Below are 54,884 nucleotides of genomic sequence, written 5' to 3'. Positions count from 1 at the left end.
CCCGCGATTTCAATGGAAATCGGACCTTCGATTTCCATTGAAATCGCGCAACACCGGAGTCGGCCCCGCGGCGGTGCCGGTTGCGAGGTGGGCCAAGGCGGCTGCGCCGCTTGCGGCAGCCCCGGACCGTGGGATTTCCAGCGTCGCGGCTGCGGATCGGCCAGGATGAAAAAGGCTCAATGGAAATCGCATGCCCCGCCACGTCGGGGCACCTCGGGCGCGGTGCGGTCGGCGATCGCTGGTGTTCCGGGTTTTCGAGTTGACGAGAGGATCGCGCAGGTGGCCGAGAAGGTGTTGCTCGGGATCGACATCGGCACGGCGAGTTCCAAGGGGGTGCTGGTCAGCACCGACGGGCGGATAATCGCCCGCGCCAGCCGGCCGCACGAGACCTCCCACCCGCATCCGGGCTGGGTGGAGCACGACGCGGAATCGGTGTGGTGGGCGGACTTCCTGGAACTGGCCCGGGAGTTGGTGCGCGCCGCTGAGGGCCGGGAGATCGCCGGGCTCGGCGTCAGCGGCATTGGCCCCGTGCTGCTGCCTGCCGACGGCGACGGCAAACCCCTGCGGCCGGCCATCCTCTACGGCGTGGACACCCGCGCGACCGAGGAGATCGCGGAGCTCACCGAGGAGTTCGGGGCAGACGAGATCCTGCGCCGGGGCGGCTCGGCGCTGTCCAGCCAGGCCGTCGGGCCGAAGATCCGCTGGCTGGCCAAGCATGAGCCGGAGCGCTACCAGCGCACCGAGATGCTGCTGATGTGCAGCTCCTATCTGGTGCACCGGCTGACCGGCCGGTACGTGCTCGACCACCACTCGGCCAGCCAGTGCGATCCGCTCTACGACCTGCAGGCCCGCGACTGGTCGGCGGACTGGGCGCAGCGGGTCGCGCCGGGGCTGCCGCTGCCGGAGCTGGCGTGGCCGACCGAGGTCGTCGGGCGGGTCACCGCGCAGGCGGCGGCCGAAACCGGGCTGCCGGAAGGTCTTCCCGTCACCGCGGGCACCGTGGACGCGTGGGCCGAGGCCACCAGCGTCGGCGTGCGGGAGCCGGGCGACGTGATGTTGATGTACGGCACCACGATGTTCTTCGTCCAGGTGCTGACGGACGTGCAACCGCACCCGGCGCTCTGGGGCACCTGCGGGGCGTTCCCGGACACGTACACGCTGGCCGCCGGGATGGCGACGTCGGGCGCGGTCACCCAGTGGTTGCGCGGCCTCGTCGACGGCGATTTCGCCCAGCTCGTCGAGAAGGCGAGCAAGGTGCCGGCGGGCAGCCGCGGGTTGCTGCTGCTGCCGTACTTCGCGGGCGAGCGGACGCCGATCTTCGACCCGGACGCGCGCGGCGTCCTCGCCGGGCTCACCACCAGCCACGGCCGGGCCGAGCTGTACCGGGCCGCGCTGGAGGGCATCGGTTTCGGGGTCCGCCACAACCTCGCGGCGATGGGCGAGGCGGGCGGCACGGCCCGGCGGCTGGTCGCCGTCGGCGGCGGCACCCAGGGTGGGCTGTGGACCCAGATCGTTTCCGACATCACCGGTCAGGAGCAGCAGATCCCGGCCGAGACGGTCGGTGCGGCGTACGGCAACGCGCTGCTCGCGGGCCTCGGCACCGGCGCGGCCGTTGCCCCGGAGGCCTGGAACCCGGTGACGCGGACCGTCCGGCCGAACCCCGAGCACACGGAGCGCTACAACGGTTTCTTCCGGCACTACCGGGACCTCTACGACTCCACGGTGCGGATCGCGCACTTCTTGGCAGGCGAGCAGCGCGCTGCGGACGAGCGTGACTGATTACTGAATGCAGTGTCACTGATCTTGTTAAGCTAAGACATTCGGGTGAACCGTAATGAGATCGGGGAGGCACGGGGCCGATGGCTGTGACGCTGCGTGTCTTAGCGGCCTGCCTCGCCCTGGCGGCGGTGGTCGCGACCGGGTGCTCGCGCGAATCGGATGCCGACGAAGCACGACCGGCGGATGTCGCCACCCGCGATCTCGGCGCCGCCAGCGTGCAGCGCGACCTAATCTACGCGGAGCACGGTACCGGCGCGCTGAAGCTCGACCTGTACCTCCCCGAGCAGCGCGAGACGCGGACCCCGCTGATCGTGTACGTGCACGGCGGCGGCTGGAACGCGGGGGTCCGCACGCTGAACGCCGACTCCGGCTCGCCGGAGTCGTTGACCGCCCAGCGCCTCTTAGAACGCGGCTATGCAGTGGCCACAGTGGACTACCGGCTGACCGGGGTGGCGCAGTACCCGGCGCAGGTGGTCGACGTCGCCGACGCCGTGCGCTGGCTGCAGCAGCACGCCGGGCAGTGGCATTTGGACGCCGACCGGATCGGGCTGTGGGGCGCCTCGGCGGGCGGTCACCTGGTGTCGCAGCTGGGCGCGCTGGCCGGGGATCCGGAGAAGCCGGGCGGCGGGCTGACCGGGATCCGGGCCGTGGTGGATTGGTTCGGACCGGTCGACATGAGCGCCGAGGCGCAGCTGGCGCACCCGAAGATGCAGGAGTACGCGAGCAAGGTCGTGCGGCAACTGCTCGGGTGCATGCCGGTGGAGTGCCCGGGGAAGGCCGACTCGGCGAGTCCGATCAAGAACATCTCCGGGGACGAGCCGCCGTTCCTCATCCAGCAGGGCACGGCGGACTCGCTGGTCCCGATCGACCAGAGCCTCGACCTGGCCCGGGACCTGCGCAGGCTGGGGGTGTCGGCGGAACTGCACCCCTACGAGGGCCTGGACCACGGCTTCGGCAAGGGCCCGCACAACACCCTGATAGTCGACACCGTCGCGGCTTTCGTCGAAACCCACGTCTGAACCACGAGCGGCGGTCCGTCACGCCCCGTTGGGCGTGTGTTCGGGGACTCCGTTGACCAGGCCATCTTCGTCGTGTCGGATGGTGCCGACGTCGCCCGAGCCCGCGGCCTCGGCCAGCGGCTGCACCGTGCTCCGGAAGGACTCCAGCGCGTCGAGTTCGCGGCGGCGGGCCGAGACGAAGCGCTGCAGGTGCGTGCTGGAGAGGTTCACCGCTTCCACCGCGTTGGACGCGGCGCGCTGGGAGCGGACCGCATGGGAGCGCACCTGCTCGATGTCCTCGGCGATCGTGCGTTCCGTCGCGGCGAACATCGACGCCGACGCCAGAACGGCGAATCCTGTTGGTCCGCAGAGGAAAACCCGCTTGCCGAGCAGCCAGGTGAGCAGCTGCGGGTCGGTGTCCAGGGCGGCGACCACGGCGGCGTCGGACGGCACGAACATGATCGAGCCGTAGATCGCGTCGGCCCACTTCTGGTAGCCCTTGCCCGCGAGCTCGGTGGCGCGGGAGCGGATGTTGCGGACGTGCACCCGCAGCGCGTCGGTGCGTTCCTCCGGGTCGTCGGTCTCCATCGCCTCGGCCCACACGGCCAGGCTCGCCTTCGCGTCCACCGGGACCTGCCGCCCGCCGCCGACGGCCAGCACCATGTCCGGGCGCGCGGAGCCACCGCCAGCGAGGTCGGTCTGCAGCGTGAAGTGGATGCCTTCGCGCAGCCCCAGCGAGCGCGCGGTCTCCACGAGAACCTGCTCGCCGAGCTCGCCGCGACCGGTGATGGAGGCGAACGCAACTTCGTAGCGCCGCAGAGCCGCCTGCTGCTCAGCGGTACGGGAGCGTTCGGTCTCGACCATGCGCAGCGCTTCGTCGGTGCGACGTGCGCTGTCCGCGTACAGCCGCCAGATCAGCATCAGCGCAGCCGCGAACAGCAGAATCAGCACGACGACGATGGTGATCAGGACGCCGGTACCCAACACGAGCTCCGTCCGGTAGTGGCCGTGGCAGCTCAAATGATGGCCGACGCACCCGACAACATCACGCACAGCCACGCCGCAAACGCGGCGCCGGATGCCGGATCCGTCCGATCCACCAGGTTGGACCGCGATTTCCATTGCGGTTTTCATCGTGTTTGTGCTGGTAGTGGGGGTGGCGGCGCCGAGGCCGTGGTCGCGGAGTTTGGTGGTGGGTGCGTTGCGGCGGGCGGTTTGGTGATTCCCGATGCCCTGCCGGGGTGGCCGCGGAGATCCACAGCAGGTTGCCCTGGCGTCGGTCAAGGCCAACAACAGCAGGCCGTGTCGTTTGCTCCCCAGCCCGCCGGGGCATTCTCGTTGCGATCACCCGCTTGTGATCATCGTCATACCCTTCTCCGCGATTCCGGCCACTGCCAGCTGATCAAGAAAGATGATCAGGGCCCTGACCAGCCCGCCCACGCCACGCCACCCGCGTCTACACCCCCTGACCAGTCAAGATCAGGATGAAAACCCTCATTCAAATTGGACATTCGATTTAATGGCAATTGCGGCTAGTTTGGGTGTTTCTGCTCGTCAGGGGGTTTGGGTGCGTTGGATTGTTGCGGCAGTCCAACGCGGTCGCGGGCGACGACCTGCGGAAACGGGCTCCTGTGGCGACACGCCGAAGCGGTCCGCGATGTCCGGTGGGGGCGTCGATAGCTTTGGGCCCATGCGAATGCTGCACACCTCCGACTGGCACGTGGGGCGGACGTTCCACGGCCGGGACCTGCTCGGAGATCAGGAAGCGGTCCTGGGTGGGCTGGCCGACCTGGTCGTCGAGGAGCACGTCGACGTCGTGGTGATCGCCGGCGATCTCTACGACCGCGCGGTGCCCTCGGGCGAGGCGGTGCAGACCTGCGTGCGGGTGCTCGGCCGGATCCGCGAGGCGGGCGCCCAGCTGGTGGTTACCTCGGGCAACCACGATTCCGCTGCCCGCGTCGGTGCTTTCGCCGAATTCGCCGCGGCCGGCGGACTGCACCTGCGCACCCAGATCGCGCGGCTGCACGAGCCGGTGGTGATCGACGACCGGCACGGCCCGGTCGCCTTCTACGGCATCCCGTACCTCGAACCGGACCCGGCTCGGCACGTCCTGCAGGCCAGCGCCGACGTGCCCGGGGCCAGCGCCGAGATCGAATCGCGCGGCCACACGGCGGTGCTCACCGAGGCGATGAACCGCGTGCGCGCCGAACTGGCCGAACGTCCACGAGGGACTCGTTCGGTGGTGCTGGCGCACGCCTTCGTCACCGGAGGCGACAGCAGCGATTCGGAGCGGACCATCGCGGTCGGCGGCGTCGAGCAGGTGCCGGGCTCGGTGTTCGACGGCGTCGACTACGTCGCGTTGGGCCACCTGCATGGCCCGCAGCGACTTGCCGAGCACCTGCGCTATTCCGGCAGCCCGTTGGCTTACTCGTTCTCCGAAGCGGTGCACCGCAAGTCGGTGTGGCTGGTCGAACTGGACGCCGACGGCCTGGCCGGTGTCGAACGGCGCGAGCTGCCGGTGCCCCGGCGGCTGGCGACGGTCCAGGGGCTGCTGGACGACCTGCTCAACGAGCCGGAGCACACCGAGCTGGAGGAGTGCTACGTCTCGGCAACCCTCACCGACGAGGTGCGCCCGCTGGAGGCGATGCGGCGGCTGCAACAGCGCTTCCCGCACGCGGTGCACCTGGAGTGGAAGCCCGCGACCGGTCGCGCGACGGCGCCGCTGCGCTACGCCGAGATCGTGCGCGGCCGCGACGATCACGACCTGGCCGCCCGGTTCGTCGCCGACTGCCGGGGCGCGGAACCCAACGAATCCGAACGCGCGCTGCTCGACGAGGCGCTGCGCGCCGTAGCCGCGGCGGAGGGCGCGAAATGAGGCTGCACAGCCTGGAAGTCACCGCGTTCGGTCCGTACCGCGACCACCAGCGGGTGGACTTCGACCGGCTCGGCGCCGACGGCCTCTTCCTGCTGCACGGCGACACAGGCGCGGGCAAGACAACACTGCTGGACGCGGTCGCCTTCGCCCTCTACGGCACGGTCCCCGGCGCTCGCGGCGAGGTCAAGCGGCTGCGCTGCGACACGGCCGAGCCCGACACCGTCACCAAGGTCGTGCTGGAGCTGACGGTGCAGGGGCAGCGGCTCCGGTTGGAGCGCAGCCCCGATTACCAGCGGCCGAAGAAGCGCGGCGACGGCTACACCACGCAGCAGGCGAAGGCCTCGCTGACCTGGGTCGATGGCGCGCCCACCGAGCAGCCGCCGGAAGGCCTGACGCGCATCGACGAGGTCGGCCGCACGGTGCAACGCCTGCTGGGCATGACCGTCGACCAGTTCTTCCAGGTCGTGATGCTGCCGCAGGGCGAGTTCGCCAAATTCCTGCGTTCGGACACCGCGGAACGCGAGAAGCTACTGGAGAAGCTGTTCGGCACCCAGCGGTTCGGCGAGGTCGAGCGCTGGTTCGTCGACCGCCGTCGCGAGCGCGGCCGGGACGTCGAGGAGCAGACCCTGCAGGTCCGCGAGCTGCTCGCGCGCGTTTCGCAGGTCGCGGGCACCGAGCCGGAAGCCGGCGCGGACGAGCGGAACTGGTTAGAGGACGTCGAAAAGCGGTCCGTCCGCGAGATGGAGGACGCGCAGGCCGAGCACTCCCGCCTGCGGCGCGAGCGGGAGGCCGCCGAGACGAAGCTGACCGGGCGCCGTGACCTGGCCCAGAAGGTCCGCCGCGTCCGGCAGGCCAACGCGACCCTCGCCGAGATCGGCGAACAGCAGGACCAGCACGACACCTGGCGGGCGGAAAGGGAAGCCGCGCAACGCGCGGTTCCGGTGCTCGCTGCCAGCAGCGCCGCATTGCGGGCGGAGCAAGAACGCGACAAAGCACGAGCCGAGGTCGTCGCCGCAGCAGCTGCCTGCGAGTTGGACACCGAGACGCCGCTGACCGAACTTCGTTCGCTCGCAGGTGCCAAGCGGGAAGAAGCAGGCGGCCTCGCGCGCCTGATTCCCGAGGCTCAGCAACAGGAAACCGACCGGAAGAAGCTGACGTCGCTCGCCGAGCGGATTTCCGCGGACGAGGGCCTGGAAGCGGAGCTCGTCGGGCAACAGGCCACGTTGCCCGACCGCATCGGCACCGCGCGGCAGCAGGTCGACGAGTCGAAACACGCTGAGCTGCGGTTGGAAACCGTGCAAGCACGCGGCACCGAGGTGGCGGCGCTGCTGCGGACCGCACGGGAACTCCCCGATGCCCAGAAGGAACTCGCGGCGGCGACAGCCCGAGCACAACAGGCGATCGATGCCCACCAGCAAGCCCGCGACCTGCTGCAAGACCTCCGCGCCCGCAGGCTCGCCGGGATGGCAGCGGAACTCGCGGCCCGGCTCTCGCCCGGCCAGCCGTGCCCGGTCTGTGGCTCGGCGGAACACCCCGAGCCCGGCAAACCGATCGACGACCCGGTGCGCGCCGAGGACGAGGACAGCGCCCAAACCGCCGAGCAGCGCGCGGCAACCCGTCGCGAAAAGGCCGCCGCGGACGCGCAACGAGCCCAGCAGCACGTCGAGAACCTGGCGGAACGACTGGGCGAACACACCGAGGCAGACCTCGCCGCCGAGCTCGCCGAACTCAAGGCCGAACGCGACGCGCTTCAGAACACCGCAGCACAGCTGCCGCAACGCACCAAACAGCTCGCCGAACTCGAAGAATCCACCGACCGCCTAGGCGAGCAGGTGTCCGAGGTTCGCACCCGAATCGCGGCGACCCGCAGCGAACACGCCACCATCGTGACCACAGTGGACGAACGCGAGGCGCGGCTCCGCGACGGACGGGCCGAGTTCCCGAGCATCGCCGATCGCCGGAAGCACCTGCTCGACACCGCAGCTCGCCTCGAACAACTCGCCGCCGCCCGGACAACCCGGGACGACGCCGAAAAGCGCCTCGCCGAACACGAAACCGCCCTGTCCGAAGCCGCCACCACGGCAGGCTTCGACGACGTGGCCGCGTCGCTCGCCGCCAAGCGAAGCGAGGAACGGCTCACGCAGCTCACCGAGGCGCTCGCCGAGGTCGAAGAACGCGCCGCAGGCGCGCGCGCAGCGCTGGCCAGCGCGGAGCTGTTCGGCGTGGACGCCGACGCAGAGGTCGGCCTCGAAGAGGCCACCGAGGCGGCAGTCGTCGCGCGCGAAGCGGCGGAGCGCACAGCTGCGCTGGCGCATCGCGCCGAGCAGCGGCAGCGCGACATCGCGCAGCTCGCGGAGCGGCTGCGCGCAGCGTGGGCGGAGCTCGGGCCGGCGTTGGCGGAGCACGCCGAACTGGAGGCGTTGGCGGACGTCGTCAACGGGCGCGGGCAGAACGCGCGGAAGATGTCGTTGCGCGCGTACGTGCTGGCTGCTCGGTTGGAGGAGGTCGCGATCGCGGCAACTCGGCGGCTGCAGCGGATGAGCGGCGGGCGGTACTCGTTCGTGCATTCCGACGCGGCCGGGGCGCGGGGCACGCGCGGTGGCCTCGGGTTGGACGTGCTCGACGACTACTCCGGCAAGCTTCGCCCCGCCAAGACGCTCTCCGGCGGCGAGTCGTTCCTCGCTTCGCTTTCGCTGGCTCTCGGACTGGCCGATGTCGTGGCCGCCGAGACCGGCGGCGCGCTGCTGGACACGCTGTTCATCGACGAGGGCTTCGGAACGCTCGACGCCGACACCCTCGACCTCGTGATGGACACCCTCGACGACCTGCGCGCGGGCGGCCGGGTCGTCGGCCTCGTCTCCCACGTGGAGGAGATGCGCCAACGGATCTCGGTCCGCCTCCGCGTCCGCAAGTCCCGCGACGGTTCCACCCTCGAAATCCGAACCTGACGATCCACAGTGGATGTTCGCGCCCGTGGATCGCTTCAGCGCGTCACATGGAGATCGTTGTGACGGGGAGGATCACGAAGCGAGCTGCAGTCGCGGCGTGCCGCTGACGGCTGCTTCCCACAGCAGCACCCCGGCGTAGGAGCGCCACGGGCTCCAGCGCCGCGCGTGCGCCTGGATCTTGGCCGGGTCTTCGGACAGCCCGAGCATCCCGGCGCCGCGCCGCAACGCGAGATCACCGGTCAGCAGCACGTCCGGCGCACCCAGCACCCGCATGGCGACGTAACTCGACGTCCACGGGCCGATGCCGCTGATGCTCTCCAGGTCCTGCCGCAGTTCGGTTTCGTCCCTCCCGGTGTGCAGCGCCAGGCGTCCACCGGCAACGGCTTCTGCAACCGCGCGCACGGTTTCCACCCGCCGACGCGGCCCCGGCAGGGCCTCCTGCGCTCGCTCCGCAAGGGGAAGAGCGTGGTCACCGCAGCGTCTGGGTGGGCCAGCGGGTCGCCCAGCGCGGTAACGAGCCGTTCGGTCGTCTTGCGGGCTGCGGCCACCGAGATCTGCTGGCCTATCACGGCGCGGATCAGGATCTCCGCGCCATCGACGCTGCCGGGCACCCGCACCCCGGGCGTTTGCGCGACCGCCGACCGCAGCGCCGGGTCAGCGCCGAGCGCCTCGCTGATCGCGACCGGATCGGCATCGAGGTCGAGCAGGCGGCGCAGCCGCGACACCGCGCTACCGAGATCCCGCAGGTCGGTGAGCCGCAGCGTGCAGGCAACGTACTTCTCGTGCGGGCGGAGCGTGGCGATCCCGGTGCCGTACGGCAGGCGAAGGGCGCGCGTGTAGTGGTCAGATCCGGCGTCTTCGAGCCCGGCCAGCGCCCGCTCGCCGAGGAACCGCAGTACACAGGCCACATCGCAGGGAGTCCGGAACGGCAGGCGGAGCTGGACGGCCCCGGCGCTGCCGCCGGGAACCTTGGCGCTGCGCTGCGCGCGGCTGCGGATCGCCGTCGGGGTCACCCCGAAGACCTCGCGCAGCGTCTCGTTGAACTGGCGCAGGCTGGAGAACCCGGCCGCGAACGCGACGTCGCCGAACGGGATCGCGGTCGTTTCGATAAGGATCCGTGCCGAGTGCGCCCGGTGCGCCCGCGCCAGCGCGAGCGGCCCGGCACCGAGTTCGGCGGTGAGCACCCTGGTCAGGTGGCGTTCCGAATAGCCGAGCTGGTCGGCCAGCCCACGCACCCCGCAGCGGTCCACGACCCCGTCGGCGATCAGCCGCATGGCGCGACCGGCGAGATCGGCGCGCAGGTCCCACTCCGGCGATCCCGGCACGGCGTCCGGCAGGCACCGGCGGCACGCGCGGAACCCGGCGGCCTGCGCCGCGGCGGCGGTCGGGAAGAAGAGGCTGTTGTTCGGTTTGGGCGTGCGCGCCGGGCACGACGGGCGGCAGTAGATGCCAGTGGTGCGCACGGCGTGGATGAAGCATCCGTCGAAACGCGCGTCGCGCGAGGCGACCGCCCGGAGCGCTTCCTCGGTTCCCACCAACATGCCTTCGATGGTGCCAGCGCCCGGAGGCACCTACTAGCGGGAATCGGACACGCTGATGAAGCCCGATTCGTAGGGCGAACACGACGGCCTGCGAGCGGTCCCTGGCGGTGCCTGGCGGTGCCTGGTGGTCCCTGGCCTGGAGCTTGGCCAGCACGTTGCCGACGTGGGTCTTGACGGTCTGCACGCCGATGAACAGCGCAGCGGCGATCTCGCTGTTGGACATCCCGCGCGCCACCAGGCAGAGGACGCCGGCTTCCCGCTCGGTGAGTTCGACCTGCGGTCGGCTGGCGCGGTGCGGCGCGGCCAACCGGCGGATCGCGACCGGGAACAGCAGCGATTCGCCACGCGCCGCGATTCGGATGGCCTGGGCGAGTTCCTCCGGCCGCAGGAAGCCGGTGACTCCGGCGCGCAGCGCGCCGTAGACGTGGTCGTCGTGTTCGACGGTGGTGATCACGACGATGCGCGGCGGCTCGGGCACCGAGTCCAGGATCGCGGAGGTGGCCTGGATGCCGTCCACGCCGGGCATCCGGACGTCCATCAGCACGACGTCCGGCCGCAGCCGCGCACCAGGGGGACGACCTCGGCGCCGTCGGGGCCTCCCCGACGACGGTCATGTCGGGTTCGGTATCGCTGAGGGTCCGCAGCCCGGAACGGATCAACGCCTCGTCGTCGACGACCAGCACGCTCGTGGATTCGCTGACCCCACCGAGCCTATTGCGCCCACGCTCGACGAGGCGCGAGAGTCGACGTTTTCGCTGCTCGGTAACCATGAGTGCGTTGCGGTGCTGATCGCAGGCACTCTGCTTGGTGGTTCCGGTGGCTGCCCCAGCGCCGAGCGGTGTGGTTCTGCCTCGCCAAGTGGTGTGAAGCGAACGGCCTGTTCACCACCGTAGGCGGCCCGAAGGGTCCGTTCGCTTCATTCACCTGACGTAGGCCCGGGGTTGCTGGTGTGAAGCGAACGGCCTGTTCGCCTCGATAGGTGGCGCGAACGGTCCGTTCGCTTCAACCAGCACTGCCCAAAACAGCTCTATAGCCCGAGCCGACGCCGAGTCCAGGGGATTGGTCATGTCCAGGTCCAACGCGCGCGGGCTGATGGTGATCCGCACCCGCGACCGCCACCCGGCCCGCGTGGCGCAGGGCGTTGGTCAGGCCCTCGTGCACCACGCGGTATTCCTCGCGGCTCACCTAGGCAGGACCGAACCCGGGGCGCCCCGGAGGTCGAGCTGCGCCGTGAGCCCGGCCAGCTCCGTCGAGCGGATCAGGTCGTCGAGATCGGCCAGGGACGATCCGTCCGAAGTGGAGGAACGGAGGGTGCCCAGCGCGTGGTCGAGGTTGGCCAGCGCGTTATGGGTCGAAACCGCGATCGCGGCGAGCGCCTACCGCGCGAATGCGGGATCGCCGTCCAGCACGCGAATCGCCGCACTTGCTTGCAGTGCAACGACATTCAGCACATGGCCGACCGAGTCGTGTAGTTCGGCGGCGATCCGGTTTCGCTCGGACAACGCCTCGACCTGCCACCGTAACCACTCGTGATCGGACGGTCCCAGCAGCGTCCGGGCGAGCCGCGCCAACACCGCGCCGACACCCTCGACCAGGTGGAAACCCGCGACGATCAAGCCCAGGCCGACCAGCGGCGCCCATCAATGCCCGATGCCGAAAGCCCGGAACGGCGAGATGCCGACGAGCTCGGGCGGCAGCGTCAGCGCCGGATCGGCGAGCAGCAGCAGGATGAACGGCGGAACGATCAGCGTCAGCAGGCCGATGCCGGAGCCGAGCGCGAGGTGGACGACGAGCCAGCAGACGGTCCGCAACCGATCCGGCCGGGTCTCGGCGGCGCCGGATTCCGGCAGCCCGAGCAGGGATTCCGCCGTGGCATCCGACAGCGACCGCGTCGCCGGCAGCAACCCGGTGGCCACCCCGGCGAGCACGACGAACGCGCCTTGCGCGAGACCGACCGCGACAGGCCGCAGGCCGAGCCCGATGTCCGGGCCCAGCAGCGCCCCGAGCACCAGCCCGGACACCGCCAGGTACGCCAGCGGCCCTGAGGATCAGGTGCACCCATCGCCGGTACGTGGAGCGCGGTGAAGGGTCTGATCAGGCGGGACGGCATGGCCACATCGTCTCTGCGGAACCGGCGCGCGATCGCAGGTTCCGCACGGCTTGCGGCGCGTCGCCCGCTGGTACAGGTAGACCGACGACCCGAGCACCAGCTCCCAGCACATCCAGCTCACGTAGAACAGCGCGCCGGGCCAGTAGCGCATCCCGGCGATCGTGTTCGACCTGCCGGAGATCAGGTTGGGGAGGACCGTGGCGAGCTGGCCGGGCCCCCATGCATGGATGAAAAGCAGCGCGGCGCCGAACCAGCCGCCGGCGAGCAGCAGCCCGCGCGGCGTCGGACGGCCAGCCAGGCCGGGAACCCAGCGCGGCCAGATCCGCCCGCACCGGTGGACGACGGCCAGTTACAGCACGATGCCGATCAGCGCGGCGGGCACGACCAGCCAACCGCTGGCGAAGCCGTCCCGCGCCGGGTCGGGGTAGTCCAGTCCGATGGTGCCGCCCAGCGCCCAGTTGGTCTTGATCATCAGATAGGGCAGCGCGAACACGAGGCCGAGATATCCGAGCCAGCGCGCCGGCGGCCCGGCCGGCCCGCCGCAGCGTTCGCAGGCCCGGTGATCTCCCGGACCCGCAGGACTGTCCCGGACCCGCAGGACTGTCGCCTGGAACAGCAGGATCGCGCTCAGCAACGCGAAGGCGCGGGTGGCGAACATCGGCCAGCCAGGGGAAAGCCCATCAGGCCGGACACCCGCGACAGTCGAACAGGATGCCGCCGGTGGCCCAGAGCAGCAGCAGGACGGCCGCGCCGTTGATCATGATGAGCATGCGGCGAGGTCGCAACGGCGACATCAGCACGGCGGTGCCGACCACGCCGACCGCTGCGGCCAGTGGTGTCGCCCAGCCCGGGAGCTCGAAGAGGACGAATCCGCGCGGCAGGACGTGCCGCGATTCGACGGAGAGGAAGGTCAGGGTCGGCGCGATCACGGCCGCCCGACTCGGCTTGAGCATGGAAACTCCTGGTGGTTCGACTGAACTCACCGGTGATGCTCGGGATCTGGCGGCCCGCGGACCTCCCGCTGCGGCGGGGTGCGTCTTCCTCCTGCGGCGGAATTCGATCGAGACGGGTGCATTTTGCGTGTTTCGTCCCTATCGTCGCGGCATGACCCGATCAAAGATCAGTACCAGGCGCGGCTTCCGGATCCTCGGCGCCGCGACCGGCGCGGCGTTCGCCCTGGTGGTGGCGGCGGGGTGCAACGACTCGGCACCCGCTCCGGAGCAGCAACAGGAGCAGCAGGACGGCGACGACCAGCAGCAGGAGCAGCAGGACGACGATCAGCAGGGCGGTGACCAGCAGGACGACGACCAGGAGGACGGCTGACGTCGCGGGGCGCGGGTGCGCATCCGGCTGCGCATCCGCGCACCCCCCGCGCGACCGGCCCCGATGCCTCGGTGGGCGAGCACCTAGACTTCGGGGCGTGAGTCTCACCCTCGGAATCGTCGGGCTGCCCAACGTCGGCAAGTCCACCCTGTTCAACGCGCTGACCAGCAACGACGCTCTCGCGGCGAACTACCCGTTCGCCACCATTGAGCCGAACGTGGGCGTGGTGCCGCTGCCGGACGAGCGGCTGGACAAGCTCGCCGAGGTCTTCGGCTCGGCGAAGACCGTGCCCGCCACGGTGTCGTTCGTCGACATCGCGGGCCTGGTCAAGGGCGCCTCCGAGGGGCAGGGGCTGGGCAACAAGTTCCTCGCCAACATCCGCGAGGCGGACGCGATCTGCCAGGTCATCCGGGTCTTCGACGACCCCGACGTGGTACACGTCGACGGCCGGGTGGACCCGTCCAGCGACATCGAGACGATCAACACCGAACTGATCCTGGCCGACCTCCAGACCCTGGAGAAGGCGCTGCCGCGGCTGGAGAAGGAAGCGCGCACCCACAAGGACAAGCGCCCGGCGTTGGAGATCGCGCAGCAGGCCAAGGAGATCCTCGACTCCGGCAAGACCCTGTTCGCGGCGGGGCTCGGCAAGGACACCCCGGACCTGCGCGAACTCAACCTGCTGACCACCAAGCCGTTCCTCTACGTGTTCAACGCCGACGAGGGCGTGCTGGCCGACGAGGCGAAGCAGAAGGAGCTACGGGACCTGGTCGCGCCCGGCGACGCGGTATTCCTGGATGCCAAGGTCGAGGCGGAGCTCAAGGAGCTGGACGAGGAGTCCCAGCGCGAGCTGCTGGAGTCGATCGGCCAGGCGGAGCCGGGCCTGAACGCGCTGGCCCGCGCGGGCTTCCACACGCTGGGCCTGCAGACCTACCTGACGGCCGGGCCGAAGGAGGCGCGGGCCTGGACGATCCGCCAGGGCTGGACGGCGCCGCAGGCGGCCGGAGTGATCCACACCGACTTCGAGCGGGGCTTCATCAAGGCGGAGATCGTCTCCTTCGACGACCTGATCGCGGCCGGCTCGATGGCGGAGGCCAAGTCGGCGGGCAAGGTCCGGATGGAAGGCAAGGACTACAGCATGGCCGACGGCGACGTCGTGGAGTTCCGCTTCAACGTCTGACCAACGGCGTTTCTGCTGGTAATTGACTCACAGCAGGTCGGCGATCGTCAGTCGTTCGTCAGCCGGTCGTTTGTTCGTCATCGGCGACGGGCGAACGCCAACCCAAGAACCCACGAAGGGCCGGGCTTGGGTCTCCTGTGTAGGAGTCCCAAGCCCGGCCCTTCTGTGTTTGCCAGCTATCAGGCCGGTACCAGTTGGGCGGCAGGCGGATCATCATCCTCGCCGTCCTCCGAGGCGCTCGGCAGCTTGCCGAGAACATCACCGATCAGACCAGACGCAGCACTGCGCGTTCGATCAGCCGCGCTCGGCCAAAGGTGGGCGTAGGTGTTCAGGGTGATCGTCGCGCTTGAATGCCCGAGCGCCCGCTGTACGGTCACCACGTCGCACCCTGCCGCGATCAGGCCAGAGGCGTAGAAGTGGCGCAGATCGTGAAGTCGGATGCTCTCGCACGAGGCAGCCGTACGAGCTTTGCGCCACCAGTAGCCGACTGTGTTTTGGTGGGGCGGGAGTCCTTGCTCGCCCTCGAACAACCAGCGATCTCGATTCTCTCCAGGTCGATGCTTCTCCAGGTAATCGCGAAGCATCTCGACGAGGACATCAGCAAGGTAGACGGTTCGCTCAGACCCGTACTTCGGAGCTCTGATCTCCACTTGCTTGCCGTTGGCACGCTGGACCTGTCGAGTAACCCGCAGAATCCGAGCCTCCAAATCGATGTCTCCAGCCTGGAGTGCCGCAGCCTCACCCAGCCGGAGCCCGGCGAACGCACACAAGGCGATGAAGACCCTGAAGTGCTCCTCTGAACAGTCGAGGACCTTTCGAACTTCCTCCGACGTCGGGAGATTCAAGGATGAGCCCTTACGCGCACGCGGTAGACGAACGCCTTCGCTCGGATCCGCCGGGATGACGCGATCTCGGACCGCAGCGCGAAGAACTGCCCTGACGTTGTTGAAGCGCGTTCGGATGGTGCCGGGTGCGAGTCCCTTTTCTCGGCCGTACCCGCGTAGCTCGGTCTCCATGTGCTTCACCCACTGCTCGACATGCGACCGGAGAAGGCGGCTAAGTGGGACATCCCCGAAGGTCACAGAGCTAGCAGCTAGGCGCATTGCCCGTTCGGTACCAGGTACCCAAACCTGCCGAGCCGACCACTGACCGAAGTACTCGGCGAACGTGACCCTTCCCGCCTTCGGATCAACAAACTGGCCGGTCGTAAGGGCTGCCGTCTGCTCGTCCAGCCACTTCTGCGCATCGATCTTTCGGCGGGTGGTCTTCGTGATCTGTTTCCCGCCCGGCACCGGTCGAAACTGGGCCTGCCACCGGCCGTTTGGCATCTTGCGAATACTCGCCATCGATCACACCTCCAGCCCGACGACCCAGGCTTCAACGTCATCCGGCCGGTACCTCAAATGCCTTCCGATCTTCCGAGCGCAAGGACCGTAACCCTTGTGCCTCCACTGATAGACGGTGGCAACCGGAACCTTCAGGTAGCTAGCGACATCTTCCGGGCCCCAGAGGGTGCGGATCATGGTCAGTCTTTCCTTTCGGTATCAGCGGAGCCAGGGCGCGCAGAAGCGCCCACATGAACGAGCCCTTCCCGGCCCCGGTCGCCCCGCCCAGAAGGATGTGGAGGTCCCGGCCCAGTAGGTCGAGGGTGAAGTCCCGGCCGTATTCGTCTCGGCCGATCGGCAGCCGCCGCAGGTCCACCGCCTCCACCGACTCCGCCAGGCCCGGCGGGGGAACGAACAGGTCATCGAAGGGTTCACGGCGCTGGAAGTCCAGCGCGATCCGGCCGGGCTTGAGGTGGCGCACGTTGGTCGAACGCGCCTGAAACGAGTTCGCCAGTCGGTTGATCACTTTCTCGAAGTCCTCCGGTTCTTGGCCTTTGGCCATTCGGACGTGCACGGTGTCCCATGACCACGTGCTTTTCACCCGCGTCACGCGCGGAGCCAGCGTGTTTCCCTTGTGATCGATGGTGGTGAGGTTGCAGGCGGTCATGATCCGAAGCCATTGCCGCCGGTAGGACCACCACCGTCTCCACCACGCCCGCAGCAGGCGACCGGCGAACCTGTCGAAGGTCGGCCGGTCCAGCAGCCGCCAGGAAGCGCCGGCCACCACGGCAATCCCGGCGGCCATGAGCACGGTCTGATACCCCACCCACAGCACCGCGGCGTCCAGCACCACCACCGAGCCCACCGAACGCGGATGCCGCGCGACGAACCGTGCCGCCGCCCGAACCGGGGTCCTTTCCGTGGCCACCCGCGTGTCCCGCATTGCCGCCTTACCTTTCTACGAGCAGAAGAAAAGGGGGCGCTGATTCTCGATAGAGATCAACGCCCCCTGTGCCGAGTCGAGCGGTATCAGTTCCGGCGCTGGGTCATCTCCAGCTTGGCGACCAAATCGCCGACCGAGTTCCGCATCTTGTTCAGCGGGGTCCCCATACCCTTCGGGACCCCGAACCGCTTCAAGTGGTTCACCAGCGCCAGCATCGTCGAATCGATGCGCCGGACCGTCGCGTGTACCTCCCCGAACGCGCCCGCCTGCGCCGCGCCCGCCAAATCCTCGACTTCCTGGAGATCCTTCTTCTGCATGATGTCGTCTTCCAGGAACTCCACCCGCGACAGTTCCCGGAACAACGCGTCCAGCAACTCCCCGATCTTCTTCAGCCGGGCGACAGCGGGCGTGTTCTTCCGCATCCCGACCGGCAAATTCGCATTCACGAACCAATTCCCCTTTTCTCGGTAGTCGTGTCCGTGCCCGTTTCGGGCTACGAGAAGTTCAGGTCACCGTGGATGTCGCCGGGGACCGCCACGTGCGTCTCCACCTGCCCGAAGTTCAGATTCACCACGCCCGGAGTCTCGCTCTGAGCCCTGGTCGAACCGGGCTGCGACCACCGCTTCCTGCGCTTGCTGGACCGGCCGCCGAACTCCGCAGCACCCGCACTGGCGTTGATCCTCACTTGCGCCGCATCCCGAACCGTGAAAACCGTTCATCAGGAACTCCTTACTAGGACCGCTTCAGACGGTGCTCGCAGAACGCGTCCTGCGAGTGCTGGTAGCGCCACCGGTCGATGTGGCACGCCGGGCAGTACTTCAACGTCATTTCATCCCCTTTCAGGCACTTGCCGAATCGAAGCCGCTATCCACCGTGCGACCTGGCCGTCAAAGAACAACTGGGGATTGACGACCTGCACCCGCATCCCGACTTCAAGCTCCGGAGCCGACCCGGACACAATGTCCACTTCGACGCAAATGCCTTTTCTTTTGGGACCCTTTACAAAAAGCGGTACCCGGAACACGCAGAATCCGTAGTGTCGAACCTCATCCGCCACCCAGATACTGAATTCCTCCAGTGGCACCGGACGACCTCGCACCTTCAGCCGAACACCCATGTACGCCCCTTTTCAATATTGAAGGCCATAAAGACCCCCGGATACACTCCACGACAGCCGGGGGTCAATATTGCCCTCCCGGCACGGAATTACGTCATCGTGCCGGAATTAGGCATAGCTCGGCCCACTATGTAATTCTCAAAGAGCAGGAATTCACTAAATTCGACTCAAGCGAATTCAGTCAGAATCGCTTTCGTGCGGATTAGGGGAATACTCGACAGCGGAACTGAACACCCAGCCGTCGCCCCCGCAGATCTCGCAGTCCGGCCCCCAGTGATCAGGGCAATCATCGGGCAGTGGATCAGGCCACCAAGCCATGTCCTGTTGCAGCATCTCAGCCACCGAGGGGGGCCAGGCCGTGGGCCTTGAACGAGATCCCCGACGAGTACCGGCCGTTGCGCTCGGTCTGCCACGGGCTCGTCGTCGCATCCACCAACTGCACGTAGGTGCCCTCCTCGAAGCCCTCACCAGGGTCGACGGTCAGGGTCACCTTGATCTCTTCGCCCTTCTCCGCGAACTCGCCCGGCAGCGGCCGCTTCTTCGCGAACAACGACACCACGAACTGCTGCACGCCCTGACGGTCCGTCACAGCCTCCGCCACCCCGTTGTCGTTCTCCCGCATCTTCACCGTCGGGGCCTCCGTGATCATCAGCTTGTAACCCTGCATGTTCACCGGGATGTTCTTCAGCGCCATCGTTGCCTCCGTTGAGCCTCTATCGTGTTGGCCAGCTTGGCTAGCCATATACAGATTAAACCAGCTTGGCTAGCCATGTCAAGAGGTTGGCCAACATGGCTAGTCAGATTGCGGTTCGCTGCGATAACCTGGGCAAATGACTGAACTGGACCCCGACGACCCGCGTCCGCCGTATCAGCAGGTTGCGAACGCGCTCCGGGCGGCGATCCTCACGAAGAAGCTCATGCCGGGTGACAAGCTTGCCTCGCAGACGGAGCTGGCGCGGCGTTACGGAGTCGCGCGCATGACTATTCAGCAGGCGCTGCGGATCCTCCGGGATGAAGGCCTTGTTGTTTCCCGTCAGGGGAGTGGCGTCTTCGTCCGGGAACGCACTGAGCGACCTGTTGGTCTCCGGCCTCACCTTGAACGCGCCTTCGAGCAGCCAGACGTGTCAATCGACTTCGCGGGTTTCTCGGGCGAAACACTGCACGGTGCGCTGACCGAGCCTCTCGACAAGATCCGTAGTGGCCGAGTCCGACCCGAGTCGATCCGGGTTCGCCTGCTCGTTCCTGACACCGAAGTGCCCTGGACGCTGCCCGCACGAGTCGAGGATATGGAGGACAGCCCGGCGTTCCGAAAGCGTGCTAGCGGGATCATGCAGCGTCACACGCTGGCGATCGTCGACACGGTCAACGAGATGGGCCGACTTGGACTGGTGGCGGACTCTAAGGCGGAACTCCGGGTGTATCCCGCTGTGCCGCTGTTCAAGCTCTACTTGATCAACAAATCCGAGGCGTTCTTCGGCTACTACCCGGTGCGTGAACACGTCGTGCAGCTTGACGGCGAGGACACACCGATTTGGGACCTCATGGGCAAGGACGCAACCCTGTTCCATCACGCCGCTGAGCCGAACGAAGAGTCCTTGAGCGCGCTATTCATCGGGCAGTCTCAGATGTGGTTTGACAGCATCTGGACGACCGTCGCCCGGGAAGTACGCCGATGACGGGCCCACCGCAGATCATCTGTGACAGTGACGCCGTGCTGCTCGACTTCGACGGCCCCGTCTGCGCAGTGTTCGGCGGGCTCTCGGACCACCAGGTGGCGACGGAACTTCGAGCCCTGTTCAAGGGAGAGCTACCGGAGGTAGTCGATCAGAGCCGCGACCCGTTCGACGTCCTGAAATACGCCGCCGCAACTGGCAGTTTCGCGGCAGTCGTCGAGCATCGACTCAAGGAGCTGGAGATACGTGCGGTAGCGGTCGCCCCGCCGACGCCAGGTGCAGTCGCCGTTCTGCAAGCGCTTGAGCAGCGGGCGATTCCGGCGATCATCGTGTCGAACAACTCGGAGGCCGCCGTCAATGCCTACCTTCGAGCGCATCGCCTGACCAAGGTGGTCGCCGGCGTCTCCGCTCGCGCGAGTGCCGACATCGGCGAACTCAAGCCGCAGCCTTACCTTCTGCTGCGGGCGATGAGCTTCCTCGGTGTCTCGCCTGAAACCTGCGTTATGGTCGGCGACTCGGCCACGGATATCGAAGCCGCACAACGCGCCGGGTCCAAGAGCATCGCGTACGCAAACAAGCCCGGGAAGCGCGAGAAGTTCATGAAACTCCGGCCGACAGGCATCATCGATGAGATGGCCGAGCTGATCTAAGTGCCGACCGCTGCTGGGGTCCGGCAGCACCCCGGCGGCTGATCAGTCGTAGCGGCAACCAAAAACACTGAACGGCGTTGTTTGGCTAAGCCAGGCAGCGCCGTTTTTGTGATCTCTCGTGCTCAGCTCGCGTCGATGATCAGCGGCTTGTCCAGGTCGCCGCGTAGCGCTTCGGCGAGCCCGAAAAGCCTGTCGGCGAGCTTGCGTCGCTGGTCGCTGGTGTACCGTCCGCCGCCCAGCTCAAAAGCCGCCTCGTCGAGTTCCCACTGAGTCTCCCGCGCCAGAACTGCAAGTTGCGCGTCAGGCGTCATGGCTACCCCAAAGTGCATCGCCGGTCGAACCAACTGGAACATCTGTAAACTTCGGAACAACGGTAACATCGGGAAAGACGGCGTGGCTCGAAGTTCGTAGTTTCGGGTCATGTCCGGTTCGGCGCGCCTTGTCAGCAGCTCGGAAGTTGCTCGCGCGCTTGGGGTGACGCGTCAGACCGTTGCTCGTTGGGTACGCCAGGAAATCATCACCCCAGCCTCAGTCACCGCAGGTGGTCAAGCCAGGTTCAACCTGGAGGCCGTGAAGCAACAGCTGCGCGAGCATGGCCGCAGACAGCGCGAGCGTGATTGACCAGAGCCCGGAGGGGCTTTCCTGGCCCAGCTCCGTCCGACTGCTGTAGCCCTAGCCCGGGGCCGCCTGCCTGCTGTATGCGAGCCAGGACGAGGCCGCCGACCTTCCTGTATGCAAGCCCGGTCAAGCCGCTGATGGTCGGCCGGGCGTGCGGCTCGCTGCGCTCACCGGTCCCGGCCGACCATCAGCGGCGACCGGGCGCGAGCGGAAAGGCCGGCGGCCTCGTCCTGGCGCGAGCGGAAGGCAGGCGGCCCCGCAGAAGCCGCCGAGATAGAGAAGCCCAACCGCGGGAAGTTGCGGCGAGCATGGCGCCCACCGGGGCAAGGTCAAAGAACGGTGCTGGGCACGCTGCGTAAGTGGTCGGCCTGCCAGTTCCTACGGGCATGCCAGCGTGGTGGTGGCGTAGTGGGTTGCCTGCCTGTGGTCCCGTTGCCTTGATCCCCGTTTGTAGAGCCGCCCCCAAGCATCTGACTGGCGACTACCAGCCGAAAGACTCTACCGCTGGTACCAGCTGGAGCCGAGCCTGTCGGTAGCGCCGGTGCGCGGCTGAACAGGCGTGGGTTTGGATCGGTGCCCACGCCGAGAGTCAGGTCTGGAGGTGCCCTATGGCCACAAGTCAGGCCACCGACTACAGCATCGATCAGTGGGACGAGTTAGTGAAGCAAGGCCAGCGTCTGACGAAGTCGGAGACCTCAGCGCAGTTCCAGCTGGGGGACATCGCGTTGACCTTGGTGCCGGTTGCCCCGGACGGCAAGCGTCCGCCGATGAAGGCATACAAGCTGCTGGCTAACTATGCCAACGAGATTGGGCAAGATCCGGAACGGTTTGAGGAATACCGGAATGTCTCTGCGGCATGGCCGAAAAACGAGCGCAACAAGCAGGTGTGCTGGACTGTCCATAGCATTCTCGCCCCACATCCCGACCGCTTCACATTGATCGACGAACCTCCCGTTGATCGACGCACGCGCGAACGACACTGGACCTGCGACGCAGCGCGTCGGGTCAGAGGTTGGAAGACCGATGTCCCTGAGACCACCGAGGAGAAGCTCCGCGCGGTTGAGGACTTGCTGGATGACGAGCAGGAGGCAGCCGAGGCGGTGGAGCGGGTAATGCGACGGCCGGCCGTGGTACGGAGGGTCGCAGAGAAGCAGCAGGTGCGCGAGACCTTTAACCGGGCCCAGACCGAGCGGATCCGGGAGGCCCACTCAACGGCTAGACAGCGTCCCGAGATTCGGCGTCTGGACGAGGAAGCCGAGGTGTACACCGTGCTCGGCTTGTGCCAGTCATTCGCGCGCGGTATCGGCAAGGCGCTTCCAGGGCTGCATCTGGCCGAGCTGTCCGACGATGCCAAGGAATCCATCCGGGAAGGGTTGGAGCGTGTCACTGCGGCCGTCGAATGGACCGAGCACGTCCTGCAAACCGGCCAAACCGACATGGATGAAGCCCTCCAACGACTGATCGCAGGAGAGACATGACCCCTCAGCGTCCGCGCCCACGGGGCCAGGGGGGAAAGCAGCAATGACGCCATACAACAAGCAAGAAGAGAACGCGCAACGCGTGTATGACGCTCTGAAATCAGCGGGAGCTCGTGGACTGACTCTCTTGGAACTCATGCACCAAGCGAAGCTGACCCGGTGTCAAGCCCGACGAGGCATCGGCTACCTGCGAGAAAGCCTTGCAGATCTCAAAGGTGGCGGAGTGTACTCCTACGACCCCCGCACGTATAGGTACTGCCTGGAATACATTCCCGAACTGGTTGAGGCATACGAGCTGATGAGAATCCGCGGCGAGTCCATGCGGACCTACCGCATGCTGACCGGTACGGCCATTCCTCACGCCCAGCTGTCCAGAGCCAAACAGATCCGAATGTTGCGGCGTCATCTGCAGCTCGTGGTCGACGACGCCAACGACATCCTCGCACCCACCTAGGCACATCCAAGCAGAGGCAGCTGAGCGGGACCGGATTCATGATCGAAGGGTGACGGTAGGCTACAAAACTTGCCCGCCGGAGATTGGAGTCTCCACTGTCCAACGGGTGGCTTCCTCATGAGACCAACCGATGGGCCGTCGTTCGTCAGTCGTTCGTCAGGGCAGCAAAAATCGGCGCAAAACAACGAGAAGTTAAGATCAACGTCTTGGCAGTTCAGGCGAGGTTTCGGCTCGATTTGCGCTGGTCGCAAAGTTGCGGGCAATCGTTCAGGTTCAACGTCTGACCTCTGGGGGCGAGAAGCGAGCCTGGACGACGACCCTTCGCGTACCTGGTGACGAAGTCCGGAGAGGTGCGGGTGAGCCGGGGAGGTCGCGTCGTGGCGACGATCGGCGGTGCCCGCGCAGCGCCCGGGCGCGCGGCTTGGCGTCAGCCACGAATCCGACCAGCAACTTCTCGCTTAGGCGACAGGCAACTACAAGCGCGGCAATGAGCGCCAGGCGCCGCATTGATGCCGGACGATCTTCGTTCGGGCTGGATCAGACGTGGATGTTTGGTTGAGATCGCCGCTGGTCAGCTGCGGTGTCTCGGCGTGAGCCGACGCAGGTCGAGGTCGATTTCGTAGGGGACCGGGCGTTGCAAGGTGCCGCGGAAAATGCCTGCTGGTGCGTACACGCCCGTCAGTTCGTCCAGCTCGTAGACGTGCACCACCGCGACCGCGTCTTCGTCCTCGATGTACCAGTAGTGCCTGATGTCAGCGTCGGCGTACTTGCGCAGCTTGACCGTGCGGTCGCGATGCGCGGACTCGGGTGAGACGACCTCGACGATGAGTAGTACTCCTCCAGTTCGTACCAGGTTCGGTCCGGGTCGAAGGGTGCGGTGGTGACCAGCAGGTCCGGCTCAGGGCGGTTGCGGGCGTCGAGCCGGATGGTCATCTCCCGCTCGACCTCGATGCCGTCGGGGGCCTGACGTGCGAGCTCCACCGTGAGACCGGTGACGAGACGGCCGCGCCAGGACCGCTGCGGGGTCACCATGAAGACGAGGGCTCCGTCGATCAACTCAGTGTGCCGAGGTGCCTCGGGGAGGCGGTCCAGATCCTCCGCGAACCAGCCTTCAGTGCGCGGGGGGCGCATCCAGTCGGGCAGCGTGGTCATGGGACACGGTAGCGATTCGGCGTGAACGAGGCCACGAGCGCCTCGTTCGGGTGCCGTGCCGCATGGGCGCAACCGCGCGTCAGGTCTCGGTGGCGGCGAGGTAGTCGGCCAGGGCGTTCCTGGTTTCTTGGAGGCAGGTCAGGCGGTCGTCTATCGCCGCTGGTTGGGTTCGGAGGTTGCCACCAGGTCCGGGCAGGGTTCGAGGACCGGTAGCTCGCCCCTCGCGCAGGGCAGAACCGTGCGGATCTCCACGGGATCGGGGAAGCAGAGGTATGGGCGTGGTGCGGGCTCGCGTCTGGCGGTTCCGGCTAGCACGGGACGCGGACGTTGTCGCCGAACTCGTAGGTCGTGGTGATCTGCCGGTCGGATCGCCTCGGCCGGAGTGGTGGGAGTTGGAACGAGTACTGCTCGGCGATCGCTAGGACGCCTGTTCGGCTTTCTGAGACGAACGTTCGACTGGGGATCGACGCTCTTGCGGCGCACCACACTTCTTCACAGGTGAAGTTTGTTGCGGCCCTGCACGCTGGCCACAGCGCCGTGGCAAAGGCCACATGGGCGATTGTGGGTTGGTGGGTCAGACTCAATGCCTGTTTCCTGGCGCTTGCTTAGGCAGTCGCAGATGGTCAATAAATTGTCACGCACCGTAGGGGTTGCTGCGTTCTTGGTGTAAGCGACTCCGTACTCTGCCGTCATGTCGATCAAGCACCGCCTGCACGTCTATGTAGATGAGACGGGAGATCGGGGTGCGGGCAAGGATTCCAGCCCGATCTTCGGCATGGCGGCGATTGTTCTCGACGACGTCGGCGTGGCGAACGTCCGGTCGGCGGTGAACCTGCTCAGGGAAGACTTTCGGGTGCCCGACGATGCGGTGATGTCCTGGAAGCGACACGTGAAAACGCACGATCGGCGCCGCAGGGCGGCGGAGGTGCTAGCTGGGGTTCGAGGACTTCGCGTTTGCTACGTATACGCGGTGAAAGACGAGCTCAGACAGGGGACGTACCTGGACGATCACCAGCGCTTCTACAACTACGTCGCGCTGAAGACTTACAAGTCGACGCTCTGGGCGGCTCGCTCCTGGAAAGGGGTCGGCGCTCAAGTCTGGACGCGGTTCGGGCACGTTCGAGGGCACGATCATCGAACGACTGACAAGTACATCCGGCGAGAAGCTGGACGGGATTCAAGGGTTCCGTTCGACATGGAACAAGGGCTCCGGTGGGTCTCGGCCGACCAATACGCGGAGAGCCAGGCGGCAGACCTTTACGGGGGCTTCCTTAAAGCGGCGCTCTGGCCCGGAGGTGAGTTCGGGTATGTCGAACCCGCGTATCTTCTCAAGGTCTGGCCGCAGATCAGGAACAGCGAATCTTGCGCTATTCCACTGGGGATCATGTCGATGCCGGCGAACAGCCTCGTGCGGCAGAACTGTTGGTTTCCCTGCGATCACTGCACAAAGTAGTCGGCTCCCCAAGAGCCTCCAAGGGCCGATCCACTGAAGGAGGGCGGTGGCAGCACCGCTGGCTGTCCTTGGCAGGCGCTTGAGAAGCCGACCTACCTGAGCATAGCTGAGACCGCTGACGCTCAGCGAGCTTTCCGGCGCCACTCGTCGCTGATGCGCTCGTTCGGGGCAATGAATCGGGGAGATATTCGCGTCCTCGTTCGGCAGTGCGGGGCGGCGGGTTAGCAGTGTGGCGACGGTGTCGATTCGCCCTGCCTGTTCGTGGCGGCGAGGTAGTCGGCCAGGGTGTTTCTGGTTTCTTGGAGGCTGGTCAGGCGGTCGTCTATCGCCGCTGGTTGGGTTCGGAGGTTGCCACCAGGTCCGGGCAGGGTTCGAGGACCGGTAGCTCGCCCCTCGCGCAGGGCAGGACCGTGCGGATCATTTCCGCAGGATTGACAGCAGCGCCCGGACCGCTCGTCGGGATCCCGTTTCAGATAGTCCTTTGTGGAGCATTTCGGGGACTTGCCGAACGCCGTTGCTCCGGCGGGCTGATGACCATCTTGTTCATCACCGGCACCGGCACCGGCACCGGAGCCGACGTCGGCAAGAACATCGCGTAGCTGAGCGGTGCAGCCGCGACGGTGAAAGTGCGGTACCCGGGGGCCGCTCGCGCCAGCGACGGCCGCGCGACGCGCGGGAGCGCGCGGCGGAGTTCTGCGCGTCCCGCGTCGGGCGCTTGCACCTGAGTTGGGCTACCCGTCAAGCCCGTCGAGTTCGCCGGTTCACTGCTAGCGTGTCGAAGATGACCGCATCCGCAGCCCCGGTGCTGGTGATCGGCGCGGGCGTGCAAGGCCTCACTGCCGGGGTTGTCCTCGCCGAAGCAGGCCAACGCGTGCGCATCCGGACCGCCGATCGGCCGCAGGACACGACTTCCGCGGTCGCGGGCGCGATGTGGGGTCCGGCGATGCTGCGCCCCGCCGAACGGGTGTTGTACTGGGTGACCCGCTCACACGCCGAGTTCAGCGCGCTGGCCCGCGACGAGAACTCAGGGGTGCACCTCGCCGCTGGGCGGATGGCGGCCCGGTTCGACCTCGGCGATGTGGTCCCGCCCGAGGCCAAGCTGATCCCCGACCTGCGCCCCTGCACGCCGGAGGAACTGCCGGAAGGGTTCGTCAGCGGCTACTACGCGACCGTGCCGCTGATCGACATGCCCCGCTACCTCGACTACCTTGTCGCCAGGTTCCAAGCCGCCGGCGGCGAACTGCAGCTCAGCCCGGTGCCGTCGCTGGCCGACGCGGTCGCCGAATCCCCGACGGTGGTCAACTGCACCGGTGTCGGAGCGCGGGAACTGGTCGGTGACCCCGGCGTCCACCCGGTGCGCGGCCAGCACGTCGTGGTGCGCAACCCGGGGATCGACGAGTACTTCGTCGAGCTGTCCGACTCTGGTGAGTTCGCCGCGTACATGCCGCACGGCGACCGGGTGGTGCTCGGCGGCGTGGCGGTCGAGCACGACTGGAACATGGTGCCGCGCCGCGAGGTCAGCGAAGGCATCCGGCGTCGCTGCGCCGAGGTGGAACCACGGCTGGCCGACGCCGAAGTGCTCGCGGACCTGGTCGGGCTGAGGCCGGGCCGGGAGGCCGTGCGGGTGGAGGTCGAGGAGTACGAAGGCGGGCGCATCATCCACAACTACGGGCACGGTGGCAGCGGCGTGGCGCTGTCCTGGGGATGCGCCTTCGAAGCCGTGGACCTCGTCGAAGGGATCGCCTGAACCCTGGGTTTCGCCTGGTCAGATCCCGTGAGCGGGTCCGGGCGCGATGGCCCCAAACCGCTCACGGGCAATGACCTGCGGAAACTTTCATCCAAGTGGGGGCAGCCGGCCGGTCACTGTTGGAATTGCTCTACGACGTTGTCGATCTCTTGGGCGAGCGAAGTGTCGTTGGCCGTGATGCCGCCCTTCGAATGGGTGGTGCAGTAGAACGTCACGGTGCGCCAGCGGATGTCGATGTCCGGGTGGTGGTTCTCGTTCTCGGCGATCTCGGCGATCCGGGTCACAGCCTGGATGGCCTGCGGGAAGCCGCCGAATTCGACGGTGCGGGTCAGCTTGACGCCGTCCTGGCGCCACTCCGGCAGGTGCTGGAGCGCGTCGGAGACCTGGGTGTCAGTGAGCAGTTCGGTCATACCGACATGGTGGAGGTTCGGCGCGCCGACCTCCACCCGGGCGAGCACCCCGATCACGAGAGGCGGCTGGGGCGTTCCAGGTAGGTGTGGTCGGGCTCGACGAAGCCGTACGCGCGGTAGAGGTCATGTGCGTCGTCGGTGTGCAGCATCCAGCGGAAGTCACTGCCGGGGCCGTCCTCGATCATGCTCTGGATCAGCGCCTTGCCGATGCCGTGGCCGCGCGCCTCCGGGGCGACGAACACGTCGGCCAGGTACGCCGTGCCGACCCCGTCGGAGAACGCCCGGGCGAAGCCGATCAGCCGACCGTCTGGCTTCCGGTAGGCGCCGACCACCCGCCAAGCGACGTCGATCTGCCGGTCGAGGTCCTCCCGCTTGCGCCACTGGCCCCAATACGCTTGCGTGGAAAGGAATTCCCACGCCACGTCGCGATCGATGCGAGCCCGCGAGTCGTCCACCTCGAAGTCCATACACTGAGCCTAAGGCCCACGTGACCGGATTTCGCCGGCGAAACCGCGCAGCAGCAGGAATGGGGTACGCGGAGCTGGGGTTCAGCTACCCGCACCGCCACGCAAAAGCTCCTCGGAGCAGGATCTACCGGCAAGTGTGGAGGGCCGTGAGGAGGCGATCGGCGCGGTTGTCGAAGCCTTCGGTTCGCATCAGGCACGGGCTGAAGGCGAACACCACGGCCAGGCGGGGTCAGCAGCCGAGCAGCCGAGCGTGGTCTTGCCGGAGCCGGATCCCCGATCAGGCCGAGGATCTCGCCCGGAGCCAAGGCGAACGACACGTCGGCGACGATGGCGGCTTCTGAGGGCACCCCCGAATCTCCAGTCCAGCGGCGTCCAAAGCAGCGGCAGTCATCGGCACCCCCATCGGGTCAGTGGCACGTCGTGGTCCGGGATCTTCCGCAATTTCAATGGAAATCGGAGACTGGAAGATGTTGCCCAGCCGGGAGAAGTACTGCACCCACATTGGCTCGTCGAGGTGCAGCTGAGCGCGCAGCGTGGCCAGCCGCTCGGGGTGGCTTCGCGGCCGAGGATGGCTCGGGCGGCGTCCCCGGGCAGCGCTTGAGTGGCGAGGAAGACCACCACCGACACGGCACACAGGACGACCACACCGAGCAGGATTCGCTTGGCCAGCAGTCGAGTCATTGGTGCACCGCCCTCAGTTCGCCTGCTAAGCGTGGCGGAAACCGTAGGAGTTCAGCGGAACCCCGCTCTTGTCCGGCGCCAGCCCGAACTCGAACGCTGTGCGCGTCCAGCTGGTTCGGGAAACCCCGGATGATGTAGCCGCCGCTCTCCCACTCGATCTGCTTGGCGCGCGCGACGCGTACCATTGCGGCGCGCCGGATCGGTGGTGGCCCGCGCCTGGTACACCAGGTCGTTGAATTCCTTTTGGTTCCAGTGCGTTTCGTTGTACGGGGCATCTGGCAGGCTGCCGGAACCCGCCTGTGTCAGGAAGTTCCGGGTGAACCAGTAGTGCTGCGCGAAGTCCCAGGACAGGTACATGTCGCTGAAGAACTCGCCCGATTCGACCCGCCGGATGTTGACGGTGATCCCGGCGTCGGGGGCCTGCTGGGCGAACACCTGCGCGGCTTCCACCACCCTGGCCGCAGCGGTGCCGCACCCGTCGATTCGGATGAGCGCCGGCGACATGGCTTTTCAAGCGGCGCCGGAACGTCTCGACAGCACCCCGCTGGCGTTGCGTTTTCGACCTACGACTGATTGATCAGTCAGTCGATCGCATCGACTTTTGCGGACGCGATGGAGGCTGTTGAGCCGCCATGTGCTGGGCCGATATGTCAAGACCCGTCTTGGAGCGACGGCTCGACCGTTGTCTTCTCTTGCTACTTTCGCAACGCTTGATCGTCTCGCCGAACCGCGTTTGGCCATGCATGGGTTTTGCCGGTGCGGGCGGGCTCCGGGACGCGCTTCGGCGACACCGGGAACGACGTTTGTCGTAGGTGGTTCGCGCGGCGTTAGTCGCCCGATCCGATGGCGAGGGACATCACAGCGGGCCGGATCGCAGGTGTCACCGCATGGCGTTGATCCACTTCGGACGGTCACCACAGGGAACGGATTTCCGCGTATTCCGACCAGGTCGATGCCGGGCATCGGCCTCGATGTCCGGCATGAAGCGGCGTAGCCGCTGGTCATGTGCCCCACCGGTACCGCGGCGCGTGCGAACCCGGAGCGGCTGCCAAGGCTGAGATCAGCCTGAGAATGGGGCCCGGAGCTGAGATCATGCTGAGATTTCCCTGCCGCCGGGGTTGCCGGATCGGCATGCTTGGGTCATGGTTCCGCGGGTGTTGGTGGTGGACGACGAGCCGGGAGTTCGCGCTGCGCTGCGCCGCGGGTTGTCCGCCGAGGGCATGGGCGTGACCGTCGCGGCCGACGGCACCGATGCCCTGCGCCTGGCCTTGACCGGCGCCTTCGACGTCGTCGTGCTGGACGTCATGCTGCCCGGCCTGTCCGGCTACCGGGTGCTGGAGCGGATGCGCGCCGACGACGTGAACACCCCGGTGTTGTTGATCTCGGCGAAGAACGGCGAGGTCGATCAGGCCGACGGGTTGGATCTCGGCGCGGACGGTTACCTGGTCAAACCCTTCTCCTTCCTGGTGCTGGTCGCGCAGGTGCGCGCGTTGCTGCGGCGCCGCGACACCGCCGGGCGGCAGGCGAGCCTGCGGGTCGGCGAGCTGGAGATCGACCGGGCCACCCGCGAGGTGCGCTGGGCTGGCGAGGTGATCGCGCTCTCGCCGCGCGAGTACGGGCTGCTGGTCGCGCTGGCCAGCCACCCGGAGGCGGTGGTGCCCAAGGACGACCTGCTGCGCATGGTGTGGGGCGAGGAGCAGTTCGTCACCCGCAACGTCGTCGAGGTCTACGTCGGTTACCTGCGCCGCAAGCTCGCCGCGGCCGGCGCCGGTGAACTGGTGCAGACCGTGCGCGGCCAGGGCTACCGGGTCTGCGTCGAAACGGCATGATCGCGCGCCTGCGCCGGTGGTGGCACCGACGCACCATCCAGTTCCGGACCAGCGTCGTGGCCGCCGCCGTCGCGCTGATCGGACTCGGCGTGATCGCGCACGTGAGCACCGGGGTCGTCAGCTGGTTGCTGATCGACTCGGTCGACGCCGACCTGCAGCGCACCGCCACCACGACCGCGAGCCGCCTCGCTGGCGGGACCGCGCCCTCCGCCGTGGCCACGCCCGAGATCCGGGTGCTGGACATCTCTGGCGCGCCGCTGGACGGGCTGCCGGGGACGAGCCTGCACCACTGGCAGATCGACGAGCTGCGCTCCGGCGACGGCGTGATCGACTTCGAGCCGTCCGCCGAAGTGCACCGGTGGCGCGGCATCGTTGTGCCCGACCCGACCGGTCGACCGCTGCTCGTCGCCACCGGCGCGAGGCTGGTCGGGTTCACCGACACCGCGGGCAAGACCGGCCGCTTGCTCAGCTTCGGGTCGATCCTCGCCGCCGCGCTGGTCGGGCTGGCCACCTGGCTGGTGGTGCGCCGTTCGCTGGGCCCGGTGGAACGGATGCGGGTGGCTGCCGCAGGGCTCCCCGAAGGTCAGCGGCTGCCGGTGCCCGAGGCCGCCGACGAGATCCGCGCGCTCGCCGAAGAGCTCAACACCATGCTCGCCCGGCGCGACGCCGACACCGAGCGGTTGCGACGGTTCACCGGCGATGCCGCGCACGAACTGCGCAACCCCGTCGCGTCCATCCGCGCCCAGGCCGAGGTCGCCGTGATGCACCCGGACCCGGAGCTCGCCCACGAAACCCTGCAGGACATCGCGCACGAAGCGCAGCGACTGTCGGCCCTGGTGGAGAGCCTGCTCGCGTTGGCGCGGGCCGAGCGCAACACGGCCGCCCCCGGGCAGCCGGTCGACCTCGTGACGGCGGTGCGGGCCGCCGCCGACCGGCTCGAACCGCCCGGCGCGCCCGGCACCGGCCCGCGGATCGAGGTGGAGGTCCCGGCCAGGCCGGTGCTGGTGCTGGCCGACCCGGCGGAGGTGTCGACGGTGCTCGACAACCTCGTCGGCAACGCGTTGCGCTACACCCGGACGCTGGTGCGGGTCTCCGTTTTTGCTGATGGCATGGGCTCCTCCGGAGCGGATTGGGTGCGGTTGGTGGTGGACGACGACGGGCCCGGGATCCCGATGGCGCACCGCGAGCGGGTGTTCGACCGGTTCCACCGGGTCGAACCGGACCGGGCGCGCACCACCGGCGGTGCCGGGCTCGGGCTCGCCCTCGCAGCCGAGGCGGTGCGCCGTCGAGGTGGCGCGGTCCGGGCCTCGACATCGCCGGACGGCGGTGCCCGCGTCGAGGCACGCTGGCCCCGGCATGCGGCCCGCTGAGCGCCCGGGTGCTGCGGCGGTGCCGGTTGCGGGAGCGGCTGCCGTTCGCCTGGCATCGACGTGCGGTCGGGCGCGTAGCGCGCCCAAGCAGCGTGGCCTCCGACCAGGCGGTGGCCGGTGACCCGCTCGGGTGGGGCAAAATGTCTGCACGTGTCGGTTTTGCGGAGCACCGGACTGATCGAGGCACCCCCGGCCACGGTGGGGGCCGCGCTGCGGCACACCCGCACCGCCGAGGTCGGACTCGCCGCCCTCGGTGTCAATGGCCGCGCCGCGACCCGTCCGGCCGCGCTGCTCGTCCCCGGTGACGAGATCGTCTTCCACACCAGAATCGCCCGCCTCCCTGCGGATCTGACCACTCGAATCGTGCGCGCCGATGCCGACTCGATGAGTTCCGTGCTCATTTCCGGCCCGCTGCCAGAGTTGCGCCACGAATCGGTACTCGCCGAGGTCGGTCCCCGGACGCTGCTTACCGACTCGTTGCACTGGACGACGCCGTTCGGCCCGTTGGGACGGCTCGCCGACATCACCGTCGTCCGCCGGTTCGTGCTGGACGTGCTGGCCGCGCGCATCGCCGCCGTGCGCGAGCTCGCCGAATCCTGGGCTTCCCGGCCGATCGTCGTCGGCACCGCAATCGTCCACAAAGGACTATTGCTGGCGCAGCAACGCCGCTACCCGGCGCCGGACGCGGGTCGCTGGGAACTGCCCGGCGGCCGGGTCGAGCCAGGCGAGGACGAACCCACCGCCGTAATCCGGGAATGCCAGGAGGAACTCGCCGTCGAGGTCCGCCCGACCGGCCGCGTCGGCACCGACGTCCCGCTCAGCAACGGAATGCTCCTGCGCATCCACGCGGCCGAACTCGCGGACCCCACGGCCACACCGAAAGCGGTGGAGCACAACGAGGTCCGTTGGGTGTCGGCGGACGAATTGGCCGAACTCGACTGGCTCGACGCCGACCGGGTCCTGGTCCACTCCCTCCGCGAGCTACTCGCCGACTCGTAGCTATCCAGATCAACGAGCGGATCGAACGGGGCGTGTGGGTCGAACGATGGTGCAGCCATTGCGGCACTCCTCTCGACCAAGAACGCGGCGTTGCCTTCCAGCGCAATACCCATGAGTCCAGGCTGCCGATACTGATCAGGTGTTCGCCAGGTGATCCACTCGAACTAGTGAACGAATGCGCAGGTGGTGCAGGGTGGGGGCGCTCGTGGCCCGGTATCCGGGTCGCGAGCGCCCCCCCGCTGGAGCGGATCAGCGCAGGCCGGTGACGCGAAGGGCGGCTTGCAGGCGGGGCTGCGCCCGCTCGCTCGCTCGCTTCGCCCCGTGCGCCCGGATGCGGTCCAGCTCCATCGGGGCGTCCAGCAGCTTCCGGGCGCGTTCGCGCACCGGTCGCAGCTCCTCGATCACCGCCTCGGCCACCGCCTCCTTGAGCTCCGTGTAGGTGCTCGCGGATTCCGTTGCGGCGTAAGGGCTCGTGCCGTTGCAGGCGGCGAGGATCTCCAGGAGGTTCGCCACGCCCGGCCGACCATCCGGGTCATACCGCACCTCGTCGAGGCCGTCGGTGACCGCGCGGCGGAACTTGCGCCGGATGGCGTCCGGCTCGTCGAGCACGAAGACCACGCCGGGGCTCTGCTGGTTGGACTTCTCCATCTTGCGCGTCGGGTCGGCGAGATCCCGGATCCGTGCCCCGGTCTTGGGCATCACGGCCTCCGGGACGGTGAAGACGTCGCCGTAGTTGGCGTTGAACCGGCGGGCCAGCGTGCGGGCCAGCTCCACGTGCTGGTCCTGGTCGCTGCCGACCGGCACCTGGGTGGCGCCCTGCAGCAGGATGTCGGCGGCCATCAGCACCGGATAAGTCAGCAGGCCAACCCGGACCGACTCCTGCCCGGCGCCCCGCTCCTTGAACTGGACCATGCGGGCGGCCTCGCCGTAGGAGCAGGTGCATTCCAGGATCCAGTTCAGCGTCCCCAGCTCGCCGACCAGATCCGACTGCACGAACAGCGAATCGGGGTCGATGCCCGCCGCGAGCAGCACCGCGAACTGCTCCCGGGTCAGCGAGCGTAGCCGCTGCGGACGGTGCGGCGTGGTCATGGCATGCAGGTCGGAGACGAAGAACAGGTCCGCGGGTTCGCGCTCGGCGGCCCACCGCCGCACGGCGCCGAGGTAGTTGCCCAGCTGGACGTGGCCGGACGGGGTGATGCCGGACAGGCGGGTCATTGGTCTCTCCCGGGTCTTGGGCCGCTGCCCGCCAGGATCGACCTCATACCGCTCGGCCGCCCGGCGGAGCGGCCGATGTCTGCGTGTCAGTGCACGACGTCGCTGGGCCGCCCTCGGACGGCCCACCACATGTTCGACATTGCGTGCACGCCGTAATGTTACCGCTTGGTGATCGGCAGCGGTCAAGGAGAAGGGCTACCGTGAAAGAATGTTTGTAGTGCTGCTGCAATACACCGCGCCAGAATCGGATATCGACGGCCAACTGGTAGATCACTACGAATGGGTTACCCAGCATTACGACGCTGGCGACTTCATCGCCGCCGGCCACCGCCATCCGCGCAGTGGCGGGGTGATCATCGCCCGGGCGATGTCCCGCGGTCGGCTCGATGCGATCCTCGCGACCGACCCGTTCGCGCTGCACAAACTCGCTCGCTACGAGGTTATCGAGTTCACCGCGTTGCGGACGATCCCCGAACTGGCGAAGTACGCCGACCCGCTGTCCCCGGCCGCCCGTAAGTAGTCCCAGACCTATCCGCAAACCACGGCAGGTGCCGCGGTCAGATCATTTCGCGCTCTTTTTCTTTAACCCTTTCTTGACCTTCTTTTGGGATTTCTTGACCTCTTCCGCCTTGGCCTCGCGCAGCAAGTCGCGCAGTACCACGATCGGGCAGCTCTTGCAGGGTGGTCGAGATCGACAACATTTCTTCTTGACCTTGATGGTGCCTTTGCCCACGGTTTGTTCTTCCGATGCCGAGACGGGGTTAGGCACAGGCTAGGCGAACCTAACCTCGGTTGGCGAACTTGATGTTGGGAGCCGGGCGTCGGGTGTTGCGCTGGGCACGCGACGGCCGGTCCCGCATCAGGTTGCACTACCCTGGGGGAGCCGCGCGTCGACGTGCGTGCGCCTCCGCTCGGCGGGGGTGGCGCCAATGAGCTCCGCAGCAGCGGCGCAGTGGAGCCGCGGCTCGGTGCCTTGCGGATCATCCCGCACCCGGACGAAGTCGACCAAACCCGCCGCGCCCACCTGCGCCGATCCAGGAGTACCCGCGTGTCCGCCACCAGTGTCGCCGCCCTCATTCGCAGTGATCTGCGCAACGTCGCCATCGTTGCCCACGTCGATCACGGCAAGACCACCCTGGTGGATGCCATGTTGCGGCAGTCCGGGGCCTTCTCCGAACGCGCGGAGCTCGTCGACCGCGTGATGGACTCCAACGACCTGGAGCGGGAGAAGGGCATCACGATCCTCGCCAAGAACACCGCGGTCAGGCGGGAGACCGACGCCGGCCCGGTGACCATCAACGTGGTGGACACCCCCGGCCACGCAGACTTCGGCGGCGAGGTCGAGCGCGCCCTGTCGATGGTGGACGGGGTGTTGCTGCTGGTGGACGCCAGCGAAGGCCCGCTGCCGCAGACCCGGTTCGTGCTGCGCAAGACGCTGGCCGCGGGACTGCCGGTGATCCTCGTGGTGAACAAGGTCGACCGCCCGGACGCCCGCTGCGCCGAGGTCGTCGAGGAGACCCACGACCTGCTGCTGGAACTGGCCAGCGAGCTCGACGGCGAGGTCGAACTCGACATGGAGGCGATCCTGGACCTGCCGGTCGTCTACGCCTCCGCCCGCGCCGGTCGGGCCTCGCTGGCCCAGCCGGTCGACGGCGAGCTGCCCGCCGAGGAGGATCTCACCGCGCTGTTCGACGTGCTGCTCAAGCACGTGCCCGCGCCGACCGCGGACACCGAGGCGCCGCTGCGCGCGCTGGTGACGAACCTCGACGCGTCCTCCTTCCTCGGCCGCATCGCGCTGTGCCGGATCCACTCCGGCACGTTGCGCAAGGGCCAGACCGTCGGCTGGTGCCGTGCCGACGGCACCGTCGAGAAGGTCCGGCTCACCGAGCTGCTGATCACTGAGAACCTCGACCGGGTGCCGTGCAACGAGGCGTCCGCGGGCGACCTGGTGGCCATCGCCGGTATCCCGGACATCACCATCGGCGACACCATCGCCGACGCCGACGCGCCCGAGCCGCTGCCCCGGATCACCGTCGACGCCCCGGCGATCTCGATGACCATCGGCGTCAACACCTCGCCGCTGACCGGCCGCAACGGCGGCACCAAGGTGACCGCGCGGTTGGTGAAGAACCGGTTGGATGCCGAGCTGATCGGCAACGTCAGCATGAAGGTGCTGCCCACCGAGCGGCCGGATGCCTGGGAGGTGCAGGGCCGCGGCGAGCTGGCGCTGGCCATCTTGGTGGAGACCATGCGCCGGGAGGGCTTCGAGCTCACCGTCGGCAAGCCGCAGGTGGTCACCCGGACCATCGACGGCCAGCTGTGCGAGCCGTTCGAGCGGCTGACCATCGATGCCCCCGAGGAGCACCTCGGGGCCGTCACCCAGCTGCTGGCCGGGCGCAAGGGCCGGATGGAGAGCATGGACGGGCACGGCACCGGCCGCATCAAGCTGGAGTACGTGGTGCCCGCCCGCGGCCTGATCGGGTTCCGCACCGAGTTCCTCACCGAAACTCGCGGCACCGGCATCGCCAACCACGTCTTCGAGGGCTACTTCCCGTGGGTGGGCGAGCTGCGCACCCGGCATACCGGTTCGCTGGTGGCCGACCGGGCCGGCTCGGCGACCACCTACGCGCTGTTGCAGTTGGCCGACCGTGGCAGCTTCTTCGTGGAGCCGGGCAACGAGGTCTACGAGGGCATGGTGGTCGGGGAGAACCCGCGCGCCGAGGACCTCGACGTCAACATCTCCAAGGAGAAGAAGCTCACCAACGTGCGGTCCTCCACCGCGGACGAGCTGGAGCGGCTGGCCAAGCCGCGGACGCTCGCGCTGGAGGAGGCGCTGGAGTTCTGCTCCGGTGACGAGTGCGTCGAGGTCGGCCCGGCGGCGATCCGGGTGCGCAAGCTGGTCCTGGACGGCACGACCCGCGCCCGCGAGCGTTCCCGCGCCAAGGCCCGCGACAACAACGTCAACTGAGGTGTGCTCGGGTGGCGATTTCGTGCGAAATCGCCACCCGAGTACGCGCTGGGAGCGCCGGTTTCGCGCGAAATCGTCGTTCCGTGCTTGCTGAGCTCCTACGTCGTCGAGTCCGCCGGGATTTCGCCGATCCGCACGCGGCGCGGGTGGGCGGCGAGGACACTGGGCTTCGACCCCGGTGTCGATCATTTCGTCGACGGCAGGAACCATAGGCTCCCGCGCGTCTTCCGCACGTGCGGGCCGCCCCGGGTGGGCCGGGGTGGTCGGGCAGCAGACGTGAGGGGAGGTTCGGCGTGTCCTTGGGTCGACGCCGTCCACTGGCCGCTGTCTGCCTGCTGGTGACAACCGTCAGCGTGGTGGCTGCCTGCACAAATGCGCCCCCGCCGCCGCTTGTGCCACCGCAACCCCCGACGCAGTCGTCGACGACCAGCGCTCCGCCGACGCAGCCGATGCCGGTGGAGGTCGTCGTCGGTGTCGACGAGCTCGAAGGCGGGTTCAACCCGCACACGCTCGCTGACCTGTCGCCGACGAGTTCGGCGCTGGCCAGCCTGATGCTGCCGTCGGTGTTCCGCCCGGCGCCGGACGGCAACCTGCAGCTGGACGGCACGCTGATGGAATCGGCCGAGGTGGTGCCGGACGCGGAGAAGTTCACCGTGCGCTACCGGATCCGGCGCGAGGCCAACTGGTCCGACGGCGCACCGATCGCCGCCGAGGACTTCGTCTACCTGTGGGAACAGCTGCGCTCCCAGCCCGGGGTGGCCGACCCGGCCGGTTACCAGTTGATCGACGACGTGGCGTCGCGGCAGGGCGGCAAGACCGTCGACGTCACCTTCGCCAAGCCGTTCCCCGGCTGGCAGACGCTCTTCAACAACCTGTTGCCCGCGCACCTGCTGCGGGACGCGCCGCGCGGTTGGGCGACGGTGCTCGACGACGGCTACCCGGCCTCCGGTGGGCCGTTCGCGATCCGGCAGATCGACCTCGACCGCGGCGAGATCATCCTGGAGCGCAACGACCGGTACTGGGGCCCGCCCGCGCAGTCGGACCGGATCGTGCTGCGCGCGATCGACAGGGCCCGCCAGGTCGAGGCGCTGCGCAGCGGCGACAGCCACCTAGCGGTGTTCGGCGCGGACCGGGGCACCATGCAGGCGCTGCAGGACCTCGGCGACGCAGTGCAACTGATCACCGTGCCCCGCCCGGCGACTATGGAGGTGCTGCTGCGGCACGACAGCCGGGCGCTCGCGGATGTCAAGGTGCGCCGGGCGGTCCTCGCCGCGCTCGACCGGCCCGCGTTGATCGAGGCCGGCACCGGTGGCGGGCCTGCGGCGCAGCTCCAGGCGCACGCCCAGGTGCTCGCGCCGTCCGAGCGCGGCTACACGCCGACCGAACCGGGGCTGCCGAACGGGCCGGACCCCGCGCAGGTCGATCGGCTGCTCAACGAGGCCGGATACCACCGCAGCGGCGGAGAGTGGCTGCGGGACGGGCGGCCGTTGAACCTGGTCATCGCGGCGCCGTTCGAGCACGAGTCTTACATCCGGATCGCCGAGGCAGCCGCGCGGCAGCTGCGGGACCAGGGGATCCAGGCGACCGTGGTGACGCCGACCGGTGATCAGCTGTTCGGCGAGATGCTGTCGGCCAATCCGCAGTCCGGCGAGTCCGGCGGGTCGGGATCGGTGGACATGGCCATCGCGCCGCGGCCGGCCGGGGGCGACCCGGCGGCGATGTTGGCGTCTTCGTACGGCTGTCCGGGCGTGGCGAAGGACAGCGAGAAGCCGTTCCCGTACAACGACGCCGGGTTCTGCGATCAGCTGCTGCAGCCGACGATCGACGCGGCGTTGACCGGCCAGGTGCCGTTCTCCGAGGCGTCGGCGGCCGTCGAGCCCGTGCTGTGGCGCGACGCGGTGGCGCTGCCGCTGTACCAGCAGGCCCAGGTGATGGCGCTGCGCCGGGAAGTCACCGGAGTCGAGGCGGGCAATGGTTTGGCCGGGCCGTTCTCCACCGCTGCCCGCTGGGTCGGGACGCCCGCCGACAGCGACGGGTATTAACCCGCACGGGGCGGGTTGCCGGGCGGCGGTTTCTCGGGAAATCGCCGCCTCTCCAGCCCCTCCAGGCCGCCTTTCACCGCCTGTGATGGGATCGCGCGGCTACTCCGCGGACTCGGGACCTGCGATCTGCGGAGACGCTGCTGTCGTCGGCTTGCGGGCGTATCGGTTCCGCCGTGGGTGACGTGACCCGGTGGGCTGTACGCAGCGTGCCGATACGGACATTCGGGGTAATGCGGCTACCGTGCGCTGTGTGGTTTGCGCCGCAGATTAATCTGGTCCGGTGACGCTGACGGCCCCACCGAGGTTGCTGCTGGTACACGCGCACCCAGACGACGAGACCCTCTGGACCGGCGGGACGGTCGCCCGCTACGCCGCCCGCGGCGTGCAGGTGGTGGTGGTGACCTGCACCCTCGGCGAGGAAGGCGAGGTCATCCCCGAGAGCCTGCGGGGCTTGGCCTCGGACCAGGCCGACCAGCTCGGCGGTTACCGGGTCGGCGAGCTGCGCTCGGCCTGCGCCGCGCTGCGCGTGGCCGACCACCGGTTCCTAGGCGGCGTGGGGCGCTGGCGCGACTCCGGGATGCTCTGGGAGCAGCCGGGCCGGGCGGGCGCGCTGCCGAACGCGCATCCGCGGGCTTTCGCCACCGGTGACCTGCAGGAGCAGACCGATGCGCTGGAAGCCGTGCTGCGCGAGGTGAAACCGCAGGTGGTCGTCAGCTACGCGGCCGACGGCGGCTACGGCCACCCGGATCACATCCGGGCCCACGAGCTGACGGTCGCGGCGGCCGCGAAGGTCTCCGACGTGCAGCGGGTGTTCTACGCGGTTCCGTCCCGCGACGTGGTCGCCAAGGGGCTCGCCGCGTTGGCGCAGGCCGAGGACCTGCCGTTCGAGCTGCCCCAGCCGCACGAACTGGCCGGCGTCGACGACGAGTCCATCACCACGGTCGTCGACGTGTCCTTGCACCTGCCGGCCAAGATCAGCGCCCTGCGCGCGCACGGCACCCAGGTCAAGGTGTGGCTGGACCAGTGGCACAACGGCGAAGGCGTCGCGGCCTACGCGCTGTCCAACGGCGTCGCCCAGCCGATCGTGACGACCGAGCACTATGTGTTGGCGACGGGTGATCCGCAGGGCTGCCAGACGGATCTGTTCGGCGGGCTCGGGGTGAGCGGAACCGAGCCGGTTGGCGACCGTTGACCGCAGGTGACCGCGTGCTGCTGGGCTTCCTGCTGCTCGATGCCGTCCTGCTGGCCCTGATCGAGCTGCTGTTCCTCCCGTCGTACCTCGGCTCCGTGCAGGTCCCGATCACGGCCGCGCTGGCGGTGGTGACCACGCCGCTGCTGGTGGCCGAGGCCGCGAGGCTCTCGCCGCGGCGCCGGGTGGCCGGTGCGCCGCTGCTGGTGTGGTTCGCGACGGTGTTCGTGTTCGGAGTCTTCGGGCCGGGCGGCGACATCGTGTTGCTCAACGATTGGCGTTCCTTGCTGCTGATCGGCGGTGGCGCATTGCCGAGCGCGGTGATGCTCGGAATCGTGATGGGAAAGAACCCCAGGACGTGAGGTCTCGGGGAGCGGCGATGGCTGAGGTGTTGACCGACGAGCGGATCGCGGCCGTGCTGCGGCCGTTCGTGAGGGCGACCGCGCCGGTGCTTGATGCCTTGCGTGAGTCGGATCCGCTGCGGCTGCGCGGCCGGAGCGAGGAGCTCGAGTTGGGGGAGTCCGACGGGGCGCTGCGGAAGGTCCTGCGCCAGCTCGACGGGATGCAGCTGCCCGGCAGTTCCGCCTGGGATGCGATGTCCGTCGAGGATCGCTGTGACTGGTGGGCATCGCGGGTCGGGAGGTTCCTCGCGCTGGTCGCCGGGCTGCCCCGGTTCGGCGGGGTGATCACCTCGCGGCTGCCGATCCGCAACGCTCTCGGCATCACCGGGCAGGGCTTGGTGTTGTGCGCCATCGCCGCCGAGCACGGTGTGACCGACCGGGCCGTCAAGGTGCAGCTGATCGCCAAGGTGCTGCTCGAACGCGAGCTCTCGGCCGAGCTGGCGGCGGGGCACGCCGAGGACGACGAACGGGTCTCGGAACTCACCGAGGACATCGAGGCTTCGCGCCACGAGCACGGCCGGGCGACGCCCAAGGCGGTCGCGCGCACGGTGTGGCGAATGGCACGTGCGCTGTGGGAGATCGATTCGGAACTCGGCAAGCGACCGCAGGGCCGCTTCTACCACGAGTTGCTCGGCAGCGTCCCGGTCGTCGGCGTCGTGGGTGGCTACCTGGGCGAAAGATCGGCTTTGCGCAAGGTTGGGCGGCTCGGGGCGCAATGGTTGCGGCGCAATGGTTTACGCCGTTAACCCGGGCGTCGTAGAGTCGGTCCGGCTCCCGCGCTATGGGACCAGTTACGTGTCCAGGGTGGGTACGAGAGATACTGTCAGCAGTCGCCTCAGGAGGTTCCTGAGCGCGAGTAGGACAACGCTTCGAGCAGGAGAGCAACCGTGACCTACGTGATCGCCGAGCCCTGCGTCGACGTGCTCGACAAGGCATGCATCGAGGAATGCCCTGTCGATTGCATCTACGAGGGCGGGCGGATGCTCTACATCCACCCCGATGAGTGCGTCGACTGCGGTGCCTGCGAACCGGTCTGCCCGGTGGAGGCCATCTACTACGAGGACGACGTGCCAGAGGAGTGGGCGGCCTACACCAAGGCGAACGTGGACTTCTTCGACGAGCTGGGCTCGCCGGGCGGTGCCGCGAAGGTGGGCAAGGTCGACAAGGACGTCGAGCCCATCAAGAGCCTGCCCCCGCAGGGCGAATGAGCTCCGGAACCGGTCCGGGCGCCCCGGCGCCCGGACCCCGGGGCCCGCAGCTGCCGGACTTTCCGTGGGACTCGCTGGCGGCCCAGACCGCCACGGCCCGGCTGCACCCGGACGGCATCGTCAACCTCTCGGTCGGCACGCCGGTCGACCCGGTGCCGGAGAACCTGCAGCGGGCGTTGTCGGCGGTGGCCGACCAGCCGGGCTACCCGGCCACGCACGGCACCCCGGAGCTCCGCGAGGCCGCCGTCGCCGCGCTGCACCGGCGCCACGGCGTATCCGGCCTGGTACCGGACGCGGTGATGCCGACCATCGGTTCGAAGGAACTGGTGGCCTGGCTGCCGCTGCTGCTCGGCGTCCGGCCCGGTGACATCGTCGCGATCCCGGACCTGGCCTACCCGACCTACGAGGTGGGCGCGAAGATCGCCGGCGCCGAGGTGGTCCGGCTCGCGCCCGGCGAGCTGCCGCCGCCCGGAACCGTTTTGCTGTGGCTGAATTCCCCGTCCAACCCGACCGGGCGGGTGCTGGGTGCGCAGCAACTCGCCGACTTGGTGCGGGCGGCGCGGGAGCTCGGCGCGGTGGTGGCAGCCGACGAGTGCTACCTCGCGCTCGGGTGGGAGGCCGAACCGGTGTCGGTGCTGCACCCCTCGGTGAGCTCCGACTTCCGCGGCGTGCTAGCCGTGCATTCGCTGTCGAAGTCCTCCAACCTGGCGGGGTATCGCGCCGGGTTCATCACCGGCGATCCGGATCTGGTGGCGCGCGTGCTGGAGCTGCGCAAGCACGCGGGGATGATCGTCCCGCGCCCGGTGCAGGAGGCGATCACCGCGGCGCTGAGCGACGACGCGCATGTGAGCGCGCAGCGCGAGCTCTACGCGGCGCGGCGGGCGGTGCTGCGGCCCGCGCTGGAGGCGGCGGGGTTCCGGATCGAGCACTCTGAGGCGGGCCTGTACCTGTGGGCGACCCGCGGTGACGGTGCTTGGGAGACGGTGGATTGGTTGGCGCGGCGGGGAATTCTCGTCGCGCCGGGCACCTTCTACGGTCCGGCGGGCGACCGCCACGTCCGCATCGCCCTGACGGCGACGGATGAGCGCATCGCCGCAGTCGCCAAACGCCTGGGCGAATGACCGGTTCAGTCCCGTGAGCGCTTGTGCTGCCGAGGCCGTTTTGGAAGTGGTCGTCCGGGATGTGGTAGTCCGGGCTTTCGTCTTTGAAGCGGCGCCAGCCGCCTAGCCCATCTACGACACTCGCACTGCTGCGGGTTCTCGGACGTCGTCTGGCGAGGAACAGCCCCGATGCCGCGTGGGTCATACGTAAGTCGGGGATTCCGGAGTCCAGGCGGGCGCTTGTCCGGGGGAAGCGCTGTCAGATCGCTGCGGCCGCGGTGTCCAGGGCTTCCCAAGCCGGTTTCCACTGGGTCCGGCGGGCTGCCTTGCGCGTCTGTTCGCGCTCGACCAGGCGCCCCGCCACGAAGGCGACCGCGGCGTCGACGTCCTCGCCCAGGTCGCTGAGCAAACTGCGGACGCGCTCCTCCGCGACGCTGGCGTCTTGGTGTTCCCCGAGCACGTCCTGGAACTGCCGCGCCGCCTTGATCAGCTGCTGCATCGGTTTCCCGAACGCCGGCTGCGCCAGCTCCGCGGTGTAGCGCACCCGCTTGCCCCGGATGCGCAGCGCGTGCAGCTCGTCGTCGGCGGGCACTTCCGGTAGCTGTGCAACGGATTTCCGGAGTTTGCGGAACTGGCCGACCACCAGCCTGCGCAGCTTGCGCTCTGCGTCCACATCGGAGTCCGGAGTCGGCAGTCCGGAGCGGAGCGCGTCGGCGATCGAACGGAGCAAGGCCAGGTACCGGTCGCTGTCCAGCGCGGTGAGCATCGCGACCCGCGCGAGGCCGTGCTCGGCCTCCAGCCCGGCGATCAGCCGGTCCGCCGCGGCGCGCTCGTCTGCTGGGAGGTCGGCGCTCTCCTCGCGGAGCCGTTCCAGCAGAACGTCGAGATCGCGGACCGGGCCCAGCGCCTTGCCCAGCCAGCCCAGCTCCGCGCGCAGCGGCTCCGACCAGTCCTGATCGAGGAACGGCCGGCCGGACAGCAGCATCGCGCGCATCCGGCGCACCGATACCCGCATCTGGTGCAGTTCCTCGGGATCCTCGCCTCGCCTGGTGCCCGGATCGTGTGCGATCAGGGCGCGCAGGCGGGCGTCCAACCCGGCCCGGATGTGCTCGGCGAGGGGTGCCCGCCGATCGGCCGCCAAGGGCTCGGCGGGCAGTTCAACGACGCTCGTCAGGTCTCGTTGCTGCCAGCTGGTAGCCATTGCCAATGATAAAACCGACCGCCCCGAGCGATGCCTCGCCCATCCAGTGAAAACCGCCCGGATTACGGGGTGAAGGGCCCCTTCGACCGGCTAGAACCCAAGGTCGGTCGAAGGAGCCCTTCGTGGTGTCGGAAGCCCGTTCGGGTCAGTCGTTGGCGTGGAGCGCCGCGTTCAGCTCCACCTTGCCGCCGGTGCGGGCGGTGACCTCGATCGTGCCGGTGGTGGAGTTGCGGCGGTACAGCAGGCCGTCCGAGCCGGACAGCTCCAGGGCCTTGGTGATGGTGCCGTCCGGCAGCGTCACCTTCGTGCCCGCCGTGATGTACAGGCCCGCTTCCACGACGCAGTCGTCGCCCAGCGAGATGCCCACGCCGCCGTTGGCGCCGATCAGGCAGCGCTCGCCGACGGAGATGACCTCCTTGCCGCCGCCGGAGAGGGTGCCCATGATCGAGCCGCCGCCCCCGACGTCGGAGCCGTCGCCGACGACGACCCCGGCCGAGATCCGGCCCTCCACCATCGACGCGCCCAGCGTGCCGGCGTTGAAGTTGACGAAGCCCTCGTGCATCACGGTGGTGCCGCTGGCGAGGTGCGCACCCAGCCGGACCCGGTCGGCGTCGCCGACGCGGACCCCGGACGGCACGACGTAGTCGACCATGCGAGGGAATTTGTCGACGCTGTAGACGGTGACCGCGCCGCGCGCCCGCAGCCGCAGCCGGGTTGCCTCGAAGCCCTCCACCGGGCATGGGCCGTGGTTGGTCCACACGACGTTGGCGAGCAGGCCGAACATCCCGTCGAGGTTCTGCCCGTGCGGGCGGACCAGCCGGTGCGACAGGAGGTGCAGGCGCAGGTAGATGTCGTGCGCGTCGACCGGCTCGTCGGAGAGCCGACCGATCTCGGTGCGCACCGCGACGACCTCGACCCCGCGGGCCTCGTCCCGCCCGAGCAGGGCCGCCCCGGCCTCGCCGAGGGACTCGGCCGCCTGGTCGGCGGTCAGCCGCGTGGTTCCGGACTGCCCCGGCTCGCCGAGCTTGACGGTGGGGAACCAGGTGTCCAGCACCGTGCCGTCGTCGGTCACGGTGGCCATGCCCACGCCGTGGGCACCCGTGGTCTGCGGGTCGGGAGACTGTGCACTCATACCGGAAACGGTAATCGGCGCAGGTGGTGGCGTCCCGCAGGGGTGGGCCCCACCGGGCGGGCCGAACGACGCACCAGTGTCGGGTGCAAGGGCGGTTTTGTTCTTCAGACGGTGTCAGCCATTTGGCCAACTCTCGCAACCGGCACCGCCGCGGCTTCTCAGACGTCGTCTGGCGAGGCCTGGACGTGCGTGAGTGTCGGGGATTCCGGAGTCCAGACGGTGTCTGAGAAGCCGCTACCTGAACCGAGTGGAAACAGGCTTTCAGCCCTTCGCGGCGGCGAGCAGGTGACAGCCAGTGGTGATCATCAGCACCGTGTTGGCTGCGGTGCCGAACTGGTAGACCGCGCCGAACTGATCGTTGCCGATGATCTCGTGGTCGCCGCTGCGGTTGACGATGATCTCGGGCTCGCCGAAGCCGTACTCGACGGTGATCTCCTGGACGATCTCCACGGCCAGTGGCCAATCCGCGTCCGGGAGGTTGCCGGGCGCCCGCCACGACTCCAGCACCCGGCTCTCCGCGTCGAAGACGTCCGGGAACTCGGTGCAGCCGGCCCGGCTGACGGGGTCCGACACCGCCCACGACAGCGGCCCGACCTCGGTGTTGAGGCGGTCCAGCAGTCGCTGCTGCATCTGTTCGTAGCGCTCGCTGATCTCCTCGATGCTGGGGCGCTGGCGGAGCAGGCTGCGCGGGTCTTCCACGATTCCCCCGTCGGGTCCGGTGTTGGCGACGGTCGCCTCAGGAGATGATGCCGGAGATCATGTCGCCGATGCCGCGGCCATTGTCCTTGACCGCCCGATCCGGCACTCCGGCCACCACCGCGCTCATGTTGTACTGGCCGGTGCTGGGGGGTGAGGCAGCTGCTGAGACCCTCGACGCCCTTGCCGTGCTCGGAGTCCTTCGCGGACAGTCCGGTCATCCCGCCCAGGTGGCTGGGGTCGCCGCCGAAGCGGCCCAGGTCGGCCACCCAGTCGTTCTTCGCCTCGATCCGGTACGAGTGCCCGGCCGGCACGTTGAGCTCGTCGTCGAGGCCGGCCAACTCGTCCCGGCGCTTGCCGAGGGTACGGAAAACCCCCTCCAGCGCATCGGTTTTCCAACGCCGAACGGCGGCAAACGGCACCATGACGCGGCCTGGCCTTTCGGCGAACTGGTCGGTTGCTGCGGAGACGCGGCCGGGAGTCCTTCGGGCCGCCGCAGCAACCCGAAGGACTCACGGCTGGCGGCCGCTACTGGGGTCAGCCCTTGGCGGACTGGAGCAGGTGACAGCCGGTGCGGAGGCTCATGATCGTGTTCACCTTGGTGCCGAACTGCAGCTTCGCGCCGAAGTCGTCCCGCATCTCGACCTTGTGGTCACCGGGCCGGTTCACCACGATCTCCAGCTCCTTGAAGCCGTACTCCTTGGTGACGTCGATGGCGATCTGCTGAGCCCGGTCCCACTCGCCGTCCGGGATATTGCCCTCGTAGACCCAGGTGTCCAGACTGTGCTCTTCGGCGCCGTCGACATGCGAGAGCTCCTTGCCCTGGCAGGCCGCCTGGCCGGGGTCGCCCTTGTTGATCCACGGCGTCGCGAGGCCGAGATCGGCGGACAGCCGATCCCGCAGCTTCTGCTGCATTTCCTCGTAGCGCGAGGTGATCTCTTCCATAGACGGTCGCTGCTGCAGCATGCTGTGCGGGTCTGACACGTTTCCCCCGTCGGACGGTTCAGGTCCGCTCGCGCAGCTGGTGGCGAGCAGACCGCAGAGGACGAACAGGATGAGTTTTCTCATGAGAAGAAGTCCTTGATGCCGGATACCGTCTTCTCGCCCAGGTCCTTGGCACCGGACACCGTCTTCTCGCCGAAGTCGTAGATCGCGGAGCCCGCTTCCTGGGCCTGGTGCGGCACGTAGGAGATCACATCGCCGACGCCGTCGGTCTTGCCCTCCACAGTGTTGTCCGGCAAGCCCGCGACCACTGAAGCCATGTTGTGCTGGCTGGTGGTGTCGGGTTTCAGGTAATCGCTGTGGCCCTCGACGCCCTTGCCCTCGGCCGACTTCTCGGTGGACAGGTCCTTGAAACCGTCCATGTGGGACGGGTCGCCGCCGAACCGGGCGAAGTCCGCGACCGGGTCGTCCTTGGCTTCCAACCGGAAGGCGTGCCCCTCCGGGACGTGCAGGTCCTCGATGTCGTTGGTGCCGACGCCGGGCGAGCCGAAGATGATCGCGTCGTCGACGCCGTGGCCGCCGCCCTGCAGGGCGTAGCCGGTGGTGGTGGAGCCGTAGGAGTGCCCGATCGCGGTCAGGTGCGGGTCGGTGTCGCGGGACTCGTTGATCCCCTTGTAGAAGTTGTTCAGCTTCTCCCCGCCTTCCTGGGCGGAGTTGGAGCTGACCACCGAATCGCCGAAAACGTCCGTGTCCTCGGACTTCTGCGGGGCCTCGTAGCCCAGCCAGGCGACTGCGGCGACGCTGTCGTCCTTGCCGTTGCGGTTGAGTTCGGCCTTCGATTCCTTGACCAGTTCCTGCATCTTCGAGTCGTAGTCGCCGAGGCTGCCCTGGACCGTCGTCGTGTAGCCGGGGGTGAACACCGAGACGTGGTCGGCGGTGTCCACATCGCCCACCGCCACGGCTGCCTTCATCCGCTCGCCGCTGCTGTCGAGCACCAGCAACTGGCGCGGCGGCTGCTCCTTGGCGATGGTCTTCTCGACCTCGTCGAGGGACTTGAGCTTGTCGTTGACCTGCTGGAGCTTTTCCTTCTCGTCCTCGGAAACGCCGCCCTGTTCCAGCTTCGCCTTCTCCGCCTGCAGGTCGCCGCGCACGTCGTCGATCCGGCTGCGGTTGGCCTCGTCGCGGACCTCCGCGGGGATGCCGTCGCGGTTGCCCAGCCATTCGGGCGGGTTCTCGCGCAGCGCCGCGCGCTGCTCGTCGGACAGCGACTTCCACCACTCCGCCGTGGCCTTCGGCGAGTCGTCCTTCGGTTTCCCGGCGGACTCCGCGAGGGCCTTGATGTCGTCGGTGTTCGCGGCATCGGCCAGGGAATCGCCTTTGCCGGGCTTGATCTCGTCCTGCTCCGCCGAGGTCAGCGCCTTGGCGAGTTCGGCGTCGGTGCGTTCGGCCTCGTCGAGGATCTTCTCGATCGTCTCGACCAGCTTGTCGCGGACCTGGATCCGCTGCTGCTTGACCTGCTCCAGCTGGTCTTCCGGCACGTCCTGCGGCGGCTTGACGTCCTTGACGCCGCCCTCTTCGGTGATCTCGAAGCCGTTGGCCTGCGCCTCGTGCTCGGCCTGCTGGATCTGCTGCTTGATCCTGGCGACGTCGTCGGCCGCCGCGGCGACCGCGACCCGCACGGTGGCGACCTCGGCCACCAGCGAGCGCATGTCCGACATCAGCTTCTCGTGCTGCTTGGCCGAGCCGTCGGCGGCTTTCCCGTTCCAGCCCTCGGGGTTCTTGGCGCCGTCCAGCTCGTCCTGCAGGTTGATCAGGTCGTCGCGGCGCTTGCCGAGGTCGTTGTGGACGGCGTCGAGGCCCTCCGGTTTCCAGCGACGCACATCGGCGAAGGACACCATCTCGCTGCCTACCTTCCGGCCTGTGCTTCGAGGCGGCCTATGTCGGCCGCGCCGGACTCGTCGGAGTTCTGGTACTCGTCGGCGGTCGCGTTCAGCGAATCGCCGTGCTGGAGGGCGGCCTCGCTCCAGGACTTGATCGCCTTCTCCCAGCTTTGTGCGACCTGCTTCGCCGCGCCTTCCGACTTGCCGCCGGGCATCGCCTCGGCGATGTCCTCGGGCGGGGGTCCGAGCTTGACCTGCCCGGCCTGCTCGCCGGCCGATTTCGCGCTCGCCCCAGCCTTCCTGAGCGCGTCGGGATTGGCCGTGTAATCCATGCCCACCTCCAGCGGCGGCTGCCTAGCGTGATGATCACGCGTTGGACGGTGGTTGCGCGGATCCGGTTCCCATCCGTTCCCATCCGTTCCCATCCGTTCCCGACGCCCGGCGAACGCCGTCTCTGCTGGTCAGGTCCCGTGAGAGCGGTCCGGTGCGGTAGCGCCCAGACGTGCTGACGGGTCGCTACCAGCGGAAACGGAGACCCCCCGGGTAGCCTCCGGGGCGTGACTGCGTCGTTCGATATCACCGCTGACCCCGTCGAGCTCACCGCCGCGCTGGTGGACATCCCCAGCGTTTCCGGCGGGGAGAAAGCCATCGCCGATGCGGTGGAACAGGCGTTGCGCGCCCAAGCGCCGCACCTCGAAGTGGTGCGCAACGGCGACGCGGTGCTGGCGCGGACGAACCTCGGCCGGGATTCGCGGGTGGTGCTGGCCGGACACCTGGACACCGTGCCGATCAACGACAACCTCCCGCTGCGGCGCACCGGGTCGGGCGCCGAGGAGGTCCTGCACGGCTGCGGCACGGTCGACATGAAGGGCGGCGACGCGGTCATGCTGCACCTCGCCGCGACCCTCACCGAACCGCGCCACGACCTGACTTTCGTGTTCTACGACTGCGAAGAAGTGGAAGCCGAGCGGAACGGCCTGAACCGCATTGAGCGGGAGCTGCCGGACTGGCTCGCCGGCGACCTCGCGGTGGTGTGCGAGCCGTCGAACGCCGCGATCGAGGCGGGCTGTCAGGGCACCATGCGCGTGGAGGTCCGCACCACGGGTACCCGCGCGCACACGGCTCGCGCGTGGATGGGACTCAACGCGATTCACGCGGCGCACCCGGTGCTTCAGCGGCTGGTCGACTACACGCCGCGCAACCCGGTGATCGACGGCCTGCAATTCCGGGAAGGCCTGCAGGCGGTCCGGATCGACGGCGGTGTCGCGGGGAACGTGGTGCCGGACGAGTGCGTGGTGTCGGTCAACCACCGGTTCGCCCCGGACAAGTCGTTGGCCGACGCCGAAGCGCACCTGCGCGAGGTCTTCGGCGGCTTCGAGGTCGCGGTGGTCGATGGGGCCCCGGGCGCGCTGCCCGGCCTGACCGCCCCGGCGGCAGCGCAACTGGTCGAGGCCTCCGGTGCGCAGCCGGTCGCGAAGCTCGGCTGGACCGACGTGGCCCGCTTCGCGGCCCGCGGCCTCCCGGCGGTGAATTTCGGCCCGGGCTCACCGACCCTGGCCCACACCAAGCAGGAGCACGTCGCGACGGCGGAAATCCGCCATTGCGCCGAGGTCCTCCACCGCTTCCTCTCGTGATCCTGTGAGGGGGCATTCGTGACCAGGCAATTCGGTCACGGGTGCCCCTCACTCCGCTCAACGCGCGGGATCAGGCGATGCCGAGCATCGACTCCTCGCCGCTCCCCGCGCTCTCCGAGCGCTCCGCCGGCTTCGCCGTGCTCGCCCTCCGGCCGTCGGTTTCCTCGCGTTGCTGCGGCAGCTCCGCTGCCTCCGGCCTCGCTGCGGGCAGCTCCGCCGCCTCCCGCTCCGCGTCGGTGAGCTCCACCGGCTGCTTCGCGGGCTCCTCGCTCGGGGCTGCGTCTCCGCTCGTCGCGGCGGCGATGTGCTTCGCGGTGTCGACGAACTGCAGGAGTTCGACCGGGAAGGGCAGCACCAGCGTGGAGTTCTTCTCCGCGGCCACTTCGACGACCGTTTCCAGCAGGCGCAGTTGGAGCGCGGCCGGGGTGTCGGCCATGACGTGCGCCGCGTCGGCGAGCCTGCGGGATGCCTGGAACTCGCCGTCCGCCGAGATGACTCGCGAACGCCTTTCGCGTTCTGCTTCGGCCTGGCGGGCGATCGAGCGCTTCATGGACTCCGGCAGCGAGACGTCCTTGATCTCCACCCGGTCGATGTGCACGCCCCAGCCCAGCGCCGGGTTGTCGATCATCAGCTCCAGGCCCTGGTTGAGCCGTTCGCGGTTGGACAGCAGGTCGTCTAGGTCGCTCTTGCCGATGATCGAGCGCAGCGAAGTCTGCGCGACCTGGCCGACAGCGAACAGGTAGTCCTCGACGTTGACGATCGCGCGCGCCGGGTCCTCGACCTTGAAGTACACGACCGCATCCACCCGGACGGTCACGTTGTCGCGGGTGATGCCCTCCTGGGCCGGCACCGGCATGGTGACGATCTGCAGGTTGACCTTCCGCATCCGGTCCATCACCGGGACGATCGTCGTCAGCCCTGGTCCGCGGGTGAGCTCCTGCAGGCGGCCGAGGCGAAACACCACGCCGCGCTCGTACTGCTTGATGACCTTGACGCTCGCGGCTACGTAGATAACACCCAGGGCGATGATGAGGATCAGCAGTTCTATGAGCATGGCTGGCTCCCGGGCTAGATTCCGGTCGTGCCCGGCGACCCGCTCCGGCGCCTGCGTAGATCGAGGCGGATCTGCGTGGTGTGCGCGGCCGGCGTCGCCGGCGCCACTAGATCTTTTCTTCGTATCGTACGCCGCTGCACGCTCGTGTGAATCCCTCGTGAACAGCCATTTCCCGGGGCGGGCAGGCGATGGGTGCCGATCGCCCGTGCGTACTCTCGACCGCATGACAATCGAAGGCGTGTGGGGCGAGCCGAACGGCTCGGAACGCCCCCAGGAGAAGCAACGCGGACCCGTGGTGCTGCGCCGGGCGAGTTTGAGCGATCCGACCACCACCGACCAGCGGCTGCTGGACTCGCGCGGCCCGTCGGACTGGGTGCACACCGACCCGTGGCGGGTGATGCGCATCCAGTCCGAGTTCGTGGAGGGCTTCGGCGCGCTCGCCGAGGTGCCGCGCGCGGTGACCGTGTTCGGTTCGGCGCGGACCTCCCGGGAACACCCGGAGTACGCCGTCGGCGTCGAGCTCGGTGCTGCGCTGGCCAGGATCGGTTGCGCGGTGATCACCGGCGGCGGACCGGGCGCGATGGAGGCCGTAAACCGCGGCGCGTCGGAGGCCGGCGGGCTGTCCATCGGACTCGGCATCGAACTGCCGTTCGAGCAGGGCCTCAATCCGTGGGTGGACCTCGGCGTCAACTTCCGCTACTTCTTCGTCCGCAAGACGATGTTCATCAAGTACGCGCAAGCCTTCGTCTGCCTGCCCGGCGGCTTCGGCACTATGGACGAGCTGTTCGAGTCGCTGACCCTGGTGCAGACGAAGAAGGTCACGAAGTTCCCGGTGGTGCTGTTCGGCAAGTCCTACTGGCAGGGCTTGTACGACTGGATCCGGGACAGCATGCACGGCGCGGGCAAGATCGGCGACAAGGATCTCGCGCTGCTGCACCTCACCGACGACATCGACGACGCGGTCAGCATCGTGCAGGAGGCGTACGAGGCGTGGGAGGCCACTCATTGAGCAGCGCTGAATCCGAACTGGGGGAAATCGCGGGGGAGACCACTGTGGACGTTGCGGTCTGCGTCTACTGCGCGTCGCGCCCGGTGCCGCAGCACCACCTGGACCTGGCTGCCGAGGTGGGCACCAAGATCGCCAAGCGCGGCTGGACGCTGGTCTCCGGCGGCGGCCGGGTGTCGATGATGGGCGAGGTCGCCCGGGCGACGCGGGCCGGTGGCGGCCGGACCGTTGGCGTCATCCCGCGCGCACTGGTGGACCGCGAGGTCGCCGATACCGAGGCCGACGAGCTGCTGGTCGTGGACACGATGCGGGAGCGCAAGGGCCTGATGGACGCGCACTCGACGGCGTTTCTCGCGCTGCCCGGCGGCATCGGCACCTGCGAGGAGCTGTTCGAGATCTGGACGGCCCGCTACATCGGCATGCACGCCAAACCGGTCGTGCTGCTGGACCCCGACGGGCACTACCGCGGGCTGATGGACTGGCTGCACGGCCTGGTGGACACCGGTTTCGCGACCCAGCACTCGCTGGAGGTGCTCACGGTGGCCACCGACGTCGACGAAGCCCTGGACGCCTGCGCCCCATGACCCTCCCGGACCAAAGCCAGGGGCACCCGCGCGGCGCACGGAACTGCCCGTAGGCGTCAGGCAAGCGGCGTTAGCCGCGTTTTCTTTCGCCACGTACGCAACTTGTGCCGCCGCGGGTTCTCAGCGGTCGTCTCACGAGTGCAACCCCGATGCCGCTTATTGGTCATGCACAAGTCGGGTCGAGGCGGCCGCTGATTTCGGCTACCTGCACCGCTGCGCAAACCGATCCACATACCGCTCGGTCCTGGCCACGTGCCAGGATCTGCAGTTGTGCAGCCACTCCGGTTCCGCGACAAGGACATGCCCCAGGACCGACCGCTGGTGATGGCGATCGTCAACCGCACCCGCGACTCGTTCTTCGACCGGGGGCGCACCTTCGAGACCGACGCGGCCACCGCCGCCGTGGACCGGGCCGTCGCCGACGGCGCGGACATCGTCGACATCGGCGGGGTCCGCGCCGGTGCGCAGGGCGAGGTGGTGGACGCCGGCGAGGAGGTCCGGCGGGTGGCGCCGTTCGTCGCCGCGGTCCGGGAACGCCACCCGAACCTGGTGATCAGCGTCGACACCTGGCGCCACGACGTGGCCCGCCAGGTGTGCGAGGCGGGGGCGGACCTGCTCAACGACACCTGGGCGGGCGCCGACCCGAAGCTCGCCGAGGTGGCCGCCGAGTTCGGCGTCGGCGTCGTGTGCTCGCACACCGGCGGCCTGCCGCCGCGCACCGATCCGTACCGGCCCCGCTACGCCGACGTGGTCGCCGAGGTGACCGCCGAACTCGTCGAGCGGGCCGAGCGGATGGTGCGCCTCGGGGTGCCCGCACACGGAGTGCTGATCGACCCGACCCACGACTTCGGCAAGAACACCTGGCACGGCCTGACGCTGCTGCGGCGGGTCGGCGAGCTGGTGGCGACCGGCTGGCCGGTGCTGATGGCGTTGTCGAACAAGGACTTCATCGGCGAGACCCTGGGCGCGGAGGTCACGGAGCGGCTGGAGGGCACGCTGGCGGCCACCGCGATCGCGGCCTGGGGCGGCGCTCGGGTCTTCCGCGCGCACCACGTGGTGGAAACCCGCCGAACGGTGGAGATGGTCGCGGCCATCGCTGGCACCCACCCACCGGAACAGGTCCTGCGAGCCTTGGCCTGAGCCTCCCCAGTTTCAATTGAAACTGGGGACACCTGGGATCCCCAAGGTGAACAGTTTCAGTTGAAACTGGGGTTCTGCGGTTTTGTGGTGGGTGGTTTCAATTGAAACGGGTGTGGCTCTTTTGAGGGGAGCTGTGGTCGGGGGGGTCGGTGGGTGGTGATCGTGGTCTGGGCTCCTTCTGGTTACGTTGTGGGTTGTCTGACGTCCATCAACGTAAAGAAGGAGCCCTGTGGCAGGGTACGCGAACCACGATGTCGCCGGAGCGTTCGAATCCTCTCGGGCGGTGTTCGAGTCGATCATCACGGAGCTCGGCGCCGCTGACTGTGGCATCACGCATGGCGAGCTGGAAGAGCTGCTGACCGAGCGGTCCCGGCC

Annotated in this window: 57 protein-coding genes and 1 pseudogene; 28 read left to right on the top strand and 30 right to left on the bottom strand. The window is 68.3% G+C overall.

Going from position 1 to position 54,884, the window contains the following annotated elements; genetic code table 11:
• Window positions 1-279: 279 nt before the first annotated feature.
• Both SSPN_RS0110360 and SSPN_RS0110355 read left to right on the top strand, forming a co-directional pair.
• A complete protein-coding gene (locus SSPN_RS0110360) occupies window positions 280-1,779 on the top strand; it encodes an FGGY-family carbohydrate kinase (RefSeq protein WP_010694244.1) in 1,500 nt (499 codons plus the stop codon).
• An 80-nt stretch (window positions 1,780-1,859) separates the two neighbouring features.
• Complete coding sequence (locus SSPN_RS0110355; protein ID WP_010694242.1) at window positions 1,860-2,798, top strand: alpha/beta hydrolase; 939 nt, start codon at window positions 1,860-1,862, stop codon at window positions 2,796-2,798.
• Window positions 2,799-2,816: 18 nt separating this feature from the next.
• Here the strand turns inward: SSPN_RS0110355 and SSPN_RS0110350 are convergent, their stop codons facing one another.
• Window positions 2,817-3,698, bottom strand: coding sequence for a DNA recombination protein RmuC (locus SSPN_RS0110350; RefSeq protein ID WP_394378866.1), 882 nt, complete (start codon window positions 3,696-3,698; stop codon window positions 2,817-2,819).
• 769 nt (window positions 3,699-4,467) lie between these two features.
• On the opposite strand from SSPN_RS0110350, the gene SSPN_RS0110340 reads away from it, so the two are divergent.
• Window positions 4,468-5,652: an exonuclease SbcCD subunit D gene (locus SSPN_RS0110340; RefSeq protein WP_029535181.1), complete on the top strand. Its 1,185-nt coding sequence runs from the start codon at window positions 4,468-4,470 to the stop codon at window positions 5,650-5,652.
• Complete coding sequence (locus tag SSPN_RS0110335; RefSeq protein WP_010694230.1) at window positions 5,649-8,600, top strand: AAA family ATPase; 2,952 nt, start codon at window positions 5,649-5,651, stop codon at window positions 8,598-8,600. Before SSPN_RS0110340 ends, SSPN_RS0110335 begins: the two co-directional genes overlap by 4 nt.
• 72 nt (window positions 8,601-8,672) lie before the next feature.
• Here SSPN_RS0110335 and SSPN_RS62110 read toward each other — a convergent pair whose 3' ends face one another.
• From SSPN_RS62110 to SSPN_RS53645, 7 genes and pseudogenes are all read right to left on the bottom strand, one after another.
• The gene (locus SSPN_RS62110) at window positions 8,673-8,873 is read right to left on the bottom strand and encodes a DNA glycosylase family protein (RefSeq protein ID WP_010694229.1); all 201 of its coding nucleotides are present in this window, start codon (window positions 8,871-8,873) and stop codon (window positions 8,673-8,675) included.
• Window positions 8,840-10,141, bottom strand: coding sequence for an AlkA N-terminal domain-containing protein (locus tag SSPN_RS59530; protein WP_010694227.1), 1,302 nt, complete (start codon window positions 10,139-10,141; stop codon window positions 8,840-8,842). The genes SSPN_RS62110 and SSPN_RS59530 overlap by 34 nt, the downstream gene beginning before the upstream one ends.
• A 33-nt stretch (window positions 10,142-10,174) precedes the next feature.
• Window positions 10,175-10,824 (bottom strand): annotated as a pseudogene (locus SSPN_RS59525) (response regulator).
• A 693-nt stretch (window positions 10,825-11,517) separates the two neighbouring features.
• Window positions 11,518-11,757: a histidine kinase dimerization/phosphoacceptor domain-containing protein gene (locus SSPN_RS48775; protein WP_010694225.1), complete on the bottom strand. Its 240-nt coding sequence runs from the start codon at window positions 11,755-11,757 to the stop codon at window positions 11,518-11,520.
• Between the two features lie 24 nt (window positions 11,758-11,781).
• Window positions 11,782-12,162 carry a hypothetical protein gene (locus tag SSPN_RS48770; RefSeq protein ID WP_010694224.1) on the bottom strand — a complete coding sequence of 127 codons (381 nt, stop codon included), beginning with the start codon at window positions 12,160-12,162 and terminating at the stop codon, window positions 11,782-11,784.
• A gap of 438 nt (window positions 12,163-12,600) precedes the next feature.
• Window positions 12,601-12,909, bottom strand: a complete 309-nt coding sequence (locus SSPN_RS53650; RefSeq protein ID WP_010694223.1) for a hypothetical protein — start codon at window positions 12,907-12,909, stop codon at window positions 12,601-12,603.
• Between the two features lie 22 nt (window positions 12,910-12,931).
• The gene (locus tag SSPN_RS53645; protein ID WP_010694222.1) at window positions 12,932-13,204 is read right to left on the bottom strand and encodes a hypothetical protein; all 273 of its coding nucleotides are present in this window, start codon (window positions 13,202-13,204) and stop codon (window positions 12,932-12,934) included.
• 151 nt (window positions 13,205-13,355) lie between these two features.
• Here SSPN_RS53645 and SSPN_RS0110300 point away from each other — a divergent pair, with 151 nt between their 5' ends.
• Both SSPN_RS0110300 and ychF read left to right on the top strand, forming a co-directional pair.
• Complete coding sequence (locus SSPN_RS0110300) at window positions 13,356-13,574, top strand: hypothetical protein (protein ID WP_010694221.1); 219 nt, start codon at window positions 13,356-13,358, stop codon at window positions 13,572-13,574.
• Between the two features lie 97 nt (window positions 13,575-13,671).
• Window positions 13,672-14,751 carry a redox-regulated ATPase YchF gene (gene ychF / locus SSPN_RS0110295; protein ID WP_010694220.1) on the top strand — a complete coding sequence of 360 codons (1,080 nt, stop codon included), beginning with the start codon at window positions 13,672-13,674 and terminating at the stop codon, window positions 14,749-14,751.
• Window positions 14,752-14,930: 179 nt separating this feature from the next.
• Here the strand turns inward: ychF and SSPN_RS0110290 are convergent, their stop codons facing one another.
• From SSPN_RS0110290 to SSPN_RS0110255, 6 genes are all read right to left on the bottom strand, one after another.
• Window positions 14,931-16,097 (bottom strand): tyrosine-type recombinase/integrase, encoded by a 1,167-nt coding sequence (locus tag SSPN_RS0110290; protein ID WP_010694218.1) that lies wholly within the window; start codon window positions 16,095-16,097, stop codon window positions 14,931-14,933.
• A 3-nt stretch (window positions 16,098-16,100) separates the two neighbouring features.
• Entirely contained in the window at window positions 16,101-16,274 is a 174-nt protein-coding gene (locus tag SSPN_RS50725; protein ID WP_029535500.1) for a helix-turn-helix transcriptional regulator, read from the bottom strand.
• On the bottom strand, window positions 16,237-17,019 hold the full coding sequence (locus SSPN_RS43295) for a hypothetical protein (RefSeq protein WP_010694217.1): 783 nt from the start codon (window positions 17,017-17,019) through the stop codon (window positions 16,237-16,239). Before SSPN_RS43295 ends, SSPN_RS50725 begins: the two co-directional genes overlap by 38 nt.
• Before the next feature lie 86 nt (window positions 17,020-17,105).
• Window positions 17,106-17,465 (bottom strand): hypothetical protein, encoded by a 360-nt coding sequence (locus SSPN_RS50720; RefSeq protein WP_010694215.1) that lies wholly within the window; start codon window positions 17,463-17,465, stop codon window positions 17,106-17,108.
• 47 nt (window positions 17,466-17,512) lie between these two features.
• A complete protein-coding gene (locus SSPN_RS0110265) occupies window positions 17,513-17,704 on the bottom strand; it encodes a hypothetical protein (RefSeq protein ID WP_010694214.1) in 192 nt (63 codons plus the stop codon).
• Window positions 17,705-18,470: 766 nt separating this feature from the next.
• Window positions 18,471-18,830, bottom strand: a complete 360-nt coding sequence (locus SSPN_RS0110255; protein WP_010694212.1) for a hypothetical protein — start codon at window positions 18,828-18,830, stop codon at window positions 18,471-18,473.
• Between the two features lie 136 nt (window positions 18,831-18,966).
• Here SSPN_RS0110255 and SSPN_RS0110250 point away from each other — a divergent pair, with 136 nt between their 5' ends.
• Together SSPN_RS0110250 and SSPN_RS0110245 are read left to right on the top strand one after the other, a co-directional pair.
• The gene (locus SSPN_RS0110250) at window positions 18,967-19,812 is read left to right on the top strand and encodes a GntR family transcriptional regulator (protein ID WP_010694210.1); all 846 of its coding nucleotides are present in this window, start codon (window positions 18,967-18,969) and stop codon (window positions 19,810-19,812) included.
• On the top strand, window positions 19,809-20,459 hold the full coding sequence (locus SSPN_RS0110245; protein WP_010694208.1) for an HAD family hydrolase: 651 nt from the start codon (window positions 19,809-19,811) through the stop codon (window positions 20,457-20,459). The genes SSPN_RS0110250 and SSPN_RS0110245 overlap by 4 nt, the downstream gene beginning before the upstream one ends.
• 122 nt (window positions 20,460-20,581) lie before the next feature.
• On the opposite strand, the gene SSPN_RS0110240 is transcribed toward SSPN_RS0110245, so the two are convergent.
• Window positions 20,582-20,812: a hypothetical protein gene (locus tag SSPN_RS0110240; protein WP_044572796.1), complete on the bottom strand. Its 231-nt coding sequence runs from the start codon at window positions 20,810-20,812 to the stop codon at window positions 20,582-20,584.
• 67 nt (window positions 20,813-20,879) lie between these two features.
• Between SSPN_RS0110240 and SSPN_RS50715 the strand changes: the two genes are divergently transcribed.
• The 3 genes from SSPN_RS50715 to SSPN_RS54495 all read left to right on the top strand — a co-directional run bounded on the left by SSPN_RS50715 (window position 20,880) and on the right by SSPN_RS54495 (window position 23,009).
• Window positions 20,880-21,080 (top strand): helix-turn-helix domain-containing protein, encoded by a 201-nt coding sequence (locus SSPN_RS50715; RefSeq protein WP_083821652.1) that lies wholly within the window; start codon window positions 20,880-20,882, stop codon window positions 21,078-21,080.
• Window positions 21,081-21,685: 605 nt separating this feature from the next.
• Window positions 21,686-22,555: a DUF6192 family protein gene (locus SSPN_RS0110235; protein WP_010694200.1), complete on the top strand. Its 870-nt coding sequence runs from the start codon at window positions 21,686-21,688 to the stop codon at window positions 22,553-22,555.
• Window positions 22,556-22,598: 43 nt separating this feature from the next.
• Window positions 22,599-23,009, top strand: coding sequence for a hypothetical protein (locus tag SSPN_RS54495; RefSeq protein WP_143539479.1), 411 nt, complete (start codon window positions 22,599-22,601; stop codon window positions 23,007-23,009).
• Window positions 23,010-23,580: 571 nt separating this feature from the next.
• On the opposite strand, the gene SSPN_RS62535 is transcribed toward SSPN_RS54495, so the two are convergent.
• Both SSPN_RS62535 and SSPN_RS43285 read right to left on the bottom strand, forming a co-directional pair.
• Window positions 23,581-23,784, bottom strand: coding sequence for a hypothetical protein (locus tag SSPN_RS62535; protein WP_394378867.1), 204 nt, complete (start codon window positions 23,782-23,784; stop codon window positions 23,581-23,583).
• Window positions 23,688-24,161, bottom strand: a complete 474-nt coding sequence (locus tag SSPN_RS43285) for a Uma2 family endonuclease (RefSeq protein ID WP_010694196.1) — start codon at window positions 24,159-24,161, stop codon at window positions 23,688-23,690. Before SSPN_RS43285 ends, SSPN_RS62535 begins: the two co-directional genes overlap by 97 nt.
• 691 nt (window positions 24,162-24,852) lie before the next feature.
• Between SSPN_RS43285 and SSPN_RS0110220 the strand changes: the two genes are divergently transcribed.
• Window positions 24,853-25,614 carry a DUF3800 domain-containing protein gene (locus SSPN_RS0110220; RefSeq protein ID WP_010694195.1) on the top strand — a complete coding sequence of 254 codons (762 nt, stop codon included), beginning with the start codon at window positions 24,853-24,855 and terminating at the stop codon, window positions 25,612-25,614.
• A gap of 781 nt (window positions 25,615-26,395) precedes the next feature.
• The gene (locus SSPN_RS0110210; protein ID WP_044573739.1) at window positions 26,396-27,361 is read left to right on the top strand and encodes an FAD-dependent oxidoreductase; all 966 of its coding nucleotides are present in this window, start codon (window positions 26,396-26,398) and stop codon (window positions 27,359-27,361) included.
• Window positions 27,362-27,474: 113 nt separating this feature from the next.
• On the opposite strand, the gene SSPN_RS0110205 is transcribed toward SSPN_RS0110210, so the two are convergent.
• The 4 genes from SSPN_RS0110205 to SSPN_RS0110195 all read right to left on the bottom strand — a co-directional run bounded on the left by SSPN_RS0110205 (window position 27,475) and on the right by SSPN_RS0110195 (window position 29,423).
• Window positions 27,475-27,771, bottom strand: coding sequence for a 4a-hydroxytetrahydrobiopterin dehydratase (locus SSPN_RS0110205; RefSeq protein ID WP_029535178.1), 297 nt, complete (start codon window positions 27,769-27,771; stop codon window positions 27,475-27,477).
• A 53-nt stretch (window positions 27,772-27,824) separates the two neighbouring features.
• Window positions 27,825-28,238, bottom strand: coding sequence for a GNAT family N-acetyltransferase (locus SSPN_RS0110200; protein ID WP_010694189.1), 414 nt, complete (start codon window positions 28,236-28,238; stop codon window positions 27,825-27,827).
• A gap of 387 nt (window positions 28,239-28,625) precedes the next feature.
• Window positions 28,626-28,919: a hypothetical protein gene (locus tag SSPN_RS59520; RefSeq protein WP_237710507.1), complete on the bottom strand. Its 294-nt coding sequence runs from the start codon at window positions 28,917-28,919 to the stop codon at window positions 28,626-28,628.
• Between the two features lie 51 nt (window positions 28,920-28,970).
• Complete coding sequence (locus SSPN_RS0110195) at window positions 28,971-29,423, bottom strand: peptide ABC transporter substrate-binding protein (RefSeq protein ID WP_010694188.1); 453 nt, start codon at window positions 29,421-29,423, stop codon at window positions 28,971-28,973.
• Window positions 29,424-30,061: 638 nt separating this feature from the next.
• Between SSPN_RS0110195 and SSPN_RS0110190 the strand changes: the two genes are divergently transcribed.
• From SSPN_RS0110190 to SSPN_RS0110180, 3 genes are all read left to right on the top strand, one after another.
• Window positions 30,062-30,748, top strand: coding sequence for a response regulator transcription factor (locus SSPN_RS0110190; RefSeq protein WP_010694187.1), 687 nt, complete (start codon window positions 30,062-30,064; stop codon window positions 30,746-30,748).
• On the top strand, window positions 30,745-32,118 hold the full coding sequence (locus tag SSPN_RS0110185) for a sensor histidine kinase (protein WP_010694186.1): 1,374 nt from the start codon (window positions 30,745-30,747) through the stop codon (window positions 32,116-32,118). The genes SSPN_RS0110190 and SSPN_RS0110185 overlap by 4 nt, the downstream gene beginning before the upstream one ends.
• Window positions 32,119-32,277: 159 nt before the next feature.
• Window positions 32,278-33,117, top strand: coding sequence for an NUDIX domain-containing protein (locus SSPN_RS0110180; protein ID WP_010694185.1), 840 nt, complete (start codon window positions 32,278-32,280; stop codon window positions 33,115-33,117).
• A 249-nt stretch (window positions 33,118-33,366) separates the two neighbouring features.
• Here SSPN_RS0110180 and trpS read toward each other — a convergent pair whose 3' ends face one another.
• A complete protein-coding gene (gene trpS, locus SSPN_RS0110175) occupies window positions 33,367-34,332 on the bottom strand; it encodes a tryptophan--tRNA ligase (RefSeq protein WP_010694184.1) in 966 nt (321 codons plus the stop codon).
• A gap of 208 nt (window positions 34,333-34,540) precedes the next feature.
• Here trpS and SSPN_RS0110170 point away from each other — a divergent pair, with 208 nt between their 5' ends.
• The gene (locus tag SSPN_RS0110170; RefSeq protein ID WP_029535177.1) at window positions 34,541-34,852 is read left to right on the top strand and encodes a YciI family protein; all 312 of its coding nucleotides are present in this window, start codon (window positions 34,541-34,543) and stop codon (window positions 34,850-34,852) included.
• 42 nt (window positions 34,853-34,894) lie between these two features.
• Here the strand turns inward: SSPN_RS0110170 and SSPN_RS53635 are convergent, their stop codons facing one another.
• Complete coding sequence (locus tag SSPN_RS53635; RefSeq protein ID WP_143539480.1) at window positions 34,895-35,101, bottom strand: hypothetical protein; 207 nt, start codon at window positions 35,099-35,101, stop codon at window positions 34,895-34,897.
• A 279-nt stretch (window positions 35,102-35,380) separates the two neighbouring features.
• Between SSPN_RS53635 and typA the strand changes: the two genes are divergently transcribed.
• The 7 genes from typA to dapC all read left to right on the top strand — a co-directional run bounded on the left by typA (window position 35,381) and on the right by dapC (window position 43,261).
• Window positions 35,381-37,300, top strand: a complete 1,920-nt coding sequence (typA, locus tag SSPN_RS0110160; protein ID WP_029535176.1) for a translational GTPase TypA — start codon at window positions 35,381-35,383, stop codon at window positions 37,298-37,300.
• 293 nt (window positions 37,301-37,593) lie between these two features.
• Window positions 37,594-39,342 (top strand): ABC transporter family substrate-binding protein, encoded by a 1,749-nt coding sequence (locus SSPN_RS0110155; RefSeq protein ID WP_029535175.1) that lies wholly within the window; start codon window positions 37,594-37,596, stop codon window positions 39,340-39,342.
• A gap of 280 nt (window positions 39,343-39,622) precedes the next feature.
• A complete protein-coding gene (gene mshB, locus SSPN_RS0110150) occupies window positions 39,623-40,534 on the top strand; it encodes an N-acetyl-1-D-myo-inositol-2-amino-2-deoxy-alpha-D-glucopyranoside deacetylase (protein WP_029535174.1) in 912 nt (303 codons plus the stop codon).
• Window positions 40,531-40,893: a hypothetical protein gene (locus SSPN_RS0110145; protein ID WP_010694176.1), complete on the top strand. Its 363-nt coding sequence runs from the start codon at window positions 40,531-40,533 to the stop codon at window positions 40,891-40,893. Before mshB ends, SSPN_RS0110145 begins: the two co-directional genes overlap by 4 nt.
• 17 nt (window positions 40,894-40,910) lie before the next feature.
• Window positions 40,911-41,678: a hypothetical protein gene (locus SSPN_RS0110140; protein WP_010694175.1), complete on the top strand. Its 768-nt coding sequence runs from the start codon at window positions 40,911-40,913 to the stop codon at window positions 41,676-41,678.
• 141 nt (window positions 41,679-41,819) lie between these two features.
• Window positions 41,820-42,140: a ferredoxin gene (fdxA, locus tag SSPN_RS0110135; protein ID WP_010694171.1), complete on the top strand. Its 321-nt coding sequence runs from the start codon at window positions 41,820-41,822 to the stop codon at window positions 42,138-42,140.
• On the top strand, window positions 42,137-43,261 hold the full coding sequence (dapC, locus tag SSPN_RS0110130; RefSeq protein ID WP_010694169.1) for a succinyldiaminopimelate transaminase: 1,125 nt from the start codon (window positions 42,137-42,139) through the stop codon (window positions 43,259-43,261). The genes fdxA and dapC overlap by 4 nt, the downstream gene beginning before the upstream one ends.
• 238 nt (window positions 43,262-43,499) lie before the next feature.
• Here dapC and SSPN_RS0110125 read toward each other — a convergent pair whose 3' ends face one another.
• The 6 genes from SSPN_RS0110125 to SSPN_RS0110095 all read right to left on the bottom strand — a co-directional run bounded on the left by SSPN_RS0110125 (window position 43,500) and on the right by SSPN_RS0110095 (window position 49,423).
• On the bottom strand, window positions 43,500-44,441 hold the full coding sequence (locus tag SSPN_RS0110125; RefSeq protein WP_010694167.1) for a CHAD domain-containing protein: 942 nt from the start codon (window positions 44,439-44,441) through the stop codon (window positions 43,500-43,502).
• Window positions 44,442-44,586: 145 nt separating this feature from the next.
• The gene (gene dapD, locus SSPN_RS0110120) at window positions 44,587-45,573 is read right to left on the bottom strand and encodes a 2,3,4,5-tetrahydropyridine-2,6-dicarboxylate N-succinyltransferase (protein WP_010694165.1); all 987 of its coding nucleotides are present in this window, start codon (window positions 45,571-45,573) and stop codon (window positions 44,587-44,589) included.
• Between the two features lie 261 nt (window positions 45,574-45,834).
• The gene (locus SSPN_RS43280; RefSeq protein ID WP_272941756.1) at window positions 45,835-46,275 is read right to left on the bottom strand and encodes an LppA family lipoprotein; all 441 of its coding nucleotides are present in this window, start codon (window positions 46,273-46,275) and stop codon (window positions 45,835-45,837) included.
• A gap of 531 nt (window positions 46,276-46,806) precedes the next feature.
• Window positions 46,807-47,337 (bottom strand): LppA family lipoprotein, encoded by a 531-nt coding sequence (locus tag SSPN_RS43275; RefSeq protein WP_010694161.1) that lies wholly within the window; start codon window positions 47,335-47,337, stop codon window positions 46,807-46,809.
• Window positions 47,334-49,109, bottom strand: a complete 1,776-nt coding sequence (locus SSPN_RS0110100) for an alpha/beta hydrolase (protein ID WP_010694159.1) — start codon at window positions 49,107-49,109, stop codon at window positions 47,334-47,336. The genes SSPN_RS43275 and SSPN_RS0110100 overlap by 4 nt, the downstream gene beginning before the upstream one ends.
• A gap of 8 nt (window positions 49,110-49,117) precedes the next feature.
• Complete coding sequence (locus tag SSPN_RS0110095; protein ID WP_010694158.1) at window positions 49,118-49,423, bottom strand: hypothetical protein; 306 nt, start codon at window positions 49,421-49,423, stop codon at window positions 49,118-49,120.
• A 225-nt stretch (window positions 49,424-49,648) separates the two neighbouring features.
• Between SSPN_RS0110095 and dapE the strand changes: the two genes are divergently transcribed.
• Window positions 49,649-50,725, top strand: a complete 1,077-nt coding sequence (gene dapE, locus SSPN_RS0110090; RefSeq protein ID WP_010694157.1) for a succinyl-diaminopimelate desuccinylase — start codon at window positions 49,649-49,651, stop codon at window positions 50,723-50,725.
• Between the two features lie 70 nt (window positions 50,726-50,795).
• Here the strand turns inward: dapE and SSPN_RS0110085 are convergent, their stop codons facing one another.
• Complete coding sequence (locus SSPN_RS0110085; RefSeq protein ID WP_010694156.1) at window positions 50,796-51,779, bottom strand: slipin family protein; 984 nt, start codon at window positions 51,777-51,779, stop codon at window positions 50,796-50,798.
• Window positions 51,780-52,002: 223 nt separating this feature from the next.
• Here SSPN_RS0110085 and SSPN_RS0110080 point away from each other — a divergent pair, with 223 nt between their 5' ends.
• From SSPN_RS0110080 to folP, 3 genes are all read left to right on the top strand, one after another.
• Entirely contained in the window at window positions 52,003-52,788 is a 786-nt protein-coding gene (locus SSPN_RS0110080; protein ID WP_010694155.1) for an LOG family protein, read from the top strand.
• Window positions 52,785-53,369 (top strand): LOG family protein, encoded by a 585-nt coding sequence (locus tag SSPN_RS0110075; RefSeq protein WP_010694152.1) that lies wholly within the window; start codon window positions 52,785-52,787, stop codon window positions 53,367-53,369. The genes SSPN_RS0110080 and SSPN_RS0110075 overlap by 4 nt, the downstream gene beginning before the upstream one ends.
• A 300-nt stretch (window positions 53,370-53,669) precedes the next feature.
• Window positions 53,670-54,509, top strand: a complete 840-nt coding sequence (folP, locus tag SSPN_RS0110070) for a dihydropteroate synthase (protein WP_187764815.1) — start codon at window positions 53,670-53,672, stop codon at window positions 54,507-54,509.
• The last annotated feature ends 375 nt before the right edge of the window (window positions 54,510-54,884 follow it).

Origin of the sequence: Saccharopolyspora spinosa NRRL 18395 (assembly GCF_000194155.1) — a bacterium.
In the GTDB taxonomy this organism is placed as follows: Bacteria; Actinomycetota; Actinomycetes; order Mycobacteriales; family Pseudonocardiaceae; genus Saccharopolyspora; species Saccharopolyspora spinosa.
This window is presented reverse-complemented; position numbering and strand designations above follow the sequence as displayed.

What these genes read in the sequence shown, in the direction of transcription:
- SSPN_RS43285 (WP_010694196.1), bottom strand. Translation starts at nt 24,161, where the DNA reads ATGACCACGCTGCCCGACTGGATGCGCCCCCCGCGCACTGAAGGCTGG.
- SSPN_RS0110340 (WP_029535181.1), top strand. Translation starts at nt 4,468, where the DNA reads ATGCGAATGCTGCACACCTCCGACTGGCACGTGGGGCGGACGTTCCAC.
- SSPN_RS0110335 (WP_010694230.1), top strand. Translation starts at nt 5,649, where the DNA reads ATGAGGCTGCACAGCCTGGAAGTCACCGCGTTCGGTCCGTACCGCGAC.
- SSPN_RS59520 (WP_237710507.1), bottom strand. Translation starts at nt 28,919, where the DNA reads ATGACTCGACTGCTGGCCAAGCGAATCCTGCTCGGTGTGGTCGTCCTG.
- SSPN_RS54495 (WP_143539479.1), top strand. Translation starts at nt 22,599, where the DNA reads ATGACGCCATACAACAAGCAAGAAGAGAACGCGCAACGCGTGTATGAC.
- dapD (WP_010694165.1), bottom strand. Translation starts at nt 45,573, where the DNA reads ATGAGTGCACAGTCTCCCGACCCGCAGACCACGGGTGCCCACGGCGTG.
- SSPN_RS50715 (WP_083821652.1), top strand. Translation starts at nt 20,880, where the DNA reads ATGTCCGGTTCGGCGCGCCTTGTCAGCAGCTCGGAAGTTGCTCGCGCG.
- SSPN_RS53645 (WP_010694222.1), bottom strand. Translation starts at nt 13,204, where the DNA reads ATGCTCAAGCCGAGTCGGGCGGCCGTGATCGCGCCGACCCTGACCTTC.
- trpS (WP_010694184.1), bottom strand. Translation starts at nt 34,332, where the DNA reads ATGACCCGCCTGTCCGGCATCACCCCGTCCGGCCACGTCCAGCTGGGC.
- SSPN_RS0110185 (WP_010694186.1), top strand. Translation starts at nt 30,745, where the DNA reads ATGATCGCGCGCCTGCGCCGGTGGTGGCACCGACGCACCATCCAGTTC.
- SSPN_RS43295 (WP_010694217.1), bottom strand. Translation starts at nt 17,019, where the DNA reads ATGCGGGACACGCGGGTGGCCACGGAAAGGACCCCGGTTCGGGCGGCG.
- SSPN_RS0110140 (WP_010694175.1), top strand. Translation starts at nt 40,911, where the DNA reads ATGGCTGAGGTGTTGACCGACGAGCGGATCGCGGCCGTGCTGCGGCCG.
- SSPN_RS0110250 (WP_010694210.1), top strand. Translation starts at nt 18,967, where the DNA reads ATGACTGAACTGGACCCCGACGACCCGCGTCCGCCGTATCAGCAGGTT.
- SSPN_RS0110350 (WP_394378866.1), bottom strand. Translation starts at nt 3,698, where the DNA reads ATGCTGATCTGGCGGCTGTACGCGGACAGCGCACGTCGCACCGACGAA.
- SSPN_RS0110300 (WP_010694221.1), top strand. Translation starts at nt 13,356, where the DNA reads ATGACCCGATCAAAGATCAGTACCAGGCGCGGCTTCCGGATCCTCGGC.
- dapC (WP_010694169.1), top strand. Translation starts at nt 42,137, where the DNA reads ATGAGCTCCGGAACCGGTCCGGGCGCCCCGGCGCCCGGACCCCGGGGC.
- SSPN_RS0110125 (WP_010694167.1), bottom strand. Translation starts at nt 44,441, where the DNA reads ATGGCTACCAGCTGGCAGCAACGAGACCTGACGAGCGTCGTTGAACTG.
- SSPN_RS0110080 (WP_010694155.1), top strand. Translation starts at nt 52,003, where the DNA reads ATGACAATCGAAGGCGTGTGGGGCGAGCCGAACGGCTCGGAACGCCCC.
- SSPN_RS50725 (WP_029535500.1), bottom strand. Translation starts at nt 16,274, where the DNA reads ATGATCCGCACCCTCTGGGGCCCGGAAGATGTCGCTAGCTACCTGAAG.
- SSPN_RS0110205 (WP_029535178.1), bottom strand. Translation starts at nt 27,771, where the DNA reads ATGACCGAACTGCTCACTGACACCCAGGTCTCCGACGCGCTCCAGCAC.
- SSPN_RS0110245 (WP_010694208.1), top strand. Translation starts at nt 19,809, where the DNA reads ATGACGGGCCCACCGCAGATCATCTGTGACAGTGACGCCGTGCTGCTC.
- SSPN_RS62110 (WP_010694229.1), bottom strand. Translation starts at nt 8,873, where the DNA reads ATGCGGGTGCTGGGTGCGCCGGACGTGCTGCTGACCGGTGATCTCGCG.
- SSPN_RS0110190 (WP_010694187.1), top strand. Translation starts at nt 30,062, where the DNA reads ATGGTTCCGCGGGTGTTGGTGGTGGACGACGAGCCGGGAGTTCGCGCT.
- SSPN_RS0110290 (WP_010694218.1), bottom strand. Translation starts at nt 16,097, where the DNA reads ATGGCGAGTATTCGCAAGATGCCAAACGGCCGGTGGCAGGCCCAGTTT.
- SSPN_RS43275 (WP_010694161.1), bottom strand. Translation starts at nt 47,337, where the DNA reads ATGAGAAAACTCATCCTGTTCGTCCTCTGCGGTCTGCTCGCCACCAGC.
- SSPN_RS0110085 (WP_010694156.1), bottom strand. Translation starts at nt 51,779, where the DNA reads ATGCTCATAGAACTGCTGATCCTCATCATCGCCCTGGGTGTTATCTAC.
- SSPN_RS0110235 (WP_010694200.1), top strand. Translation starts at nt 21,686, where the DNA reads ATGGCCACAAGTCAGGCCACCGACTACAGCATCGATCAGTGGGACGAG.
- SSPN_RS0110355 (WP_010694242.1), top strand. Translation starts at nt 1,860, where the DNA reads ATGGCTGTGACGCTGCGTGTCTTAGCGGCCTGCCTCGCCCTGGCGGCG.
- SSPN_RS0110100 (WP_010694159.1), bottom strand. Translation starts at nt 49,109, where the DNA reads ATGGTGTCCTTCGCCGATGTGCGTCGCTGGAAACCGGAGGGCCTCGAC.
- SSPN_RS59530 (WP_010694227.1), bottom strand. Translation starts at nt 10,141, where the DNA reads ATGTTGGTGGGAACCGAGGAAGCGCTCCGGGCGGTCGCCTCGCGCGAC.
- SSPN_RS0110255 (WP_010694212.1), bottom strand. Translation starts at nt 18,830, where the DNA reads ATGGCGCTGAAGAACATCCCGGTGAACATGCAGGGTTACAAGCTGATG.
- SSPN_RS0110240 (WP_044572796.1), bottom strand. Translation starts at nt 20,812, where the DNA reads ATGTTCCAGTTGGTTCGACCGGCGATGCACTTTGGGGTAGCCATGACG.
- SSPN_RS0110210 (WP_044573739.1), top strand. Translation starts at nt 26,396, where the DNA reads ATGACCGCATCCGCAGCCCCGGTGCTGGTGATCGGCGCGGGCGTGCAA.
- SSPN_RS0110095 (WP_010694158.1), bottom strand. Translation starts at nt 49,423, where the DNA reads ATGGATTACACGGCCAATCCCGACGCGCTCAGGAAGGCTGGGGCGAGC.
- SSPN_RS0110200 (WP_010694189.1), bottom strand. Translation starts at nt 28,238, where the DNA reads ATGGACTTCGAGGTGGACGACTCGCGGGCTCGCATCGATCGCGACGTG.
- SSPN_RS0110170 (WP_029535177.1), top strand. Translation starts at nt 34,541, where the DNA reads ATGTTTGTAGTGCTGCTGCAATACACCGCGCCAGAATCGGATATCGAC.
- SSPN_RS0110220 (WP_010694195.1), top strand. Translation starts at nt 24,853, where the DNA reads ATGTCGATCAAGCACCGCCTGCACGTCTATGTAGATGAGACGGGAGAT.
- SSPN_RS0110195 (WP_010694188.1), bottom strand. Translation starts at nt 29,423, where the DNA reads ATGTCGCCGGCGCTCATCCGAATCGACGGGTGCGGCACCGCTGCGGCC.
- SSPN_RS53650 (WP_010694223.1), bottom strand. Translation starts at nt 12,909, where the DNA reads ATGTTCGCCACCCGCGCCTTCGCGTTGCTGAGCGCGATCCTGCTGTTC.
- folP (WP_187764815.1), top strand. Translation starts at nt 53,670, where the DNA reads ATGCCCCAGGACCGACCGCTGGTGATGGCGATCGTCAACCGCACCCGC.